The sequence below is a fragment of the Exiguobacterium sp. s142 genome (assembly GCF_018618455.1).
GTDB classification, from domain to species: Bacteria; Bacillota; Bacilli; order Exiguobacteriales; family Exiguobacteriaceae; genus Exiguobacterium; species Exiguobacterium aurantiacum_A.
The window spans coordinates 1-44,871 of the sequence record NZ_JACSMB010000019.1 but is presented as its reverse complement, the minus strand read 5'-3'; the positions used below and the strand labels follow the sequence as shown (position 1 = coordinate 44,871).

Annotated in this window: 50 protein-coding genes; 25 read left to right on the top strand and 25 right to left on the bottom strand. The window is 53.8% G+C overall.

Annotation, left to right across the window (positions count from 1 at the left end; genetic code table 11):
- Positions 1 to 104: zinc ribbon domain-containing protein (locus KNP77_RS13750; protein ID WP_214891312.1), on the top strand; the 104-nt coding region annotated here is incomplete at its 5' end.
- Between the two features lie 286 nt (positions 105 to 390).
- On the opposite strand, the gene KNP77_RS13745 is transcribed toward KNP77_RS13750, so the two are convergent.
- Positions 391 to 1,020: an NAD(P)-dependent oxidoreductase gene (locus tag KNP77_RS13745; RefSeq protein ID WP_214891306.1), complete on the bottom strand. Its 630-nt coding sequence runs from the start codon at positions 1,018 to 1,020 to the stop codon at positions 391 to 393.
- Positions 1,021 to 1,135: 115 nt separating this feature from the next.
- Between KNP77_RS13745 and KNP77_RS13740 the strand changes: the two genes are divergently transcribed.
- Complete coding sequence (locus KNP77_RS13740) at positions 1,136 to 1,462, top strand: winged helix-turn-helix transcriptional regulator (RefSeq protein WP_214891304.1); 327 nt, start codon at positions 1,136 to 1,138, stop codon at positions 1,460 to 1,462.
- Between the two features lie 170 nt (positions 1,463 to 1,632).
- On the opposite strand, the gene KNP77_RS13735 is transcribed toward KNP77_RS13740, so the two are convergent.
- Positions 1,633 to 1,872: a hypothetical protein gene (locus tag KNP77_RS13735; protein ID WP_214891302.1), complete on the bottom strand. Its 240-nt coding sequence runs from the start codon at positions 1,870 to 1,872 to the stop codon at positions 1,633 to 1,635.
- Positions 1,873 to 1,912: 40 nt separating this feature from the next.
- Here KNP77_RS13735 and tnpB point away from each other — a divergent pair, with 40 nt between their 5' ends.
- From tnpB to KNP77_RS13720, 3 genes are all read left to right on the top strand, one after another.
- Positions 1,913 to 3,085, top strand: a complete 1,173-nt coding sequence (gene tnpB / locus KNP77_RS13730) for an IS200/IS605 family element RNA-guided endonuclease TnpB (protein WP_214891301.1) — start codon at positions 1,913 to 1,915, stop codon at positions 3,083 to 3,085.
- Positions 3,086 to 3,407: 322 nt separating this feature from the next.
- Entirely contained in the window at positions 3,408 to 4,268 is an 861-nt protein-coding gene (locus tag KNP77_RS13725; protein ID WP_214891299.1) for an SDR family oxidoreductase, read from the top strand.
- Between the two features lie 199 nt (positions 4,269 to 4,467).
- Positions 4,468 to 6,177, top strand: a complete 1,710-nt coding sequence (locus KNP77_RS13720; RefSeq protein WP_214891297.1) for a methyl-accepting chemotaxis protein — start codon at positions 4,468 to 4,470, stop codon at positions 6,175 to 6,177.
- A gap of 30 nt (positions 6,178 to 6,207) precedes the next feature.
- Here KNP77_RS13720 and KNP77_RS13715 read toward each other — a convergent pair whose 3' ends face one another.
- The 7 genes from KNP77_RS13715 to KNP77_RS13685 all read right to left on the bottom strand — a co-directional run bounded on the left by KNP77_RS13715 (position 6,208) and on the right by KNP77_RS13685 (position 10,677).
- Positions 6,208 to 6,936: a polysaccharide deacetylase family protein gene (locus KNP77_RS13715; RefSeq protein ID WP_214891295.1), complete on the bottom strand. Its 729-nt coding sequence runs from the start codon at positions 6,934 to 6,936 to the stop codon at positions 6,208 to 6,210.
- A gap of 113 nt (positions 6,937 to 7,049) precedes the next feature.
- Positions 7,050 to 7,691: a TVP38/TMEM64 family protein gene (locus KNP77_RS13710; RefSeq protein ID WP_214891293.1), complete on the bottom strand. Its 642-nt coding sequence runs from the start codon at positions 7,689 to 7,691 to the stop codon at positions 7,050 to 7,052.
- 111 nt (positions 7,692 to 7,802) lie between these two features.
- Positions 7,803 to 8,231 carry a DUF1801 domain-containing protein gene (locus KNP77_RS13705; RefSeq protein WP_214891291.1) on the bottom strand — a complete coding sequence of 143 codons (429 nt, stop codon included), beginning with the start codon at positions 8,229 to 8,231 and terminating at the stop codon, positions 7,803 to 7,805.
- A complete protein-coding gene (locus KNP77_RS13700) occupies positions 8,231 to 8,590 on the bottom strand; it encodes a DUF2200 domain-containing protein (RefSeq protein WP_214891310.1) in 360 nt (119 codons plus the stop codon). The genes KNP77_RS13705 and KNP77_RS13700 overlap by 1 nt, the downstream gene beginning before the upstream one ends.
- 88 nt (positions 8,591 to 8,678) lie before the next feature.
- Positions 8,679 to 9,293: a flavodoxin family protein gene (locus KNP77_RS13695; RefSeq protein WP_131490204.1), complete on the bottom strand. Its 615-nt coding sequence runs from the start codon at positions 9,291 to 9,293 to the stop codon at positions 8,679 to 8,681.
- 29 nt (positions 9,294 to 9,322) lie between these two features.
- Positions 9,323 to 9,985: a haloacid dehalogenase type II gene (locus KNP77_RS13690; RefSeq protein ID WP_214891288.1), complete on the bottom strand. Its 663-nt coding sequence runs from the start codon at positions 9,983 to 9,985 to the stop codon at positions 9,323 to 9,325.
- Between the two features lie 11 nt (positions 9,986 to 9,996).
- Positions 9,997 to 10,677, bottom strand: coding sequence for a Crp/Fnr family transcriptional regulator (locus tag KNP77_RS13685; protein WP_214891286.1), 681 nt, complete (start codon positions 10,675 to 10,677; stop codon positions 9,997 to 9,999).
- 83 nt (positions 10,678 to 10,760) lie between these two features.
- Here KNP77_RS13685 and KNP77_RS13680 point away from each other — a divergent pair, with 83 nt between their 5' ends.
- Positions 10,761 to 10,988: a glutaredoxin domain-containing protein gene (locus KNP77_RS13680; RefSeq protein ID WP_070328128.1), complete on the top strand. Its 228-nt coding sequence runs from the start codon at positions 10,761 to 10,763 to the stop codon at positions 10,986 to 10,988.
- 155 nt (positions 10,989 to 11,143) lie between these two features.
- On the opposite strand, the gene KNP77_RS13675 is transcribed toward KNP77_RS13680, so the two are convergent.
- Both KNP77_RS13675 and KNP77_RS13670 read right to left on the bottom strand, forming a co-directional pair.
- Complete coding sequence (locus KNP77_RS13675; protein ID WP_214891284.1) at positions 11,144 to 11,566, bottom strand: DUF1440 domain-containing protein; 423 nt, start codon at positions 11,564 to 11,566, stop codon at positions 11,144 to 11,146.
- A 111-nt stretch (positions 11,567 to 11,677) separates the two neighbouring features.
- Positions 11,678 to 12,184 carry a peroxiredoxin family protein gene (locus KNP77_RS13670; RefSeq protein ID WP_214891282.1) on the bottom strand — a complete coding sequence of 169 codons (507 nt, stop codon included), beginning with the start codon at positions 12,182 to 12,184 and terminating at the stop codon, positions 11,678 to 11,680.
- Between the two features lie 96 nt (positions 12,185 to 12,280).
- On the opposite strand from KNP77_RS13670, the gene KNP77_RS13665 reads away from it, so the two are divergent.
- From KNP77_RS13665 to KNP77_RS13645, 5 genes are all read left to right on the top strand, one after another.
- Positions 12,281 to 12,886 (top strand): FMN-binding negative transcriptional regulator, encoded by a 606-nt coding sequence (locus tag KNP77_RS13665; protein WP_214891280.1) that lies wholly within the window; start codon positions 12,281 to 12,283, stop codon positions 12,884 to 12,886.
- 140 nt (positions 12,887 to 13,026) lie between these two features.
- A complete protein-coding gene (locus KNP77_RS13660; protein WP_214891308.1) occupies positions 13,027 to 14,046 on the top strand; it encodes an iron-siderophore ABC transporter substrate-binding protein in 1,020 nt (339 codons plus the stop codon).
- Positions 14,047 to 14,050: 4 nt separating this feature from the next.
- The gene (locus KNP77_RS13655) at positions 14,051 to 15,070 is read left to right on the top strand and encodes a FecCD family ABC transporter permease (protein ID WP_070328124.1); all 1,020 of its coding nucleotides are present in this window, start codon (positions 14,051 to 14,053) and stop codon (positions 15,068 to 15,070) included.
- Positions 15,067 to 16,098, top strand: coding sequence for a FecCD family ABC transporter permease (locus KNP77_RS13650; protein WP_214891278.1), 1,032 nt, complete (start codon positions 15,067 to 15,069; stop codon positions 16,096 to 16,098). The genes KNP77_RS13655 and KNP77_RS13650 overlap by 4 nt, the downstream gene beginning before the upstream one ends.
- A 170-nt stretch (positions 16,099 to 16,268) precedes the next feature.
- Positions 16,269 to 16,667 carry a cytidine deaminase gene (locus KNP77_RS13645; RefSeq protein WP_016507888.1) on the top strand — a complete coding sequence of 133 codons (399 nt, stop codon included), beginning with the start codon at positions 16,269 to 16,271 and terminating at the stop codon, positions 16,665 to 16,667.
- A 51-nt stretch (positions 16,668 to 16,718) separates the two neighbouring features.
- Here KNP77_RS13645 and KNP77_RS13640 read toward each other — a convergent pair whose 3' ends face one another.
- The 4 genes from KNP77_RS13640 to KNP77_RS13625 form a co-directional block, all read right to left on the bottom strand.
- Positions 16,719 to 17,498: a M23 family metallopeptidase gene (locus tag KNP77_RS13640; RefSeq protein ID WP_214891276.1), complete on the bottom strand. Its 780-nt coding sequence runs from the start codon at positions 17,496 to 17,498 to the stop codon at positions 16,719 to 16,721.
- A gap of 365 nt (positions 17,499 to 17,863) precedes the next feature.
- A complete protein-coding gene (locus KNP77_RS13635; protein WP_214891274.1) occupies positions 17,864 to 18,580 on the bottom strand; it encodes a polysaccharide deacetylase family protein in 717 nt (238 codons plus the stop codon).
- 180 nt (positions 18,581 to 18,760) lie between these two features.
- Entirely contained in the window at positions 18,761 to 19,033 is a 273-nt protein-coding gene (locus tag KNP77_RS13630; RefSeq protein ID WP_131490188.1) for a hypothetical protein, read from the bottom strand.
- An 84-nt stretch (positions 19,034 to 19,117) separates the two neighbouring features.
- The gene (locus KNP77_RS13625; protein WP_214891272.1) at positions 19,118 to 20,017 is read right to left on the bottom strand and encodes a helix-turn-helix transcriptional regulator; all 900 of its coding nucleotides are present in this window, start codon (positions 20,015 to 20,017) and stop codon (positions 19,118 to 19,120) included.
- A 66-nt stretch (positions 20,018 to 20,083) separates the two neighbouring features.
- On the opposite strand from KNP77_RS13625, the gene KNP77_RS13620 reads away from it, so the two are divergent.
- Positions 20,084 to 20,599 (top strand): dihydrofolate reductase family protein, encoded by a 516-nt coding sequence (locus tag KNP77_RS13620; protein ID WP_214891270.1) that lies wholly within the window; start codon positions 20,084 to 20,086, stop codon positions 20,597 to 20,599.
- A 42-nt stretch (positions 20,600 to 20,641) separates the two neighbouring features.
- Here KNP77_RS13620 and KNP77_RS13615 read toward each other — a convergent pair whose 3' ends face one another.
- From KNP77_RS13615 to gnd (KNP77_RS13600), 4 genes are all read right to left on the bottom strand, one after another.
- Positions 20,642 to 20,944, bottom strand: coding sequence for a hypothetical protein (locus KNP77_RS13615; RefSeq protein WP_214891268.1), 303 nt, complete (start codon positions 20,942 to 20,944; stop codon positions 20,642 to 20,644).
- A gap of 230 nt (positions 20,945 to 21,174) precedes the next feature.
- Entirely contained in the window at positions 21,175 to 22,674 is a 1,500-nt protein-coding gene (gene gntK / locus KNP77_RS13610) for a gluconokinase (RefSeq protein WP_214891266.1), read from the bottom strand.
- A gap of 16 nt (positions 22,675 to 22,690) precedes the next feature.
- On the bottom strand, positions 22,691 to 24,034 hold the full coding sequence (locus tag KNP77_RS13605; protein ID WP_016507825.1) for a GntT/GntP/DsdX family permease: 1,344 nt from the start codon (positions 24,032 to 24,034) through the stop codon (positions 22,691 to 22,693).
- Positions 24,035 to 24,116: 82 nt separating this feature from the next.
- The gene (gene gnd, locus KNP77_RS13600) at positions 24,117 to 25,001 is read right to left on the bottom strand and encodes a phosphogluconate dehydrogenase (NAD(+)-dependent, decarboxylating) (protein ID WP_070328380.1); all 885 of its coding nucleotides are present in this window, start codon (positions 24,999 to 25,001) and stop codon (positions 24,117 to 24,119) included.
- Between the two features lie 130 nt (positions 25,002 to 25,131).
- Between gnd (KNP77_RS13600) and KNP77_RS13595 the strand changes: the two genes are divergently transcribed.
- Entirely contained in the window at positions 25,132 to 25,980 is an 849-nt protein-coding gene (locus KNP77_RS13595) for a MurR/RpiR family transcriptional regulator (RefSeq protein ID WP_214891264.1), read from the top strand.
- A 98-nt stretch (positions 25,981 to 26,078) separates the two neighbouring features.
- On the opposite strand, the gene KNP77_RS13590 is transcribed toward KNP77_RS13595, so the two are convergent.
- The 3 genes from KNP77_RS13590 to KNP77_RS13580 form a co-directional block, all read right to left on the bottom strand.
- A complete protein-coding gene (locus tag KNP77_RS13590) occupies positions 26,079 to 28,151 on the bottom strand; it encodes a putative bifunctional diguanylate cyclase/phosphodiesterase (RefSeq protein WP_214891262.1) in 2,073 nt (690 codons plus the stop codon).
- Complete coding sequence (locus tag KNP77_RS13585; RefSeq protein WP_214891261.1) at positions 28,042 to 28,857, bottom strand: PAS domain-containing protein; 816 nt, start codon at positions 28,855 to 28,857, stop codon at positions 28,042 to 28,044. The genes KNP77_RS13590 and KNP77_RS13585 overlap by 110 nt, the downstream gene beginning before the upstream one ends.
- Positions 28,858 to 29,142: 285 nt before the next feature.
- Positions 29,143 to 30,024, bottom strand: coding sequence for a manganese catalase (locus KNP77_RS13580; RefSeq protein ID WP_131464461.1), 882 nt, complete (start codon positions 30,022 to 30,024; stop codon positions 29,143 to 29,145).
- A gap of 232 nt (positions 30,025 to 30,256) precedes the next feature.
- On the opposite strand from KNP77_RS13580, the gene KNP77_RS13575 reads away from it, so the two are divergent.
- From KNP77_RS13575 to KNP77_RS13550, 6 genes are all read left to right on the top strand, one after another.
- Positions 30,257 to 30,652: a hypothetical protein gene (locus tag KNP77_RS13575; protein WP_214891260.1), complete on the top strand. Its 396-nt coding sequence runs from the start codon at positions 30,257 to 30,259 to the stop codon at positions 30,650 to 30,652.
- Between the two features lie 79 nt (positions 30,653 to 30,731).
- Positions 30,732 to 32,249, top strand: a complete 1,518-nt coding sequence (locus KNP77_RS13570; protein WP_131464456.1) for an FAD-dependent oxidoreductase — start codon at positions 30,732 to 30,734, stop codon at positions 32,247 to 32,249.
- Positions 32,250 to 32,465: 216 nt separating this feature from the next.
- Positions 32,466 to 32,852, top strand: coding sequence for a DUF2512 family protein (locus KNP77_RS13565; RefSeq protein ID WP_131464454.1), 387 nt, complete (start codon positions 32,466 to 32,468; stop codon positions 32,850 to 32,852).
- 18 nt (positions 32,853 to 32,870) lie between these two features.
- Positions 32,871 to 33,071, top strand: a complete 201-nt coding sequence (locus KNP77_RS13560) for a spore coat protein (protein ID WP_131464451.1) — start codon at positions 32,871 to 32,873, stop codon at positions 33,069 to 33,071.
- 13 nt (positions 33,072 to 33,084) lie between these two features.
- The gene (locus KNP77_RS13555) at positions 33,085 to 33,381 is read left to right on the top strand and encodes a spore coat protein (RefSeq protein WP_131464447.1); all 297 of its coding nucleotides are present in this window, start codon (positions 33,085 to 33,087) and stop codon (positions 33,379 to 33,381) included.
- 138 nt (positions 33,382 to 33,519) lie between these two features.
- A complete protein-coding gene (locus tag KNP77_RS13550; RefSeq protein ID WP_131464445.1) occupies positions 33,520 to 33,930 on the top strand; it encodes a hypothetical protein in 411 nt (136 codons plus the stop codon).
- Positions 33,931 to 34,057: 127 nt separating this feature from the next.
- Here KNP77_RS13550 and KNP77_RS13545 read toward each other — a convergent pair whose 3' ends face one another.
- The gene (locus KNP77_RS13545; protein WP_214891259.1) at positions 34,058 to 36,511 is read right to left on the bottom strand and encodes a sensor domain-containing protein; all 2,454 of its coding nucleotides are present in this window, start codon (positions 36,509 to 36,511) and stop codon (positions 34,058 to 34,060) included.
- 742 nt (positions 36,512 to 37,253) lie between these two features.
- On the opposite strand from KNP77_RS13545, the gene KNP77_RS13540 reads away from it, so the two are divergent.
- Positions 37,254 to 38,327 (top strand): Fic family protein, encoded by a 1,074-nt coding sequence (locus KNP77_RS13540; protein ID WP_214891258.1) that lies wholly within the window; start codon positions 37,254 to 37,256, stop codon positions 38,325 to 38,327.
- 114 nt (positions 38,328 to 38,441) lie between these two features.
- On the opposite strand, the gene gnd (KNP77_RS13535) is transcribed toward KNP77_RS13540, so the two are convergent.
- Together gnd (KNP77_RS13535) and KNP77_RS13530 are read right to left on the bottom strand one after the other, a co-directional pair.
- The gene (gene gnd / locus KNP77_RS13535; protein ID WP_214891257.1) at positions 38,442 to 39,323 is read right to left on the bottom strand and encodes a phosphogluconate dehydrogenase (NAD(+)-dependent, decarboxylating); all 882 of its coding nucleotides are present in this window, start codon (positions 39,321 to 39,323) and stop codon (positions 38,442 to 38,444) included.
- Between the two features lie 59 nt (positions 39,324 to 39,382).
- Positions 39,383 to 39,595 (bottom strand): hypothetical protein, encoded by a 213-nt coding sequence (locus KNP77_RS13530; protein ID WP_070328395.1) that lies wholly within the window; start codon positions 39,593 to 39,595, stop codon positions 39,383 to 39,385.
- Positions 39,596 to 40,105: 510 nt separating this feature from the next.
- Between KNP77_RS13530 and KNP77_RS13525 the strand changes: the two genes are divergently transcribed.
- The 5 genes from KNP77_RS13525 to KNP77_RS13505 all read left to right on the top strand — a co-directional run bounded on the left by KNP77_RS13525 (position 40,106) and on the right by KNP77_RS13505 (position 44,685).
- On the top strand, positions 40,106 to 40,984 hold the full coding sequence (locus KNP77_RS13525) for an LCP family glycopolymer transferase (RefSeq protein ID WP_353048834.1): 879 nt from the start codon (positions 40,106 to 40,108) through the stop codon (positions 40,982 to 40,984).
- 48 nt (positions 40,985 to 41,032) lie between these two features.
- The gene (locus KNP77_RS13520; protein WP_214891255.1) at positions 41,033 to 41,902 is read left to right on the top strand and encodes a YihY/virulence factor BrkB family protein; all 870 of its coding nucleotides are present in this window, start codon (positions 41,033 to 41,035) and stop codon (positions 41,900 to 41,902) included.
- Between the two features lie 102 nt (positions 41,903 to 42,004).
- Complete coding sequence (locus tag KNP77_RS13515; RefSeq protein ID WP_214891254.1) at positions 42,005 to 42,928, top strand: LCP family glycopolymer transferase; 924 nt, start codon at positions 42,005 to 42,007, stop codon at positions 42,926 to 42,928.
- A gap of 85 nt (positions 42,929 to 43,013) precedes the next feature.
- A complete protein-coding gene (locus KNP77_RS13510; RefSeq protein WP_214891253.1) occupies positions 43,014 to 44,213 on the top strand; it encodes an alpha-amylase family protein in 1,200 nt (399 codons plus the stop codon).
- A gap of 124 nt (positions 44,214 to 44,337) precedes the next feature.
- Positions 44,338 to 44,685 (top strand): hypothetical protein, encoded by a 348-nt coding sequence (locus KNP77_RS13505; RefSeq protein WP_214891252.1) that lies wholly within the window; start codon positions 44,338 to 44,340, stop codon positions 44,683 to 44,685.
- The last annotated feature ends 186 nt before the right edge of the window (positions 44,686 to 44,871 follow it).

Genomic DNA, 44,871 nt, shown 5'->3' with positions numbered 1-44,871 from the left:
GCAAGAAGGACCTGCACGTCCGCGAGTGGACATGCGCCGCTTGCGGCACACACCACGACCGCGACGTCAACGCGAGCCTCAACCTGTTGGGTCTCGCCGACTAAAACACTCCAGGGCAGGGACTGCCCGACGAGCTTGGTCCATAACCGTGGCTGGTAAGAGCACGGTCTTCCCAAGAAGCTCCCACTTCAAGTTGCGAAGCAAATAAGTGGTGAGTAGTTCACCTAGTTTGTGATTCAAAAGTATATGTTTGGACTCGGTTGTTTGAATAGGTATTCAAGTGACGAGTCGATGCTGGGGCATGTTTTTTAGCTGGAAATACAAACATTGAGACGTTACGAGTGAACGCAAAAAAAAAACAGGTGTGGCTGAATAAAGCGGCCACACCTGTTAGTTTCCAATCAGTGGATAGTCATGAACATATTGCCGCGTCTCGATTTCATCGAGCATAAAGTGGGCGACGTCAGCCCGGTCAATCATCGGTTTGTCGAAAGCGAAATAACCGGTCCGGTACCGCTCTGTCTTCGGACCTTCTAGCAGACGAGGACAACGGACGACCGTCCAATCGAGCCCGCTCGCTTCAAGGATTCCCTTTTGCGTATAACTATCGCGAAGCAGATCGCTCGCGAGCGTCTTCATGAGCGTTTCGGCAAAACGGCTCATAAATTTCTGTTTGACGTCTTTTGGTACTTTTACGGTCGCGCCGGTCAAGTTGATGACCCGCTTCACACCGAACTCGTGCATCGCGGCGACGACGTGTGACGTCGCTTTTTCGAGGATGTCTTTGTTCGACGTCTTCGTGTGGCCGAGTGCCATCACGACTGCGTCCGTTCCTTCGACGGTCCGGAAGACGTCTTCCCGACTTTCGGCATTTCCGCGGATGACTGTGAGCCGGGCGTGGGTGATGCCAAGTTTCTCTGGCGTTCTGATTAGAGCCTGAACAGTGTGTCCTTGTTCGAGCGCTTGGGTGATCAACTCACGTCCGGTTCGTCCACTGCCTCCAAATAATGCGATGTTCATTTCATTCACTCCTTAACGTAGTAGATACGTCTAGCGTACGCATCCGTGGGCGATAATGGAAGTACGCACAATTCTGTCATATACTATCTATAAAGATACTAAAGGAGTGAATTATATGGAGGAGTGTCCGGTTGAAACGATCGTACAAAAGATTTCCGGGAAATATAAGATGTTGATTCTTCATCGGCTAGGCACGCTTGGAACGAAGCGCTTCAACGAGTTGTGCCGCTTGTTCCCACAAGCGACGCCACGGACGATGACGCGGCAGTTGCGGGAGCTCGAACACGACGGACTGATCATTCGGACCGTATATTCGGAAATTCCCCCTCGCGTCGAGTACAAGTTGTCAGAGGAAGGTCGATCGCTCTTTCCGATTTTAGAGCAGCTCGGACGCTGGGAGTATGAGCGACAAGGACTACCTCATGTTGAACTACATTCGTGAGATATCAGGAGGGCGCCGTACTAGAGATCAGCGTCTTCTGTCCAATTCAATTTATGAACCATCGATTAAATCCATAAGGAAGAGGCTACCGCAAGCGAACAATTCGCTCACGGTAGCCTCTTTCTATCAAAACCTCTGAAAGCAGTTGGTTACGTTCCGGTCTATTCCACTTATTTTTTTGGCTTTTGGAATTGGTTAAGCACGCCTTTAAGTTTGTCCGTCAAAGAGTTAGAGTGTCCATCGCCACTGCGTTGACCGGTCGTTTTATCATCATTCATTTTCCCGGTGACTTCTTTCGTCTTGGCCGCAACTTGATCGATGATGCGTTCATACTTACCGTTTTGTTTATCAAAAATCGCTTCTAAGCGACCAGGGCGAAGCCCCAGCGAGAGTGGGCGATGAATCGCCACGACCTTTTCTGGGTATAAATACCTAGAGGAGGTGAACGGCGTGTCGACACACAAAGGGTACAGATTTCGGATCTATCCGACCGAGGAACAGGAGGTCCTGATCGCCAAGACGCTCGGCTGCGCCCGATTCGTTTTCAACCATTTCCTGGCGAAGTGGGACGAGACGTACCAGGCGAGCGGGACAGGACTGTCCTACGGCGCGTGCTCCGACGCGCTCCCATCCATGAAAGAGGAGCTCGCGTGGCTGAAAGAAGTGGACAGCATGGCCCTGCAGTGGTCGTTGAAGCACCTGGCCGACGGTTATGACCGCTTCTTCACGAAGCAGAACAAGCACCCGCGCTTCAAGTCGAAACGGAACCCGACCCAGTCGTACACGACGAACATCCAGGGAAAGTCACAACACCCCGAGATGTCGATCGCCGGGAACCGGCTCAAGCTGCCGAAGCTGAAGTGGGTCCGGTTCGCCAACTCGAGACGGGTCGAGGGCCGCATCCTCAGCGCCACGATCCGCCGGAACGCGACGGGCAAGTACTTCGTCTCCCTGAAGGTCGAGCAGGAGATCGTCGAACTACCGAAGACGGGCTCCTCGGTCGGCGTCGACGTCGGTCTGAAGAACTTCGCAATCTTGTCGGACGGGATGGTGTACCCGAACGACCGCTACTTCAAGTCGCTCGAGAAAAAACTTGCTCGCGAGCAGCGCAAGCTGTCCCGCCGTCAGCTCATCGCCTTGAACCGGGAGGTGAAGCTGTCCGAGGCGAAGAACTATCAGAAGCAGAAGCGCAAGGTCGCGCGCGTCCACGAGAGAATCGCCAACAAGCGCAACGATTTCCTGCACAAGGTGTCGACCGAGATCGTCAAAAACCACGACGTCATCGGGATCGAGACGCTGCAGGTGAAGGACATGCAGCAAAATCGCCAATTGAGCAAGGCCATCTCCGACGTCGGTTGGTCGGCGTTTTTCCGCATGCTCGAATACAAGGCCGACTGGTACGGGAAGACCGTCGTCAAGGTCGGGAAGACGTTCGCCTCGAGCCAGCTCTGCTCGGGTTGCGGCCATCAACACAAAGACGTGAAACATCTCGGCTTGCGGGAATGGACGTGCCCGAACTGCGGCGCCCACCACGACCGAGATGTCAACGCAGGACTCAACCTCAAACGAGAGGCCGAGCGCATCCTGGCCTCTTCAACCGTCGGGACGACGGGGTTAGCCTGATCAGGTTTCGGTCGTTAGACCGGATAACTCAGGAATCCCTCACCTCCAAGCGCAGCGTAGGTGGGGGTAGTTCAAGTTCAGACATACGTCTAATTCCTCCTCGTTTGAATCTTTATAAAATAGTATAACCGAATTTGCACCAATCTAAACTTTTGAGGTCATTAGAACTTGTTTTCATGACTTCTAATCGTCATTGGCTACCACCTCCGGAACAATCATGTAAGCAGAATGGTTACACTCTCAGCTTAACAGGGGACAACCAAGTGACAAATACAGCAGGTGTAACTGACTCGACTACAAATTGAAAAGGAGGAAATGAATCATGAAATACTTAGTCACAGGTGCGACGGGGAAACTCGGATCAAAAATCGTCGAGGTATTGCTCGAGTCCATTCCGGCAAGCGAACTTGCGGTCAGTGTCCGTAATCCGGAGAAAGCGGAAGCGCTGAAAGCGAAAGGCGTCGATGTACGTCACGGGGACTTTGACAAACGAGAGACGCTCGATACGGCGTTCCGCGGCGTTGAAAGATTGCTGATCATCTCGACAGACGGGGACAACGACACACGGATTCGTCAACACGGAAACGCAGTCGAGGCAGCGAAACAGGCCGGCGTCGGTTTTATTGCCTATACGAGCCTCGCGAACGCGATCGACAGCCAAAACTTGATGGCACCGCCGCACGTCGCGACCGAGGCGGCGATTGAAGCGACGGGCATCCCACACGCCTTCCTGCGCAACAACTGGTATTTAGAGAACGAACTCGGTAGCATCCAAGGCGCGCTTGCCGGTGCACCTTGGGTCAGCGCGTCACGTGACGGTAAAGTCGGTTGGGCGCCACAACAAGATTACGCCGAAGCCGCAGCGAACGTCCTTCTTGCTGACGACTTCGAAGCAGAAATTTATGAGCTGTCAGGACCGCTCCATACCCAAGCAGAACTCGTCGAGGCGCTCAGCGATGTCATCGGGCGAGATGTTCCGCTCCAAGAAGTGACGGCCGATGCTTACGCCGACGTCATGCGTGGTGCCGGTGTACCGGATTTCGCCATCCCGATCGTCGTCGGCATCCAAGAAAGTATTCAAAACGGGTCACTCGAGGTCGAATCGACCGATTTCGAACGTGTACTCGGTCGTCCGGTCACGCCGATCCGTGAGGCACTCAAACAACTTATCGCAACGCTATAAAAACAGACCGCGAATTCGAATTCGTGGTCTGTTTTTTAGTTGGCCCGTGCTTCGAGCTGACACTAAAATTGCGGACTCAGGCAGAAAAGACAGAGAATGCATATTTATCGCTTTAAAAATGATAAAAAAGGTCAACACTTTAAGGAACAACTTCACACTCTACCCCTCACCTACGATAAAACAGATAGGAGGTATGACCATGAAGAATTTGAACATGTCCAAAAAACTTGCGGTATTGATTACCGTTTTTATCGCGACGCTCGTCGTTGTGGCGGCGCTCAGTCACGTCCTGATGGGGCGGATGGCCGACGCGGGAGAAGAAATCTATGAAGAACGGCTATTGCCGATTCGCTATTTGGGTCAGATTCGGACCGACAACCGTGCGCTTGACGGTTATTTGCTCGAATTGATACTTGCGACCGACTCAGTACGGAATGAAGAACTGCAAGCGAACATCGCGGAACGACGTAACAGCATCGGTACGAACCTCAAGCTATTCAACGAGACGTTCACATCGAAGGACGAGGAGATGAAGCGACAGGTCAAAAACTTGAACACCGAGATCGTGTCCTACCTTGAGGGTTCTGAATTAGTGCTCCAGCCGTCACTCCGCGATGAGGACGCGGCAGCCTATCGCGTCTACATGAGCGACTTGAGACCGGTCCGGCAAAACCTAGTCGAGACGGCCACTGTCATCATGGACGAAATCAATCAAGAAGCCGAGACGGCGAGTGCGGCGATGCAGACGGACCGCGAACGGTCGGTCCTCACTTTTTGGGCACTCGTCGCGATTGGCGGAGCGCTATCGATTGTGCTCGGCATCTACATCACGCGTCTCATCGTCCGTCCGATTCGTGAGTTGAACAGACTGATGAGCCAGGCCGGTGCCGGTGATTTGACGGTCGAGAGCACATACGTGTCACGGGATGAGTTGGGTTCGCTCTCGACTTCGTTCAATGAGATGAAAGATAGTCTCCGGGAGTTGATCGGGAATGTCACATCGACCGCCGGACGTGTCGCGACGTCGTCCGATGATTTGAAATCGAACGCCGAAGAGACGACGAAAGCGACTGAGATGGTCGCCGTCACGATGGAAGAGATCGCATCAGGGTCGCTTCGTCAATTGACGCGGGTGAAAGAATCGAACGGCACACTGACGGAACTGACGAACGGGATCCATCATGTCTCGGGCAGCGCCCAACAGATGACAGAGCTCTCGGAAGGGGCGCTCCGGAAAGTCGGCACCGGGAATGACTTGATCGAGACGCTCGAGACACAACTCGAGGAGATGAGTGGGAAAGTCAAAACACTCCAACACGTCATCGGACAACTCGACGTCCGTTCCCAAGAGATCGGGACGATCACCGGAACGATTTCAGGTATCGCCGAGCAGACGAACTTGCTGGCGTTGAATGCGGCCATCGAAGCGGCCCGGGCCGGCGATCATGGACGCGGGTTCGCCGTCGTCGCCTCCGAGGTGAAAAAACTCGCCGAAGAGTCGGCCGTCGCGACGAAGTTGATCGCGTCGCTGATCACGGACACGCAGTCGGAGACGAAACAAGCCGTCAAGACGATGCACGTCGTCGAAGACGATATGGCGCACAGCGTGACGAACGTCCAACAAGCAGGGACGGCGTTCGATGAGATTAAGCTCGCGATTGAAGAAGTGAGTCAGAAAGTCGAGGAAGTGTCTGGTGCTGTCGAAGAGATGGCGGCAGGTGCGACCGAGGTGTTGACGTCGGTGCATGAGATTCAAGGTATCACCGAGACGACGGCGACCGAGACCGAGAACTCATCGGCGGCGACGGAAGAACAGATGGCATCAATGGAAGAAATCACGGCGTCGGCGCAAGAACTGTCGAATATGGCAGACGAGATGCGTGAGATGACGAGACGATTCAACGTCTAAATAAGGTAGGGAGCATTCGTGCTCCCTACCTTATTTGCGTTGCGTATTCGTTTTCCATTTATTGTAGAAGTTGTACGGTTTGGTGACACCGGCTGTCGTCCGGAACGAGTACTGCTCTTTTTTCAAGTGGCGGATGATGTAGTCGAGCGATGTGGGTGGGGTTGCTTGATCGTGCATCAAGACGACCGAGGCGATGTTATTCGCTCGATTGATGCGCACGTGACGAATCGTTTCAAATTGGAGTAAACGCGGGTCGTCTTTACGTTTCCAGTCAAGGCTGTCGACGTTCCAATCCCACATGTGAAATCCGGCTTTCTCCATGGCATCCCTATGCGCTTTCGTCATGTGGGGTACGCTTCCGTAGGGGACTCGAATCGTGCTCGTCTTCACGCCGGTCGTCTTGAGGATGAGTTGCTGTACTTGCTTCATCTCGTCGACAGCGGATTGCGGCGATTTGTAAAATCGTTTTTTATCGTGGGACATGCTGTGGAGACCGAGTGTATGGCCTTCTGTGACGATTCGTTTCAACGTTTCTTCGTTGCCTTTAACGTTTTTACCGAGAATGAAGAACGTCGCTTTCACTTGATGCTTTTTTAACACGTCCAGCAGGGCAAGTGTTTCTGCCCTAGGGCCATCGTCAAACGTCAAATAGACGATTTGCTTGTCATCGTAGCGCTTACCTTTTCCTTTCGCGAGTGTAGGATGGACGCTACTTACTACGAAACAGACAATTAGAAAACTGAGAAACCATTTCTTCATCGTGCCCTTGTCTCCTTGCATACTTTTTAGGTGTGGAACTAATTTCCATTTCTGATTGTATGACAAATGAGAAGCACGCTCCATCGCCTTTTTTCACGATAAGGAAATAAGATTTAGTTTAGCCCGAGCCACTTTTTGACCGGATTCCGGAAATAGTAGGTGACGCCTAGCAGACTGATGAAGACTAGGGCAGCGATGAAAATCGTCGTCACGCTCCCTGAAGCGAGGCTAGCCCCTAAAAAACTGTAGGCGAGTGTCCCGGGGATCATCCCGAGCACGGTCGCGAGCAGGAACGACTTGAACCGCACTTTCGCGATGCCGCCGGCGTAACTGAGTAGATCGAAACTGACGAGCGGGATCAGGCGTAGCACGAACACGTATAAAAAGCCGCGCGCCTCCATCTGAGCGAACAGTTTCTCCGACCACGGATACTTCTCGACTTTGAGCACCGAACGCCCGAACAGTCGGGCCATGACGTAGCCGGTCACCGCCGCCGCGGTCGCACCGAACAGGATATAGAGGACACCGGGCCAGACACCGAATGCGAGACCGGCGCCGAGCGATAAGACAGACGTCGGCAAGAACACGAGCGGGCCGATCGCATAAATCAAGAAGAAGACGAGCGGTCCCCACCAGCCGAACGACAAGACGATGTCCCGGACGTCGGACGGGCGAAGCTCGTAATGGAAATGGGTGATGTAAAAGATCGTCCCGAACAGGACGAGCATCAAACTAATTTTGAGCGGGCGTGGCATAACGGGTCCTCCTTTCGACGAGTGTATCTCTTTTCAGCATACAATAGCGGACGATTCAGGGGCGGTAACCAAGCTTACAAAATGTGCCGAAAAAAGAGACGACCAACACGGTCATCCCCGGTTTCCTCCATATAGCTCGACCCAGCGCTCCGGCGTCATCTTCGCGACGAGCTCGCCGATCAAGTCGTACGGGATATGCAATACGTTCTTGAAGCGGATGCAGCTCTTGCCCATATCGAGCTTCGTCGGCACTCGTTCAGCGTACGCCTGCTCGAACCAACGCAACACGTCTTCGTCGGCGTAGACGCCCATATGATACAAGGCGACGTGATTCTTCTGGGCGATGACGCTCAAAAACGGCAACGGGGTGCCCGGCGTCACGTGATAACCAGGCGGGTACATCGACAACGGCACGACGTAATGGACACCTTTCCCGTCGGTCGTCTTCTCGAACCCGTCCGGTAAGTTCGCATCAATCACGTCAATCAAGCGGATAAAGCTGTCGAGCCGTTTGTCGTCGACGAGTGTCGTATAGTCCATTACTGTTCGCCCCCTCGCAAAATCTTCGCCATCGCCTTGCCCTTAGCCAGTTCATCGACGAGTTTGTCCAAGTACCGGATCTCGCGCATGAGCGGCTCCTCGACGTCCTCGACGCGGACGCCGCAGACGACGCCTTTGATGAGAGCGCGATCCTCGTTCATGTCAGGGGCCGATGCGAAAAACGTGTTGAAGTCGACTTCGGCTTCGAGTTGCCGCTCGAGCCCGGCTTCGTCATAGCCGGTCAGCCAGCGGATGATCGTATCGACTTCGTCTTTCGTCCGGCCTTTCCGTTCGGCTTTCGCGACGTAACTCGGATAGACGCTCGCGAAGCTCGTCGTGTAGATGCGGTGTGCCATAATATCTCCTCATTTCGTGGATGGTACCTTCATTTTCGCACACAACGGCAAAAGACGATCAATCCGTTTGTGGATTCCTCGCCTTGGTCGGTCACGGCATGATGTTGCCTTCAGCCGGGATCGGATGTTGTTTCAACATGTTCGCGAAATGATAGAGGTTATACGCCAAAACCCGTCCGTTCTTTTTCGTGAAGGCGTTGTTGCGGCCGGCGTCGAGGTAAGAGTCGCCTGGACCGGCTTCGCCGACCCAGTATGCGTCGACGTTCGGCGGGATAGTGAAGCCGATATGGGACAAACCGTACAGGATTGAGGCACAGGCGTGCTTCGCCCCGTCCTCGTTGCCCGTCACGACGACACCGCCGACTTTGTTGTAGTAAATGGCTTGACCGTGTTCATTTTTCAGCCCGCTCCCGCCGTATAGCCGTTCGATCACTTGAGTGGCGACGCTGCTCTTCTCCCCGAGCCAAAGCGGCGTCCCGATGATGAGGATGTCGGCGGCTTTCACTTTGGCGAAGAGTTGCGGCCACTCGTCGCCAGCCCCTTCGTCCTCGGTCACCCCGAAAGCGACGTCGTAGTCGATGACGCGGACGATCTCTGACTCGACGCCGAGTTTGTCAAAGTGGGGGATGATGTCCTTCATCAGACCTTCCGTATGTGATACCGTGTCTCCGCCTTTCAACGAACAGTTCAAAAATAATGCCTTCATCACGATTCCTCCTTCTCAAAAGCAAGACGTTACGAAGTTCTCCACTCCAAAATTCCGGTCAAGTCGTCGTAGACCGCGTCTGGACGCACATCCATCGTTTCGAAAGGCTTGCCGTCACGGTTGATCCACGCCGTCTGGAAGCCGAAGTTCTTGGCGCCGATGATGTCCCAGCCGTTCGAAGACATGAACAGCACCTCGTCCCGCTTCAAGTCGGTCGTCTTGAACCAGCTCATATAGGCGGCAGGTGACGGCTTGAACTGTTTGACGCCGTCGATGCTGACGAGTTCGTCGAACAGTTCGGTGAACGACGCGTTCGCGATCAATTGTTCAAGCATGTCAGCGGTCCCGTTCGACAAGACGACGGTCTGGGTGTCCCGCAGCTGCTTCAACACGTCCTCGACTTCCTCGTATGGCGAGAGCTCCGCATACGTGGCGATGAGCGCATCCTCGACGTCGCTAGAAGCGGTCACATCCGCCGCCGCTAAGGCGTAACGCAAGGCGTCACGCGTGACGACCGAGAAGTCTTCGTAGCGGCCCGAAATCTGACGGATGAAGAAATATTCAAGTTGCTTCGTGCGCCACGTCTGACTGATCTGGTCACCTTTCCCCGGGAACTGTTCGTCACACGCCGCCTTGACGGAATGGACATCGAACAGCGTCCCGTACACATCGAATACGAATGCTTTTATCAAAGAATCCCCTCCTAAAGTTCGTCTAACGCCTGGTGGACCTTGTCCGCGTGGATTGAGAGACGCAGTCCCTTTTTGATATACCCGTCTTTCTTCAAGTTAGACATGATGACGCTCGTCGTCTCCCGTGTCGTCCCGACCATGGCGGCGATATCGGCGTGAGTCAGCTTCATGTTGATCGTCTGCCATTCTTTTTTGCGTTCACCGCTCTTCTCGCTCAACTTGAGGAGCAAGAACAAGATGCGGTACTTCACGTCGGTCAAAGCAATCTTTTCACTGAGCGCGTACACTTCCTTGAGTCGCATGGATAGAATGTTGATCAGCTTCAAGGCGATCTTCGGATTCTTTTCGATAAATTGCTCGAACTCATCGACCCCGATCGTACAAAGATATGTGTCCGTCATCGCCTCGGCGTACAAGTCATCGTCGGTCAACGAGAGCGTCGCCGTCTCACCGAAGATATTGCCGCTCGTCAAAATGTCGACGGTGAACTGTTTGCCGTGCTGATTCATCCGATACAGCCGGACTTGTCCTTCTTTCAACAGGAACAACGCCGGGATCGGGGCGTCCGGGGAGACGATGACTTTCCCTTTTTTGACAGGACGCATCTTACTCATCTCATCGATTACTTTCAACTCTTGCATCGGCAGCTCGTCGAACAGGCTGATATGTGAGAGTAACGTCAATTTGTCCATCGTTTACACCTCACTTTCGTGTAATCTGTCTTACTGTCTCTCTTGATTATAAGCGATAGAATGAGGGAAAAGGGGGGAGTCTCGTGCTCGAACTTTATACGATCGACGGCTGTTCACGGTGTCACCGTGTCAAATTGCGCTTAGACGAATTAGCAATCCCGTTCGTCGAAAAAAATCTATTCGAAGAACAGCGCTTTGCCGAAGAATTGATCAACTTGAACCGCGAACTTGTCACCCCGGCACTCGTGAACGAGACCAGGGTCTTCACGGGAGACGAGTTATGGGACGAACTCGAGCTACTGACAAAGTGAACAGGCGAAAAAAGGGAGCAGGGTGACTCCCTTTTGTCATATTGTGACGTGTTCGGTTAGGTAACGGGTGACTTCATCTGGCGTCTTCGCGTTCGCGCTATGGAGATGCTTGCGCAAATTGCTGTTCCGTCGTGCTGTTCATACGCTGCCCTTTATTAACGAGTTGCTGCTTTCGGCACGACTTGTTTTTCGGTGCGTAGTTTGAAGACGATGGCCAAGATGAACGAGAAGAACAGATGCGTGACGAGGCTCATCAGCTGATCCGGTGCGAACGCGTTCGCGAGGTTCGTCCCCATGCCCATCATGAGCGGCATGATGACGAGCGGACCGACGATCCAAATGCCGATGCCGAACAAGACGGCGAGCGCCCAAACGTTTGAGATGACCAAATGACCTAATCCGTACGTGACGCCGAAGATGATGCTGATGATCATATGGACGATCCAACCGACGACGAGACTTTCGCTCCCGACCATGCTGGCGATCATTCCAATCATGCCCATCATCTGCATCAGTAGACCAAATAAGATCCCGCCGATGACCCCGCCAATCACGCCGTTGATCACGTACCGTTTCATCTTCCTCACTCCCCTTTATTTTTATACAACTAGCATAAATCGAATGGTGTTTGATTTCTGTAACCGGCCTTACAATTTAGACAAAAAGACGCCGTAATGGACGTCTTTTTGTCATTTCAGATTCTTTTTGATGTACTGGACGATTTTCCGGAGCTCGGTCGCGGTCGGTCGGCCGAACGGGCTCGTCTGAATCTGTTGATACAACAGGCGCCCAGTCTCGTTGATGAGGAAATAAGCCGGTTCCCCGTGCTCGCCGTGGTCGGCGTACGGGGCGTCGGCGCCATGGTACTGAACGCCGTAATCGAGCAGCGTCTCTAGCGACTCGTCTCGGAGGACAGGGAAGCTGAGCGCATTGTCGTCGGCCATCTGCTTCAAGTCCTCGGCGCGGTCGGTCGAGATCGTCACGAGCCGAATGCCTTTATCGCGGAAGTAGCCTTGTTGGCTCTCGAGTTCTTTCAAATCTTGGACACAGACCGGACACCAGGCACCACGGAAGAAGATGATGAGATGCCAACCATCGTGCCGTTCAATCGAGTCTGTGAATGAGAACATGTCACCGGATACGTCCGGTAAGTTGAAGTTTGGGGCTTGGTCGCGTAAGTTGAAAAGTGTAGCCACTGGGGTTCCTCCTCTATATGTTGTTTCGAGGAGGCAATCCTACCATGTCATCGGTCGCTTTGTTTGTAAGCTAGCTAACAATGGAGGAGGAATTCGATGTACGTTCCAAAACTATATGCCGTCAACGACGCTGAAGAAGTCCACGCTTTCTTGAAAGCCCATCCGTTCGGCACCGTCGTCACACATGACGGGCAGAAGCCGCACGCGACACACGTGCCGCTCCGGTTTCACGCAGAAGATGGCCACGTTTGGTTCACGACGCACGTCGCCAAAAACAACCCGCAATGGCAGTCGATCGAAGACCAGACCGTGCTCATTATCGTCCAAGGAACGAACGCCTATATCTCGGCGTCCTTGTATGGCCACGAGGACGTATCGACGTGGAACTATCAGGCCGTCCATCTGTATGGGAAGGCGACGATTTTGTCACCTACAGAGCTCGAGATGGATCTGGCAGGGCTACTCCGTGACCATGAAGGGAAGAGAGAGAACGCCGTCGTCTGGGAGGAGTTATCGGAGCCAGTGCAACGGCAAAAACATGGTGTTGTCGGTTTCCGTATCGATATCGATGAAATTCAGGCGGCGTTCAAGCTGAGCCAGAACCGGAACGATGAGGATTATACGCGCATCGTCTCGGAGTTAGAGCAGGCAGGGTGTCCGATGGCGGAAGTGATGCGAGATAACCGAGACCCGTCGACGTGAAGTCGATGGGTTTTTTGCGTATTTCACGTTGACAACGTTTCTCAATTCATTCTATACTCATAAATGATAATGATTATCAATGTCGTTATAAAGGCATTGTCATAAGAAAAGGGGATCAGAACGTGAAAAACTACAAACAGATGCTACATATGTTCATCATCATGTCTGCTTTCGTGCTCGTGCTCGCTGGATGCGGCTCGAACAATGAAGATGCGGCCACGACAGATGAGTCTGCCGAAACGGCAGAAGGCTATCCGATCACGATTAAACATGCGTTAGGCGAGACGGTCATCGACAAGAAACCGGAACGCGTCGCAACAATTGCTTGGTCGAACCAAGACGTCGCCCTTGCGCTTGACGTCGTCCCAGTCGGTTTCTCGGCTGCGAACTACGGTGTCCAAGACGGCAGCGGCATGTTGCCATGGACGGCTGAGAAGCTAAAAGACCTTGGGGAAGAAAACCCGAACATTTACCAAGACACAGACGGTCTCGACTTCGAAGCGATAGCTGACTCACAGCCGGACGTCATCTTGGCTGCCTACTCAGGCATCACGCAAGAAGACTACGACACGTTGAGCGAAATCGCACCGGTCGTTGCTTACCAAGAAACGCCTTGGGTCTCATCATGGCAGGACACGGTCCTCTACGACTCGATCGCCATGGGCATGGAAGCAGAAGGCAAACAGTTGATCGAAGACACAGAGAAACTCATCGCTGATAAAGCTGCTGAAGTACCGGACATGGCTGGCAAGAAAGCGGCCTTCATCGCGCTCAGCCCGGACGACCTCTCGAAGTTCTACATTTACACGACAGGTGACCCGCGTGGCGCCTTCATCGAAGAGCTCGGCATGGAGTACCCAAAAAACATCACGGACCAAATTAAAGACGAGAACAGCTTCTACCTCGAGCTCAGCTCGGAGAACGCCGACATCTTGAACGATGTCGACATCTTCGTCGCTTACGGCAACGAAGAGACGTTGAAAGCACTTCAAGCTGACCCGCTCTACAGCAAAGTACCGGCTATCGAGCGCGGTTCGGTCGTCATGATCGAAGACAACACGCCGCTCGCGGCTGCCGGGACACCGTCACCGCTCTCGATCGAATACACGATCGACGACTACTTGAAGCTCGTGTCAGAAGCAATCGGGAAAGTCGAGTAATCATATGAATACGCTGAAGAAGTTGCAAACGCCGAGACATTTCCCGCTCCTGCTCGTAGGGTCGATCGTCCTGCTCGTCGTCTGCATGCTCGCTTCACTTGCTTTCGGCTCACGGACAGTCGGATGGGATGAACTGCTTGACGGTTTATTCCGTCCGGCTGTTCAGTCGTATGAAGCGGACATTGTCCGGCAACGGGTCGTGCGGACGCTGTTCAGTCTCATGTGCGGCGCGGCGCTCGGTGTGTCGGGTGCTTTGATGCAGTCGGTGACGCGCAATCCGATTGCCGACCCGAGCATTCTCGGGGTGAACACGGGCGCGGCGCTGTTCGTCGTCGTCGGGATCGCGTTCTTCAACATCTCGACTGCAGGCGACTACATCTGGTTCGCCCTCGTCGGTGCACTCTTGACGGCCGCGTTCGTGTTCGGCATCGGCTCGCTCGGGCGGGGCGGCTCGACCCCGCTCAAGCTCGTCTTGGCCGGGGCGGCGACGAGTGCGGCGTTGTCCTCGCTCGTCATGGCGATCATGATCCCGCGCTCGAACGTCATGGACCAGTTCCGATTCTGGCAAGTTGGCAGCGTCGGGGCGGGGACGATGGATTCGATCGTAACGTTCCTCCCGTTCTTCATCGCCGGCATCTTTATCGCCATTTTCGCAGCCCCGTCACTCAATATCATGGCGCTCGGCGAAGAGATGGCGACGGGACTCGGAGTCCGGATCGGTTCGTTAAAAGTCATCGCCTCGTTCGCCGGCGTCATTTTGTGTGGCGCGGCGACGGCATTGGCCGGTCCGATCGGCTTTATCGGTCTGTTGGCCCCGCACTTGATCCGTCTCGTGCTCGGCCCGGATGAACGGTATATCATTCCGATGTCAGCCTTATCGGGCGCCATCCTGTTGACGTTCGCCGATGTGGTCGGGCGTTTGCTCGGCAGTCCGGGTGAACTTGAAGTCGGGATCGTCACGGCGTTCGTCGGGGCGCCGATTTTGATCGCCTTGACGATGAAAGTGAAGGTGCGTGGCCTATGATGAAACAGTCAGTTCAACCTACCATTCACAATAGTCGCAAGCGCCGGCAGCGTACGGTGTTCGTGACGCTCGTGCTATTCGTGCTCGCGCTCGCCTTGAGCGCATTGATGCTCATGCTCGGCAATACGATCTATCCGGTCGCGGACGTCGTCCGTGTCTTGTTCGGGGAACAAGTACCGGGTGCCTCGTTCGCCGTCGGCACGATCCGTCTGCCACGCATGCTCGCCGGCGTCTTCTCAGGACTCGCGTTCGGCATCGCCGGGACGGTGTTCCAGACGATGCTCAGAAACCCGCTCGCCAACCCGAACGTCATCGGCATCACGACAGGATCGAGTGCGGCCGCCGTGTTCGGCATCGTCGTCTTGCAGGCGAGCAACACTTTCGTCTCGGTGATCTCGGTCATCGGGGGACTCGCGACGGTGATCGTGCTCTACGTCTTATCAAAAGGCGCCGCTTTCTCGATCGGACGTCTCGTCTTGGTCGGGATCGGCATCCAAGCGATGCTGACCGCGGTCATCAACTACTTATTGCTCATCAGTCGCCAAAACGATGTCGGGACGGCGATGCGTTGGCTGAGCGGCAGTTTGAACGGGGTCAAGATGGAGACGTTGCCGCCGCTCATGCTCGCGGTCGCCCTCTGTCTCCCGGTCATCCTCCGCCTCAGCCGGCAGCTGCAGATTTTAGAACTCGGGGAGATGACGGCGACGTCGCTCGGCATCAAGACGAACCAGACCCGGATCCTCTTGATCATCGCCTCGGTGCTCATGCTCGCCTTAGCGACAGCAACGACCGGACCGATCGCTTTCATCGCTTTCCTTGCCGGACCGATCGCGAAACGGCTCGTCGGGGATGGACGGTCGACGATCATTCCGGCCGGACTCGTCGGCGTCATTCTCGTGCTCGCCGCCGACTTGATCGGACAGTTCGCTTTCACCGTCCGCTATCCGGTCGGTGTCATCACCGGCATGGTCGGGGCACCGTATTTGATTTACCTCTTGATCCGGATGAACCGGAGAGGGGAATTGTAGACGACAGGAGCCGTGTCTGGTGGGACACGGCTCCTGTTTCGTCTAGGTGAAAGCGCCATCAAAAAGACGTTGACTTTGGTCGATGTGGGGTGTATGCTAAAAATCCTGCCCAAAAATCGAGGCACGGGAACTGGCATCAGTTCATTTTGAGTCAGAGAGGATACAATCCCATGAACCAACAACAATTAGTCGAGCGCGCCCGTCAATTAAAAGAGAACGCCTACTCCCCGTATTCGAACTTCCGCGTCGGAGCGGCCCTTCTTATGAAGGACGGGACGGTCATCGACGGCGTCAACGTCGAGAACGTCTCGTTCGGAGCGACGAACTGTGCCGAGCGCACGGCTGTATTCACGGCCATCGCGCAAGGTTATAAAAAAGGTGACTTCGAAGCCGTTGCGGTGTCAGGTGACACGGTCGACTTCTTACCGCCATGCAGCATCTGCCGCCAAGTGCTCGTCGAGTTCGGTGATCCGGACTTTAAAGTGTTGCTCACGAACGGCAACGCCGACGTCAAAGAAGTGACGCTTGAAGAACTCGTTCCGCTCGCGTTCACAGAACTCGAGATGTAAGAGAAATGCCCCAGCATCTATCGATGCCGGGGCATTTCTCGTTACCAAGCACTACTTCCAGAAGTTCACGAAGAGGCGTGGAACGGCGAGCACGAGTTCGAATAAGGAGTCAGCGAGTAAGACGGTGTTATCCGACTTATTTGACTGTTTATCTCGTTTAGGTATAACGATTTGGCCACGGACGGGTCGCTTCCGCCCTTCTAAGCGTATACGAATCGACTTCGCCGACTTCAAGTCAGGACCGTCCATTACTTGAAAGTGAAGGTGGGGTTCGGATGAATTGCCTGAATTTCCACAACGACCGATCAATTGTCGAGTCTTGACACGGTCACCGACATTGACTGCAATCGAACCGGCCTCGAGGTGAGCGAGAAGACTATACTCCCCGTAGGCATGCTCGATGACAACATGATTACCAGCGGGATGGTTCCTGTCGTGAACATCTGGCAAAGCATCGACAACCGTAATGACGGTCCCGTCCAAAGGTGTAACGATGCGTTCTCCAAACGCATAAAACGATACATTTCCTGACTTTGTTTTATCAAAAGACCAGTTATTTTTCACTTTCACAAAATCATAGGCGTACCGTTGCGAGCGTAGTGGATAGTGATAATTCTCACCAGGATTCGTACCGCCCCATACGACAAGCCATTCGTCGACAAACGGAAGTTGATACGTGTTTTTGGTGAAACGCTTGTCAGTTGTCGCATCGGGTTGATGTGGAGTCAAAAGTATTCCCTCGAGGAGATCGTCCTGGTTGAACGAAACGCTTAACAATCGTTCTTTGCGGTCATCCATCCAGACGAGATGACGGCCTCCGTTTAACTTCATGTCGTTCACCATACGATAGTGTCGAACGCCTTCATTAAAAGAAGTTGCGAGTCGATAGAATGCGTCTAGCGAAACCTGTTGTTTAAATGAATCAGTCGTCTGGCTATAAATTAAATCGAATTGACCATTGAGAAATAATTTAGGAAACGTTCTGACGTCAAGCTGCATGGGGTTTCCACCTTTATGTTTGATTTATTTTATATACGCATCAGGCATTCAAAAGTTTCGTGCGTACAAAAAGGTGTGTCGCCTAAGCGCGGCCTTTGAAAAGAACTAAAGAGATTGCGTCCACAGAGCTTGAGATGTCACGAAAGAATGCTGGATCCACGTGGATCCAGCATTCTTGTTTACCTTTTGTTTGCCGTTCACCGATGAGCTTTCCATTTGCTGAAGAAGTTGTGCGGGGTTTTGATGCCTTGTAGCGTCCGGAACTCATAGCCGCGTTTCTTCGAATGGCGGAGGATGTAGTCGAGTGCGGCGGGGGTGATTGAATGGTCGTGCGTCAGGATGATCGAGGCGATTCTCGCTCTGTAGTTCGCGTCGAGCCGGGCGAACACTTGATTTTGGACGCGGCGGTTGTCCGACTTATACCGGTAGTCGAGACTGTCGATGTTCCAGTCCCACATTTGGAAGCCAGCTTTCGCCATCGCTTGCCTGTGCGCTGATGTCATGTACGGGTCGCTACCGTACGGGGTGCGGACGATGTTCGATTTGACGCCTGTCACTTGGAAGACGAGCTTTTGGACCGTCTGCATCTCGCGCACGGCTGTCGTCGGCGTCCGGTAAAACTTATGACGGTCGTGCGTCATCCCATGCAGAGCGATGAGGTGTCCTTCGGCGACGATCCGCTTCAGCAGTTTCTCATTGCCTTTTATATTGTTGCCGAGAATGAAAAACGTGGCCTTGACCTTATGCTTCTTCAAGACGTCGAGCAACGCGCCCGTCTGACGATGCGGCCCGTCATCGAACGTCAAATAGATAAGGCTGCGGTCGTTGTACGCTTTTGGCGTCGCCGCGCTTGCTGGCGACAAAGGGCTGAGCAACAGACAGGCCAACACGAACAAAATCAAGCTCTTCTTCATCGTACAAACCCTCCTAACGTTAAGTCGACGGGGGTTGGACGGTGCCGGCGTGAAATATACGTTACTCTTTACCCGATTAGAAGGCGAAACAGCATATTTTTGTACAAGAAATTGATGATTCGCGTTGCTCGTTTATAGCCAAGACAAAGCCCATCAATCGGTTGATTGACGGGCTGAATTTTAGTTCGTGAACGCTGGTGTTTTGTAGTACCGGACGACCTTGATGAGTGTCGATGTGACGAGTCCGATCGCGAGTGGCAACGTGATGACGCCGATACCTTGCTCGGTGACAATCATATTTCCTTCCTCATAATAGCCCTTAAAATAGAAAACGCCTGAACCAATCGTCTCGTTCAACTCGAGCGTCGAGACGTTGAGGTATACCATGATGGCGCAGAGGGAGATGACACTGATGGAAAGGAATAACGTGGAGAACGATAGCTTGTTAGTCATAATAGCGCTCCTTTACATGTAGCAATATGAACTGATATTACCATATAAAGACAATTTTGACATGAGGCCAAAGCATCGATTTGCTCACCGATACAGGTCCCAAAGCCGTTCTGTTTGATCTCGCATCATCTCACGCAATTCGATCGGTGCCACGACCTCGACTTCCGCGCCGGCCGCGAGCAACTGCCGCGACAAGAACGGGAGCTCTGCTTCCGGCACATCCCACTCATTCTTTTCAGCGATATCGGGTAATACGTCTTCAAGCAGACGGCGGCCGAGCGGAGTGATATTGAGCCGGACGGTCACGCCGGTTCGTTCGTCAATTGCTTCGAGGAGCGTCGCCAAATCATCTGCTTCAAACGTCTTATCGAGCAGGCGTAGCGCTTCGACCCGGTCGATCCGATATTGACGCAACCCGTAATCCGAGAGACCGAACACGTACCATTTGAAGTTGAGGAGCGCCATCCCGACCGGCTCGATTGTGAACGTCCGTTGTCCTTTCGTCGTCGCGTACGTCATTTCGACTTTTCGTTTTCGTTCGACCGCCTCATAGACGTCTTTCGTGAACGGTGCCGGCGGGACAGTCTTGTTCCCGAGCCAAAGAATGTTCTTTTCAAGTCGGGCGATCTTCATCTCGAGGTCGTGCGGCAGCTCGTTCACGTACCAGTCGGACAGCGTGTCGCGCATATCGCCGAACGGTACGTCCGGGATCTGTTCCATCCATTTGAGCGTGAGGTAGAGCGCGACCGCTTCTTGTTCGCGGAGCTGGAGCGGCGGTAGCAAGCGGTTCGGCAACATCTCATAACCACCGCCCGTGCCAGGGACGCTCCATATCGGATAGCCGAGTTCTTCAAGCGTGAACATGTCCCGTTGAATCGTCCGGACTGAGGCACCCGTCTCTGTCGCCAGTTCGACCGCCGTGAAGCGTCGTCCCCGGTTGAGCAATCGGATCAACTGCAAATGTCGTTTTTTCAAATAAACCATTCCCGTCATGTTTTGTCGTATTTGTCGATTAAGCTGAATGTATCACGAACTAAGGAGGAATACATCATGGCAAACGTCGTCTTATATATCGCGACGAGTTTAGATGGAAAGATCGCTCGGACGAACGATCAGCTCGATTGGCTATTTGAAATTATTGGGGATGGGGACAACGGTTACGCCGACTTCTTCAAGACGGTCGGTGCGGTCATCATGGGGCGGAAGACATACGAGGAAGTGTTGAAGTTAGAGCCTGACCGCTATCCGTACCCGGACATCCCGAACTACATTCTGACGCGGAGCCCGGAGCGGGAAGCCGAGCACGTCACGTTTACGGACGAGCCAATCGAGCAGTTGATCGAGCGGTTGAAACGAGAAGTCGACAAAGACGTCTGGCTCATCGGCGGCGGGGAAATCATCAAGGCCGCGATGGAACACGATTTGATCGATCGTTATGAGATCGCCATCGCACCGGTCGTCCTAGGAGAAGGCATCCCGCTCTTCCCGGAAGGCACGAAGGAGACGAAGTTGAGACTGACGAGTCAGCGCGCGTCCGGACAGTTCGTCATGGTGACGTACGAGTGAAATCGCTCAATTTCTTGAAGACAATCAAGTCGAACAGAACTTCTATGTACTAGAAGTTCTGTTCGCTTGGTTATCTTTTTCTTTTTTGAAAATGCCAACTAACAGCAGAGTGAGTCCGATTAAGAAGATAATGGGGAAGATAAGCCACATGATTAATCCGGCCCAACCATTTTCGACACTAATTGCATAGGAGAGTCCAATCGAAAAAGCTAAAGCGGGCGAAATGGGAATCATCAGAGCGATGCCCCATATTTTATATTTTTTCTTTCTCGATTCTCCTGTACTAAGCAAATAAGCCGCAAGTGCACCTATACATGCAATGATATATCCGATCGCAATAGCCACTGAATCAATTCCTCCTCTTGATGATCATCCTTTTCATTCACTAAAACTTATAACCCTTCCAAGAGCAGTGTAGACACTTTTAACCCTATCGTTATTTTCCATATATGTAATTGAATATCCTTTCGTAATCCTGTCATTCATTCGAATGATCGTATTCTGACGATGAATAGACTCTAGCACCTCCAACTGGATCCATCAAAAAACCGAGCCCTTGAAGGACTCGGCTTTTCTCATACATGCTTCCGCTGAAACGCAGCAATCGCTTCATACTCCTCCGAAAGATGACGTGACAAGCGAATATAGATCGGCAATAGCTCCCGGTAAATCAACGTCGCTTCCGTATCTGGAATGTGTTCGTTCGTCACTTGCGGCACGGCCGTGAAGTCGTCGATATCCCCGAACGCATATTCACCGAGCATGACCGCACCTAAGCACGAACTCTCATGGCTCTCCGGCACGACGACCGGCGTGTCGAAGATGTCGGCCATCATCTGGCGCCATAGCTTCGACTGGGCGAAACCGCCCGTCGCATGGATCCGGTTCGGTGCGCCCGTCAACTCGTCGAGTGCGAGCATGACCGTGTACAAGTTGAAGATGACGCCTTCTAAGACGGCGCGGATGAAGTGCTCACGCTTATGGTGGATGCTCAGGCCGAAGAATGAACCGCGTGCGTTCGAGTTCCAGAGCGGGGCCCGTTCGCCCATCAAGTACGGGTGGAACAACAGCCCGTCGGCTCCCGGCCGCACCGTCTCAGCGATATCGGTCAAGATGTCATAGGCGTCCATGCCGAGCCGTTTCGCCGTCTCGACCTCGCTCGCCGCAAACTCGTCCCGGAGCCAACGCAAGATGATGCCACCGTTGTTGACCGGTCCACCGATGACCCAATGCTTGTCGGTCAAGGCGTAACAGAAGATCCGGCCTTTCGAGTCCTCGACCGGCTCACGGACGACCGTCCGGATGGCACCGCTCGTCCCAATCGTCACAGCGACGACACCCGGTTCGAACGCCCCGACACCAAGGTTCGATAGCACGCCGTCGCTTGCCCCGATAACGAGCGGGAAGTCCCAGCCGAGCGTCTCACGCACGTCTTGCTTTAATTGAATGATCTCGGTCGTCGGGACGAGTTCGGACAGTTGGTCCGGTATGACGCCGGCGATATGTAACGCCTCTGCGTCCCAGTCGCACGTCTTCAAATTGAACAGACCGGTCGCCGAGGCGATTGAATGGTCGACGACGAAGCGTCCGGTCAGGCGATAGAAGACGTACTCTTTGATCGAGACGAACTTGGCGGCACGCTTGAACACGTCCGCATGTTCCGCTTTTAACCAACGCAGTTTCGACAGCGGCGCCATCGGATGGACCGGCGTGCCGGTGCGCATATGGAGCGCGCTCGCGTCAAAGTCGCGTTTAATCTCCTGCGTGTACGGGTTGGCCCGGCTATCGGCCCAGGTGATACTGTTCGTGAGCGGACGCCCTGACACATCGAGTGCGATCAAGCTGTGCATCGCTGAGCTGAACGAGACGAAGCGGATCGGCCCGTCGGCTTGCGCCCGGACGGCACTGACTGCTTCAAGCACCGCCCCGTAGATGACGACCGGGTCTTGCTCGGCCGTCTCCGTGTCCGGGGTGAGGAGCGGGTACAGCACGTTATGTACCGCGAGTTGTTGGTGATGTTGAAACAGGACGGCTTTCGTACTCGTCGTCCCGATATCGACGCCAATGGTGTACACACAATCACTTCCTTTGTTAAATGATGAATAGGCTGATCAAGAAGACGACCGCAAATCCGGTCAGTCCGATAATCGTCTCCATGACGGTCCACGATTTGAGCGTGTCTTTCACGTCAAGACCGAAGTAGCGGTTGACGAGCCAGAAGCCCGAGTCGTTGACGTGTGAGAGGACAGTCGCACCGGAGGCGATGGCGATGACGATCAAGCCGAGCGCGGCCCCGGTGATGTTTTGAATTTCGAGAAGCGGCGTGATGAGTCCTGCCGCCGTGACCATTGATACGGTCGCTGAACCTTGGGCGACGCGGACGACGGTCGCAATCAAGAAGGCGAGCACGATCGCCGGAAGCGGTGACCCGGCCATCATCTCCCCGAGGACGTCACCGACACCTGAGTCGATCAAGATTTGTTTGAACACGCCGCCGGCACCGGTGACGAGGATGATGATCCCGGCCGGTTCGAGCGCTTTCGTCGCAATCTCTTGCACTTCGTCACGTGTGTAACCACGGCGCGTGCCGAGGAAGATGAACGTGAGGAGCGTCGCGATCGTCAAAGCGACGAACGGATGACCCATGAACGTCAAGAACGTACGAATCGTATTTCCTTCATCTAACAGTACCGCAGACAACGTGTTCGCAAGAATTAACACGAGCGGGATCGAGATGAGCGAGATGATCATTTTGAAACTTGGCAATTCTTTCGATGTGTCGATCTCTTCAAATTCCATATAGTCGGGGATGGTGACGTGAATCTTGTTCGCGATGTACTTCCCGAAAATTGGACCGGCGAGAATCGCTGCCGGAATCCCGGCGATCACTCCGAACAAGATGACCCAACCGAGCTCGGCACCGATGAGGTTTGCGACCGCAATCGGACCTGGTGTCGGCGGGATGAAGCTATGTGTGACGGCGAGGCCGGCGAGGAGCGGGATGCCGTAGTAGAGCAGCGAGCGACCCGTCCGCTTGGCGAGGCCATAAACGATCGGAACGAGAATGATGAAGCCGACGTCGAAGAAGACCGGGACGGCGACGATGAAGCCGGTGATGGCGAGTGCCCATTGTGCCTTGTCCTCACCGAACTTGTTGACGAGTGTCTGGGCGAGACGTTCCGCGCCACCTGATACTTCTAACATTTTACCAAACATGGCACCGAGTCCGACGACGACGGCGACGAAACCTAGCGTCCCGCCCATCCCGTTCTGAATCGAGGTGATGACATCCCCGAGCGGCATTCCGGCCGCGATCCCAACGAGCAAGCTGACGAGCAAGAGTGAGACGAACGCGTGAAGTTTCGTCCGCATGACCAAAAATAAGAGCAAGAAGATGCCGGCGACGGCGATCAAGATAAGTGTAGAGCCTGACATATTTAGTTCCCCCTTTACCGTATGTGTAACCGTTTACAAATTTTTACAAAGGAAAAGGCCACCCCTGACCTTCTCCCGAACATTATTTTTTGACGACCGCGTGGCCTCCGAACTCGTTGCGGAGTGCGGCGACGACTTTGCCTGAGAACGTGTCGTCCTCGAGCGAGCGATAGCGCATCATGAGTGACATGGCGATGACCGGGGCCGCCGCCTGCAGTTCGAGCGCCGTCTCGACCGTCCATTTCCCTTCCCCTGAGGAATGCATGACGCCACGGATCTCATCGAGCTTGGCGTCTTTTTTGAACGCGTTCTCGGTCAGTTCCATGAGCCATGACCGGACGACCGAGCCGTGGTTCCAGACGCGGGCCACTTGTTCGTAGTCGTAGTCGAACGGACTCTTCTCTAAAATATCAAACCCTTCGGCAATGGCTTGCATCATGCCGTATTCGATTCCGTTGTGGATCATCTTGAGGAAGTGGCCGCTGCCGGCCGGTCCCGTATACAAGTAGCCGTTCTCGACCGAGAGGTCCTTGAAGATCGGCTCGATGGTTGGCCACGCCTTTGCGTCACCGCCGACCATCGTGCAGGCTCCGTTGCGTGCACCGTCCGTCCCGCCGCTCGTCCCGCAGTCGAAGAACGAGATATTCTTCTCTGCGAACTGCTCGGCGCGTGCGACCGACAATTTATAGTTCGAGTTGCCGCCGTCAATGACGATGTCACCAGGTTCGAGTCGCTCGAAGAGTTCAGTGAGCACCGTCTCGGTGATGTCACCAGCCGGGACCATCGCCCAGACGACACGGGGCGCCTCAAGCTTGTCGACGACGTCCTTGAGTGTCGGGACAATCTCAAACGCTGTCGTCGCCTCGACGCTCGACGCGTCCGTACCGATGACCGTGTGGCCGTGGTCGCTCAAATTGAGCGCCAAGTTGTAACCCATTTTACCTAATCCAATCAAACCGATTTTCATAACGTCACCTCAAAAAAAGAATTTTTTTCCGTCTCTAGTCCATAATATCAAATAAAATTCGATTTTCAATAGAGATTGCGGAATTTTTTTCGGAAAGGTATCGTTAAGAGAGACGAAAGGGTGATAAATGATGGAATCGATGAATGGACTGGCCCGTATCCGCGGTGCCTATTCGACACTCAGCAAAAAGGAACAACGAATTGCCGACTATATGTTGAAACAACCGGAACTAATCATTCACCATACGATCAATCAAGTGGCCGACGACTTAGATGTTGCCGAGTCGACCGTGTTCCGTTTCTGTCAACGCGTCGGCTTCAAAGGGTATCAGGCGCTGAAGATCGCGCTCGCCTCGGATATCGTCGCACCGCTCCAAGATATCCATGAAGACATCACGCAAGACGATACACCACTTCAAATCGCCGAAAAAATTTTCGCGACGAACGTCAAGACGATCGAGTCGACCCGCCAAATCTTAGAGGAGGCGACGATGCAGCAGGCGGTCGACTTGTTGCTGTCGGCCCGCCGCATCGAGTTTTTCGGGAGTGGCGGTTCAGCTGTGATCGCACTTGACGCGTACCACAAATTCGTCCGTAGCGGCCTGCTCGTCACGGCGAATTTAGAATCACATATGCAGCTCATGTCGGCGTCACAGCTGACGACAGACGACGTCGCCGTCCTCATCTCGCATTCGGGTGCCTCGAAAGAGACGCTCGACGTCGCGCACGTCTGTCGGGATCGCGGCGTGCCGATTATCGCCATCACGAACTACGCCAAGTCACCGCTCTCGAAACTCGCCGATGTCGCCTTGTATACCGTGTCGCAAGAGACCGAGTTCCGTTCCGAGGCGCTCGCTTCGCGTATCGCCGAGCTCAGTTTAATTGACGCTCTGTTCACGGTCGTCATGATGCGACGCGGGGAAGTGGGACGGGACGCGCTCCGTCAGATGCGGGAAGCGATCTCACTTAGAAGAATGTGATGTCCCGTGGCTAAAGTGTGCCGAGCCTCGGAGAAACAAAAACAGGCAGCCTTTCCGAGACTTTCTCGAAACGGCTGCCTGTTTCTGTTTGCATCACGTCAACGCTTTTGTTCTTGAAGTGAGGTGACGACACGGTGGGCTTGGTGCTGGTCTTTATAGACCGCCTCGTACTCATACATGCCGTCGCCCATCTCGGTCATGGTGACGAGTCGGACGTAGACGGGAGCACCGGACGGGAGCACGATCTTCAATTCGACCTCTTCGAGCACCGGGAGCCGAATTTTTGCATAAAAATGAACGGACCGGAGACTGCTCTTCGTCAGGACGATCGGTGTCGAGCCGACGTGGACGATGCGGTCATGGAACCGATGGATCGTCACGCGTGCATCGAGCGAGAACACTTGCTGGGAATTCGCCGACGCCGTCTCAGTCGTTATCATGTAGCGTTCCTCGAGCGCCTTGACGAAATCTTCTTCACCGAGCGGGCGGCTGAACAAGTAGCCTTGGACGATGCGGCACTTGAGTTGGCGCACGGCCTCGAGCTGTTCGAGTGTCTCGACCCCTTCGATGACGACATTCATCGAAAATTCCTCGGCCATGAACAGGATCGTCCGGACAATGCCTTGCGTCTTTTTGTTCTCATGTAGATCAGTGGCGAACTGACGGTCGATCTTGATCGTATTGATCGGATAGTTTTGTAAATAGGAAAGTGAGGAGTAGCCGGTCCCGAAGTCGTCGAGGGCGATCTGGACGTTTGCCGCCTCGAGCTGTTCGAGAACCTCGTGGATCTTAAAGTTGTCGCTTAACACGTCCGTCTCCAAGATCTCAATCTCAAAGAGCGACGCGGGGACGTTGTAGTGCCGAAGAACGCGTTTGATCGTCTCGGCGTAATTGCCGTGCAACAACCGTTTCGGAGACACGTTGATCGATACCGGGACGACAGGCAGCCCTCGTTGCTGCCAGTCCTGCAAGTACGCACACGTCCGTTTGAGCACCCAATCGGCCAGCTTGATATGAAGCTCACCCTCTTCAGACAAGGCGATGAAGTCGTTCGGTGGGATCCGTCCCCATTCCGGGTGCTGCCAGCGCACGAGCGCCTCGGCGCCGGTGATTCGGCCCGACCAGGCCTCGACTTTCGGTTGGAACTCGAGGAAGAGCTCGTCTTCCTCGATGGCACGCCGCAAGTCGTTGCCGAGCTGGTGCCGGCGAAACAACTCGATATTGAAGTTCGAGGTGTAGAACACGAACGGGTCCGCGCCGGCCGCGTTCGTCCGGCCGAGTGCCGTGTTGGCGTACTGGAGCAGCTCTTCGGCGACATCTGAGTCTTCTGGGTAGCGGCTCATACCGACCGTGACGGGCGGGCGCCATTCGTAAGGTCCGATGTGGATGGTCTTGTCCTCGAGGCGGATGAGTGACTTGCAATGCAGGGCGAGGGCCGCCTCGTCCACCGCATCGGCTAACAGTAAGATGAATTCGTCCCCACCGAGGTGAGCGACAAAACTGCTTTTCGGGAGCCGGTGGAGCAACGCCGACGTCGCCGCGACGATCCACTCATCCCCGATGGCGTAGCCGAAGTCACGGTTGATGAGATGGATCGAATTGAAACTGACGGAGAGCACGGCGACATGGTCATGCTGTTCAATCCACTCTTCTAGCTCATGGACGAACAAGCTCCGGTTAGGCAGTCCCGTCAGCGAGTCGTGCATGGCGAGCTGCCAGATCTGCTCTTCCTGCTCCTTGAGACGGGACACGTCCCGAGCGACGCTGATGACCGCGACGGGAGTATCGCCTTCCATCTGAGGGATGAGCTGTTTCTCGACCCATCTGACCTCGTTGCCCGTGACGACCCTGAAGACGATTCGGACTGTCTCGCCGGCCTCGGCCTTCGTATGGGCGGCACGTACTTTCATCCGGTCGTTCGGATGGATCATGTGCCGATGGGCGTTCGGGTCGAGCGCCATCGCCTCTTGGGTCGTATCGAAGAGCACTTCGAAGCCACGCGTGTAAAACTCGAGATGGCCGGTGGCGAGCGTCTTCTTATAGATGGACGCGTCGACGTGGTCATAAAGTTCCTCGAGCCGTTTGGCATGGGCCGCAACGGTCTTTGTGAGCAAATGGTGTGCCGTCACGTTCGTGAAGACACCGCGCGCCGTGTCGTTGAATTTGCCCATTTTTGCCCACGTAATGGTGCTCGATTGGACCGAGCAGACGAAATTCGAGCGGTTCTTCTAACGTTTGTCCTTGAAACAAGGCGTCGCGGACCCGTCTCGCGTTCACCTGGTCGTCAGGGTGCATCCGCCGGACGAGCTGGTCCCAAGAAGTGACGGGACGCCCGACGGCTTCGTGGAGGGAGTCCGAACACTTGAGGATGACGCCATCGACGTCGAAGCTGAAGTAAGTGAGACCGGGCGCTTCCGTGAGCAGCCGCTGCTCGTAGAGGAGCCGTTCCCGCTCGGCCTTCAAACGTTCCTCCTGCGTCACGTCCCGGGCGATCCCGTACACGCCGACGATTAGTTGATTGTCATAGGCTGGGATGTTCGTGATCTGTAGCGTCAGCACGCGGCCGCTCTGATGCAGGGCACGGCAAAGATACGTCTCTTCATTCCCCGTCAAGACGCGTTCGAACTGCTCGGTGACGAACTCGACATCGTCAGGATGGATGAACGTCGAAAAGTGTTCATACATCGCCGCTGTCGAATAGCCGAGCAGAAGGGCAAGTTTTTCATTCATGTCGATGAACCGACCGTTCACGTCGATCATATATACCGGGTCGAGGTGTCCCTCGACGAAGTTTCGGTCCTGCGCGGCTTTGGTGAGCGGCGCGGTACTAGCAGCCAATCTTGATTTCAGTCGATTCGTCCAGGCAAAACGTGTCATAAGTTCCCCCTTAGTATGATTTGAGACCGCAACGTCTCTCGTTATGATACAGATATAATATTTAACAAAACTGTTTTTCATTTTACATTTATTTGCAGACAGCAACGTTTACAAATATACGCTTATTTAGATGAGTAGTAAAATAGATTCATCATAAGTTCACAAAAAATGAGCAAAAAGACCTATTACGGAACTTGGTCTTGTATAACAGATGGTGGACGTGTACATAAAAAAGCGAGCCCTGTCCTCATGGACATAGGCTCGCTCTGTGTGAAATTGATGTCGTTATTTACCTTTGATTTGGTCGGCGACTTTCTTGACGACTTTCTCGACGCCGCCCGGTCCTTCATCGAGATCGTGATGAAGCGTATGATCAGGAATGGATGGTGTTGGTTTTTGTCCTTGCGGGGCCGGGTCGCTCAAGTAGACGAAGTCGCCCGCTCCGTCCGGCGCCGAACCCGTCGCCCATTTGCCTTGGCTCGACTCGTTGCCTTCGGAGAGGTCCCAGAACTCGAGGCCGTGTTTTTCGGCTTCAAGCTCGTCTTTCGCCGGGAACGTCGCTGGGACGACGATGCCGTTTTTCTCTTCGAGCTCGTCGATCGCCGCCATCCATTGATATTGGTGGTAGCGGTCACGGGCGAGCATCTTACGGAACACTTTCCGGACGCCTTCGTCTTTCGTCATATGATACAGGCGCGCGACTTGAAGGCGGCCTTGTGTCTCCGCGTGCAAGTTCGAGCGCATGTCGGCGAGCAAGTTGCCGCTCGCGACGATGTATGATCCGTTCCATGGTACGCCATTCGAGTTCGTCGGCAGTCCGCCGAGCCCGCTGACGATCAAGTGTTGCGGGTTCATCCCGCCGAGAATGGCCGCCGTCGCCGGGTCTTTCGCCGCTTCGGCCTGATCGTCAGGCGATGCACCGTCGAGCAGCTGCGAGATGAGCGCGCAAAGCATCTCGACGTGGCCAATCTCCTCGGTGCCGATGTCCATGAGCATGTCTTTATATTTCTCTTCCCCACGACAGTTGAACCCTTGGAATAAGTATTGCATCATGACGGTCATTTCCCCGAACTGGCCGCCGAGCACTTCTTGAATTTGACGGGCGAGCTGTGGATCTGGACGATCGACCTTCACTTCGAACTGTAACTCTTTCTGATGACGAAACATGATATTCCTCCTTTTTTGAACAAACGGTGAATGAACAACAGTATAGTAGTACCACCCTCAACATATTCAAAACCTAAATTTAGCAGAATTTTGGAATATACAAGGTGGGGTATTTTCCGCCATTTTTTAAGTCGACCCTCGATTTTTTGGAGGAAATGGATTACTTCTGTCCGTATGGTGGAATAAATACACATGGAAGACATAAGGTTTAGAGACGAGAGAGGAATTCGCCATGCATAACATTGAATTTTTGACGCCTGACCATTACCAGACGTTCAAGCAGTTGGCACACCGCTTGGCTGACCCAGGGAAGGCGAGCCGCGAGTACTTCTCGGTGCTATACTTGATCTCAGGGAATGCGAGCGTGCGGGATATCTTGCTGCCCTACGTGGACTTAGAGACAGGGGAGATTCAGACGGAGACGATTATCGATGACAACACGTTCGACAAAGAAGCGCTCGTCCTCGTCAAGCTCGTCATCCATCTATATGACAATAAAGAATGGGTGCTACCGACCGAACTGCTCGGCTTGCCGGGGGAAGACTACAAACTCGCCATGCAGGCAATCACGCTTTGCCGGGCAGAACAGTTCGATACAATCACAATCACCGAGAACAAGGAGGCCTGACGCGAGGTCTCTTTTTTGTTTTCCTCCATCAAATGAAGGGTAATTCAACCATGCATTCACAATTGAAGGAGGGGATCATATGTTACAAGATTTTCCGAAGTCATATTGGCGTGACGTCGCCGGGGAGAAGACGGCATCGCTCCAAGCGGATATCAGCGCGGACGTCGCGGTCGTCGGGGCCGGGATCGCCGGTGTCGTGACGGCGCTCGAACTCGCCAAACAGGGCAGAAACGTCGTCTTGATCGAGGCGGCCGAATTCGGGAGCGGGACAACCGGATATACGACAGCGAAAGTGTCAGCCCAGCATGGCATCGTCTATGCCGAACTGATTAAGTCGCTCGGTGAGGAGAAGGCGAAGCTCTATTACGAAGCGAATATGGACGCGCTCCATTATTTGTCGCAACAGGTCGAACAGTATCAACTCGACTGCGATCTCGAGCATCAGCACGCTTACATGTACAGCGACTCGTCGTCGAGTTCGGCGAAGCTACTCGAGAAAGAAGACGAGGCGTACGCTAAACTCGGCATCAATGGCGGGGACGCGACCGACGAGGTGAACGGCTTGCTGCCGTATGCAGTGAAGAAGGCGACCGTCATGCGCGATCAGCTCCAGTTCCACCCGGTCAAGTACTTACAAGGTCTCATGAAGCAGTTTATCGAGCTCGGGGGCACACTTTACGAGATGACACGCGTCACGAAAATCGAATATGGGACGCCGAACGTTCTGTCGACATTGACAGGCCACACCGTGTCGGCGAAAGACGTCGTCGTCGCGACCCATTTCCCGTTCAACGACTTCAAAGGGCTCTATTTCGCGAAGATGGAGATCGAGCGGTCATACGTCGTCGCGGCCGAGGTCGATCAGTTCCCGGAAGGCATGTTCATCAGTGTCGACTCCCCGAGCCGTTCGCTTCGTCACATCAAACGCGATGGCAAGAAGATCGCCATGTTCGGCGGAGAGAACCATTTATCGGGACATAAAGAAGAGACGAAGAAGTGTTATGAGCATCTCGGCGAGTTCGCCGAGCGTCACTTCGGTGTTGACGAGTTCACGCACCATTGGTCGGCCCAGGACATGGTCACGCTCGACAAGGTCCCGTATATCGGGCGGATGACGAATGATACGCCGCACGTCTATGTCGCGACCGGGTTCTCGAAATGGGGGATGAGTCAAGGCATCGTCGCCGGTCGTTTGATCGCCGACTTGATCACGAGTCAGCCGAACCGGTATGAAGACTTGTATGACCCGACCCGGTCGAAATGGAAACTTGCCGACGCGGCCCGATTCGTGAAGACGAACGCCGACGTCGCCAAAGAGCTCGTCAAAGGAAAAGTGAAGCCGGTGACGAAACAGCTCGACGACCTCGGGTTCGATGAAGGCGCGATCGTCAATCATAACGGCGAGCACGTCGCCGCATATCGGGACCCGGACGGCAAAGTGTCGCTCGTAGGCTCGAACTGTACACACATGGGCTGTACGGTCAATTGGAACAATGCGGAGCGGTCATGGGACTGTCCGTGCCACGGCTCGCGTTTCAAACCGAACGGCGAAGTCATCGAGGGACCGGCCGTCAAGTCACTTCCGACGAAGAAGTGACTGTCATGTAATTGTAAATGTTTGTAGAAAATGTTAGGTGTATAAGGAAAATAAGCGAAATGTCCTCATCTGAAGCGGATGAGGACATTTTTTGTTTAAGGAAAAGGACAGCTGTTGTTATGCCACGATAGAATTGTGAAAATATCTTGTTTTTTCGTGAGACGTTCGGGAAACATGGTCTAAGACACGAACGATAAAGAAAGGAGGTTAGCAGTCATGGAAATCAATCATATGAAGGCGTTGACGATTAAGCATGGGGCGCTGCTCGTCGTTTTCATCGCCGTCTTGACGCTTGGCTTTGGCGTCCCGTGGTATCACGCCGCGTGGATTTCGTTCATGGTCGGCATCATCGCCTATTGGCTCGGGGACATGTTCGTCTTACGAAAGTTTGGCAACATCGTTGCGACCGTGGCCGACTTCGGACTCGTCTTCTTCTTGACGTGGTTTTTCCTTTGGATCTTGGACTTCGATATTCGGACGGAGACGAGCTTTGTCTTGCTGGCACTCTATACGGCGCTCGTGACCGCGGTCGTCGAATTCCTGTTCCACGGGTGGTTACTCAAACATAAACGGGAGAAAGCCGACGCACCGGTTACGCGCTAACGAAAAGGAGGAATAACGATGGCTAAAAACAAGCTCGCCATTCACGAAGTGTTGGAGATACATGAGATGTTGACGTTGAAGCAAGCGGGACTCGTCAAAGGGTATGTGAGCGAGCCGCTCATCAAAGATGACAAGTTAAAGAAGATTGCGCGGAAACAGTTGAAGAACGCCGAGCAGGCGGTCAGTGAGCTGAAGCAGTTGTTGCCGAACAAGGCATAAGGGGGAAAAACGTATGGGAATCGCAGAAAACTTGAAACGAGCCAGCAAACAACGCGACGAACTGATCGCGACAGATCTGCTTATCACGGCCAAGTCAGCCGTTCGGGCCTATGCCGTCGCCGTCACGGAGACGGCGTCGCCTGACGTGCGAAAAGTGCTCATCAAACAGCTAAACCAAGCAATCGAGGATCATGCCGAAATCGCTGACTACATGATCAAAAATGACATGTACATGGCGTACGACATCGAGAAGCAACTGAAGCACGACAAAGAAAAAGTCGACAAGGCGAACAAGTTGATCAATAAGTGACGGGACCGGCGTTCGCCGGTCTTTTTTTGTGGGAGCGAGATGGAAAGATTGCGGAATAAGCTGTGAGCAGGGTTACGTTTTGGCAAAGCGTGGAAATGATACATATCTAGTGAAAAACGGATAGAAAGGCTGAGCGCTATGAATAACATCGACTTCTTGTCGGCTGACCACTATCGCGTGTTCAAACAACTGGCGCAGCAGTTACAAGACCCAGGGACAGCGTGGAAAGAATATTTTTCGGCGCTGTACGTGATCGCGGGGAACGAGCGGGTGCGCGACATTTTTCTGCCGTACATTAATCTCGAGACAGGAAAAATCAACACATCGACCATCATCGACGATAATACGTTCGAGAAAGGCGAGCTCGTCCTCGTCAAACTCGTCATTCATCTATACAACCATAAGGAATGGGTGCTACCGACGGAACTGATCAGCTTGCCGCAAGAGGACTATCAACTCGCGATGCAAGCGATCACGCTCTGTCGCGATGACCAGTTCGACGGAATCGTGATCCCGACAGCCGACGAGACAGAGACACGCGGGAAATGAACGAACGACCATCCCTTCAGAGCGAAGGAATGGTCGTTTTTATTGTGTCGTTTTTCTCGCTTTGAAGCTTCGCGTGAAGAACACTTCGAGATAAAAACATTTGAAGTTTTTCAGTGCCCTCGACTGATCACAAAAAGCTTTTCGGGACTTGCGTGTTTTGTTGAAGCGTCATCATGACACGGTGCGATTCACTCGTATCGAGATAGCTCGCCTCGTATTCGAACAGACCGCTTTCGAGCTCGGTCACACGGACGAGTCGGACGAGGATATCTGTCTTGTCACCGACTTGTGGCAAGAGGATCTTTAATTCGATGGCCTCTGTGACCGGCAGGCGAACCCGGGCGTAAAAATGCAGGCTTTGCAGCCCGCTCTTCGTCACGAGAATCGGGGTCGAGCCGATCGACAGCTCCCGGTCGTGGAACTTGTGGATCGTCACGCTCGCCTCGAGCGAGAACGCCTGTCGCGTGGCGGCTGGACCGACCGTCTCCGTCGTTGCTAGGAAGCGGTGCTCGAGCGCCCGTTCGAACTGCTCGGCGCCGAGCGGACGGCTGAACAAGTAGCCTTGGACGATGCGGCAGTTGAGGCGTCGGACGACATCGAGTTGTTCGAGCGTCTCGACGCCTTCGATGACGACGTCCATCGCAAACTCCTCGGCCATGAACAGGATCGTCCGCACGATCGCCTGTGACTTCTTGTTCTCATGCAAGTCAGCGGCGAACTGTTGATCGATCTTGATCGTCTTGATCGGGTACTGCTGCAAATAAGATAACGACGAGTAGCCGGTCCCGAAGTCGTCGAGGGCGACACGGATATTGGCGGCGTCGAGCTGTTCGAGCGTGTCGTGAATCTTCCGATTATCGCTCAAGACATCGGTCTCTAGTATCTCGATCTCGAGCAGCGACGGCGTGAGTGTATAGCGGCGGAGCGCCCGCGTGACCGTCTCGGCATAGTGCCCATGCAACAGTCGTTTCGGTGACACGTTGATCGACACCGGGACGACGGGGAGGTCTTTGTCCTGCCAGTCGCGGAGATGGGCGCACGTATGATGAAGCACCCAATCGGCGAGTTGGATGTGGAGGTCGCTCTCTTCAGACAACGGGATGAAGTCGTTCGGCGGAATCCGTCCCCATTCGGGATGTTGCCAGCGGACGAGCGCCTCGGCCCCGACGATCCGGCCCGACCAAGCGTCGACTTTCGGTTGGAATTCAAGGAAGAGTTCGTCTTCTTCGATGGCGCGACGCAAATCGTTGCCGAGCTGATGTCGCCGATACGAGTCGATATTGAAGCTCGAGGCGTAAAAGACGAACCGGTCCATACCCGGCAAGTTCGTCCGGCCGAGTGCCGTGTTGGCGTACTGCAGCAGCTCTTCGGCGACTGTCGAGTCATGCGGATAGCGGCTGACCCCGATCGAGACGGGTGGTCGCCATTCGTACGGGCCGACTTGGATATGCTTCTCCCCGAGTTTGAGTAAAGACTGGCAGTTCATGATCAACGAGGACTCATCCGTGACATCGGGCAAGAGCAACATGAATTCGTCACCCCCGAGATGACCGACGAAGCTGCCGTTCGGCAAACGGTGGAGCAGGGCCGACGTCGCCGCGACGATCCAGTCATCTCCGACGGCGTAGCCGAAGTCGTGATTGATCCGGTGAATCGAGTTGAAGCTGATCGTCAGGACCGCGATGTGCTCGTGCTGCTCCATCCGTTCGCCCAGCTCATAGAGAAACAGGCTCCGGTTCGGCAGACTAGTGAGCGAGTCGTGCATGGCGAGTTGCCAGATCTGTTCTTCTTGTGTCTTCAGACGGGTGATATCGTGGGCGATACTGATGACGGCCATGACCATGCCGTCGTCGTCAAACTTCGGGATGAGGCGTTCCTCGACCCATTTGACGCTGTCGGTAAAGCTTGTCCGGTAGAGGACGGTCGTTTCCTGCCCCGATTCGACACTTGCGTGGGCGGCCCGGACTTTGGCCAAGTCGTTCCGATGGATCACGTGATGGCAAGATGTCGGGTCCTCGCCCATCGCTTGCGGTGCCGTCTGGAACAACGTCTCAAATCCGGCGGTATAAAACTCGAGCTTACCGGTCCGTAAATCTTTTCGGTAGATGGACGCCTCAACGTGCTTGTATAAGTCGCGAAGCCGTCCCACCTCGTCTTTTAAGTGGTCGTCTTGCGTGATGTCCCGGGCGATCCCGTACACACCGACGATCAAGTGGTTGTCATAGGCAGGGATGTTGGTGATTTGCAGCTTCAACATGCGGCCATCCTTCTGTTTCGCCATGCATGTGTACGTCTCTTCAGTTCCTGACAGGGCGCTTGCGAAATACGTTTGGATCCGTTCGGCGTCTGCTTCGGTCGTGAAGCGGGCGAAGTGCGTGAACAGCTCACGCTTCGTGTAGCCGAGCAAGAGCGACAGTTTCTCGTTGGAATCGACGATGTTCCCGTGAATGTCGAGTAAGAAGACCGGGTCGAGGTGTCCTTCGATGAAGTGGCGGTCGTTCGTGACGTCAGCGAGTGCGATCGGTAAGTCAGTGGCAGCCAATCGAGATTTGAGCGGATTGATCCAGTTGAACCGAGTCATAGTTTCCTCCTTAATCTGAATATATCAAGTCAGGAACGGTGAAACATTCCTAATTTTCATTTCCAATCATTACAAAAACAGCAGCGTTTACAAATATACGCATAATTTGACGAGTAGTAAATATGTTTGAGTGAAGAGTCGATAAAACGGGAAAATAGACCTAAAAAGTCGCGATATTAGAAGAATCGGACAATCGTTTATACGTATACATAAAAATGAATGAAATTACACTATATATTTTTTTATGTATATTATTTCCATATAATGATAGCGGGGGATGATCGTAGCGAGACTGTGATTCGAAGCGCTGAACGTCTCAGCCGACAAGCCAGCATACCCGTAACGTGAAAACGAGCGAATCATGCGTCTCAAAGTATACACTTAATTCAAGGAACGGTCATAACATTCGTAAAAGCGATGTGCCATCACATGATGAGGATTCGGCTCGTAAAGTGACATGTATTCTACGAACGAAATTAAAACATAACACCTCAAACTATCATTTCGTTTTAAAAAAGCGCTATATTTAAAATGAATATTGATAAATGAGGTGGATATAATGGATTATCCTTATTTTTATCGCTTGTATTATGAAAAAGCATTGAATCGTAATGTGAATGAAGTATATGAACAACGGTTACACAGTATAGCGACTCAAGTTTTTCCATTTAACATGTATCCGTCTAATAAAAGTACGGATGTCCCTACATATTTCACTCATAATCCTGGAACGACACAACTCATGAGTCAGATTTATATCCAGGATAAAAAAACAGACCATCTCGTCCGACGGTTACCGGGTATCGTTCAGTCGGCACTGGTTCGTGACATATTTGCCGAAGAATTGTTTCATACGAATGAAATCGAAGGCGTGAAAAGTACAAAAGAACAGTTTGTGAGAAGTGCCCACCTTCTCGAGAATAAAAAAGAACCAACCGGACGTTTCGCGAGTTTAGTGAAAACGTATTACCGGTTGATTAGTGGTGAAGTAGACACTCCGACGGAACCAGGTGACGTAAGGACATTCTATGACTTGCTCGTGGCAGACGAAATTGAAGAAAAGGAGTTGCCCGATGGAAAATGGTTCCGAACCGAACCGACCTACCTATATAAAGGCACAAAATCAGGTAAGCCGATTCACGTAGGGATGACACCGGAACAGCAAATCATCGACGCTGTTAAGACGTTGCTTCAATTCTTAAACGCAGAAGATGTTCCTTTGTTGATCAGAGTCGCGGTCGGTCACTATTACTTTGGATACATCCACCCGTTCTACGACGGCAATGGAAGAACGTCGCGCTTCATTAGTAGCTTGTATATGAAAGAGGAGTTTCATACGTTGACGGCACTGTCTCTATCGCGGGCATGCAACTTAAATCGAAGCCAGTACCTAGAGGCGTTCGAAAAAACGAACGACGTCAGTATGCAAGGAGAAATGAATTTCTTTATCGATCGATTCCTTGGTCTATTTTTAGAGACACAGATTCGAATGAATGAAGAGCTTCGCCGAAATCTGTATCGTTTTGAAGCGATGAAACATGCATTGCAAGACGAGCCGTTTTTATCCAAACATCCAAAACATCACGAAATCATCTATATTCTAAGTTTGCATGAAATCTTCTCAGAAGAAGCAGGGTTGCTCACACCAGACCTTGTGCGGATCGCCAGTGAGTCAAACCATCCATTAGGAGAAGCGACGGCAAGGGCGACCGTGACAGATCTCGTCCGACAAGGATTTGTCGAGGTTGAAAAAGTGGGACGCTACAATATGTATCATCTCAGTTCATCGTTTCGTGAACGTGTGATGTTAGAGTGACGGCTACGGTCGTTACTCTTTTTGATTTTCAAACCAATTAGAGCGTTTGGATTGTTAGAGTGATTTCGCAAAAAAAACGTCGGTCAAGACCAACTCGACCGACGCTCCATCCCCTTATTTCTTCTCGACCGCATGCCCGCCGAACTCGTTTCGTAGTGCGGCGACGACCTTGCCGGAGAACGTGTCTTCTTCGAGCGAGCGTTGGCGCATCATGAGCGACATGGCGATGACCGGTGCCGGGACGCCGTATTCGAGCGCCGTCTCGACCGTCCACTTGCCTTCACCCGACGCATGCATGACGCCTTTGATCCCGTCGAGCTTCGCGTCCTTGTGGAACGCGCTCTCGGTCAACTCCATCAGCCACGAGCGGACGACCGAACCGTGATTCCATACACGGGCGACTTGTTCGTGGTCGTAATCGAATGGGCTCTTCTCGAGAATCTCGAACCCTTCGGCGATCGCCTGCATCATGCCGTACTCGATGCCGTTGTGGATCATCTTGAGGAAATGACCGCTACCACTCGGACCGGCGTACAAGTAGCCGTTGTCCGTCGACACGTCTTGGAACAATTCCTCGATCTTGCCGAACGCCTCGATATCGCCGCCGATCATTGTGCAGGCGCCATTACGTGCGCCTTCCATGCCGCCACTCGTCCCGACGTCGAAGAAGTAGATCAGTTTGTCGTTGAAGTGCTCGGCCCGCCGCATCGACTCCTTATAGTTCGAGTTGCCGCCGTCGATGACGATATCCCCTGGAGACAACAGTGCATGCAAATCGTTCAACACACGCTCGGTCACATCACCGGCCGGCACCATCACCCAGACGACACGCGGCGCTTTCAACCCGCCCACGACCGCTTCGAGCGAATCGAGCGTCTCGAACTGGCTCGTCGACACGTTGCCCGGGTCGTAACCGAGTACGCGGTGGCCCCCATCCGTCAAATTGAGCGCCAGGTTGAGTCCCATCTTGCCAAGTCCAATCATTCCTAGTTCCATATTCGTTCCCCCAATCGATTGGTTTAGTCTTTATAAGGGTTACCCGAAATGGAGCGGATTCAAAAGAGAGGATTTATATCATCGATCCGATAGGCGAGGATCGACCCGATTCGGATCTTCTGTCCATCACTCGCCTCGATGAAGTCGTTGAGCGGATTGGCCAACTGGAGGGTCTGGTTAAACGTCCGTTCGGCCTGATGCCTCGAACTCCCATAAATAATGAATGAAAACGGCTCTTTTTTCTCGATAAAACACGTGACGACGAAACGCATCCGTCTATCCCCTTCGCAAAATAATTGGACTTCAATTACATTATAAATGATATTATATACAAATATTACAAAAAATAATGCGTTTGTACTATGATGTTTTTTCGAAGTAAGGAAACGGACCTAAAAAAACAACCGATCGAGGACGTCCCCGATCGGTTTCGTCAGAATTAGAACTGCGTGCTGCGACCTTGTGCCCATGGTGATCGGAATGGTAGCGGTTTCGGTTTTTGGAGCTCAGGGTAGGGTTAAAAAAGATATGCTAGAAAAGCTAAACCTTTTTTCAAAACCGGCCGATAAAAATAAGCGAGTGAATGATTCGACAACAATCGGCAACCATTTACCTCTTTTATAAAAAATAGGAATATTAAAATAAGGTGCATGCTAAAATAAAACCTATGTGAAATTGACTACAGGTTCGAGGAAAGGTGCAATGTCATGGAAGAGCAAAAGAAAAAGAGAGTCAAGAAACGTCGTAGGAAGAAAACGCCCGCAAAACGCATCGCGTTGATTGTGGGGATCGTCGTCGGACTGTTCCTGCTCATCGGAGTCGGGGTGGCAGCTTATTTGTATAACCAAGTGGACTCGACGGTCAGTCGTTTGAACGAGTCGGCCGGGCTCAGCCCGGAACGGATGAATAAACAGACGATCAACGACAAGAAACCGGTATCGGTCCTGTTGCTTGGTGTCGACCGCCGTGCCGACGAGCAAGGCCGCAGCGACTCGATCATCGTCATGACACTCAACCCGAATACGGATGCGAGCGCGATGCTCAGCATACCGCGCGACACGAAGACGGAGATCATCGGCAAAGGCACGACCGATAAGATCAACCACGCCTATGCGTTCGGCGGTGCCGAGATGGCGCTCGCGACGGTCGAGAACTTGCTCGGCATCCCGATCGATTACGTCGCCGAAGTCGATATGAAAGGGTTCCAAGACACGGTCGACCTTCTCGGAGGCGTCGAAGTGACGAACAAGTTCGCCTTCACGTCAGGCGACTATTCGTTCGAGCCAGGCACGATCAACTTGTCAGGCCCCGAGGCGCTCGCGTACACGCGGATGCGCTACGACGACCCGAGTGGTGACTTTGGTCGCCAAGAGCGTCAGCGTGACGTCATCACGGCGCTCGTCAACGAAGGCAAAGACGATTTCTCGATCTCGAAATTCAACAATATGCTCGACGTCTTAGGCAATAACGCGAAGACGAACATGACGTTCAAAGATATCCGGACACTGTCGGCCGACTATATGGCCGCCTTCAAAAACCAGGACGTCCTTCGACTCGAAGGCACTGGCGGCAAGGCTGAAGACGGCATCTATTACTGGAACCCGGATGCGGCCTCACTTGAAGACGTGAAGTCGTATCTCGGCGAATTGATGGAACAATGACAACAGCGCCTCATCCAAAGCGGATGGGGCGTTTTAATTTGTGCGATAATGAAAAGAAAAGGGGTGACCCGTGTGCTTGACCGACTGATCCGTCTCATCATCGACGTCCGCCATCGCTTCAAAGACCATCACATCAACGACTATAGCGCCACGCTCGCCTTCTTCTGGTTTCTCGCCATCTTCCCGACGTTCGTCCTGTTGTTCGCCGTCATGGCGTGGCTCGGGATCGACGACGCCCTGTTGATCGAGCAGATCGAGATCTTGATCCCGGGCGCGAGTGTGCGTGACATGCTGTCGGTCGTCTATGACGTCAGCGGCGACATCAACGCCGGGCTCATCTCGGTCGGTGCCGTCATCGCCGTCTGGTCGGCCTCGAACGGGGCGGCCCGGCTCGTCAAGCTGACCGTGTTCGCCTACGGCGAGACCGAGGCGCGCAGCTACATCGTCCGTCGGCTCATCGGGCTGTTGACGCTCGTCGCCTTCAGCGTCGGTGCCGTCATCTTGATCGTGTTCCACATCTTCGGCCGCGAGTTCGTCGAGCTCATGTACGCGTGGTTCCCGATGCTCGAGGAGTTTGAACGGTTGGCGACGCTCGCCCGGTATACCGTCTCGACCGTCATCCTCATCTTCGCGTTCTCGCTGTTTTATAAGTTCGCGCCCCAGCAACACGTCACATTCACGGAGACGCTCCCAGGCGCCACTTTCGCCGTCATCTCGTGGCAGCTGTTGTCGACCGGCTACAGCATCTACGTCGACCAGTTCTCGATGTTCGGCGACACGTACGGGACGATCGGGATCGTCATCTTGCTGCAGATCTGGCTCTACTTGACGGCGGCGACGATGCTGCTCGGGGCGGAGATCAACGCGGCTTGGCCTGGTCATATGCGACGCCGGCCTCAGCGCACACATTTCCCATGAAAATCCGAAAGAAATCGTTAGCATTTTTTGGCAACGTGCTATAATACTACACGGTAAGCGGGAATTATTCATACTATAGATTTAATGAAAGCAGGTGGTCTGATGGCGAGACATCGCAAGAAATCATCATGGAAGAAATGGGTATTGCTCACAGTAGGCGTCATGACCGTCATCCTCATCGCCGGCGGACTGTTCGTCTGGTCGATGTACCGGGACGTCAATGAGACGGTGACACGGGTGAACGATAATTTAGAAATCTCTGAAGAACGCAAACAAGTACAGACGATCGAAGAGAAGCGGTCCGTGTCGGTCCTCCTCCTCGGCGTCGATCGCCGCGGCACCGAGCAAGGGCGGAGCGACTCGATCATCGTCATGACGCTCAACCCGGAGACGGACGAAGGGGCGATGCTCAGCATCCCGCGGGATACAAAGACGGAGATCGTCGGGCGCGGGATGCGTGACAAGATCAACCACGCCTACGCGTTCGGTGGGGCCGAGATGGCGATGGATACGGTCGAAGGACTCTTAGACATCCCGATCGACTACGTCGTCGAGACGGACATGGAGGCGTTCACCGAGGTCGTCGACGCGCTCGGCGGCATCACGGTGACGAACAACCTCGCGTTCGCATCGGACGGTTACTCGTATCCGGTCGGTGAAGTTGAGTTGACGGGTGAGTCGGCATTGTCGTATACGCGCATGCGTTACGACGACCCGAACGGGGACTTCGGCCGCCAGGAGCGGCAACGCGCCGTTGTCGCGGCCATCGTCGAGAAAGGGCGTTCTGACTTCTCGGTCGATAAAGTGACGAAACTGTTGGACGTCGCCGGCAACCGTGCCAAGACGAACATCGAGTTCAACGAGCTCGTCGGTCTGTCGACGGACTACATGCAGGCGTTCCGTAACGCCAGCACGCTCCGGATCGAAGGGGCGGGCGGGCTAGAGTCAGACGGTATTTATTACTGGAACCCAAATCCGGACTCGCTCGCAAGCGTCCAGACCGAACTGAAGCGTTTGATGGACTGAAGCCGCCCTCGGGTGGCTTTTTTCGTGAGTTTGAAACGGGCGCATCGGTGGGACTGTTAATAGAGACAGTACTAGGAGGGATCACATGATTTGGGACAAACTTGAACCGATAATCAACCGACTCGAAGACGATCATACAGCCGACGACTGGCGCCGTCTGTTCGACAAGTGGGCCGGCCACACGTGGCACGACCACGAGGCGCCGAGCGAGCTGACGAGCGTCCTCATCGTCGACGCGAACGCCGTCACGACCGACGGGACGCAAGACCTCGACGCGCTGCACACGCTATTGAAAGACCACGTCCGATCGTCGATCAGCGACTTGTATCTCGTGTCGCTGTTCCCGCATCAAGTGAAGCCGACCGATACGGCCGTCAACCCGCGCATCCGTCTGTTCGAGGACCTCGGGCGCTTCCACGACGAGTTCGATCTCATGTACGAGATGACGCCGGACGTCTATAACGAGCTGCAAGTCGATTTGCTTGACGAGACCGACGCGTTCATCGAACGGCTCGCACAAGGGGCGACGAAAGTCCGCGTCCACGTCCAATCGTTCCGGGGCATGCCCGAGGAGCGGATCAAGCACGTGCTCGAACTATGGCAATTGATTCTCCACCATTATAAACCGCACGGGCAGCTCGTCCTCGCCTATGAAGGAGACGCCGACCGGACCGGTTCCTACTTCGAAGTCGCCGACGTCATCTGTCACTTCGACTTGGCGTCCCATACGCTGCTCGCTTTCGCCCAAGGCAACGCCAAAGGGTTGACCGACTGGGCCGACCATATCGAGGCACCCGAGGACGGCAAGACGTACTTCAACTTCTTGTCGACCCCGGAGCGGGACCCGTTCGAGAAGAATTTGCTCGAGCCGTCGGTCGACATGTTGCTCGCCGCCCATAGCGTCCTGTTCTCGCTGCAAGGCATCCCGGCCGTCGATTACCGGACGCTGCTCGGGGTGACGACGCCGGTCGAGCGGGCCGCGCTCGTCCAAGAGTTGAAGACGGACCCGTACCGCCTGCAAGTGTTCTCCGGCATCTTGAGCCAGCTGAACGTCAAGCGGACGCACCCGGCCTTCTCGCCGTACGCCGAGCAGCGCATCGTCGCGACGGACAAACGCGTGTTCACGGTCGAGCGGAGCGGGGGAGGCGAGACGCTTCTACTCTATACGAACGTGTCGGACGAACGGGTCGTCATCGCTGCGAGCGGGACGAACTTGTTCACGGGAGAATGGGTCGAGGCGGTCGTGCTCGAGGCGTACGACTTCATGTGGATCAAACAAGAATAGGTCTTTTGAACCAAAAATCATTTTGGATGAATAGTCGTATTGACGCATTCGGTGTTTAGGTAGAAAATGGAATAGAAGGAAGTTCTATGACATACACGACCATACACCGAAGGAGCGGATTTCCATGAATCAACCTTTATTCGCGTATTTGTTCGGCTTGACGCTGCAGTCGTTTCTCTATTGGATGTTTGCCACATTGTTCATCGCCTTAGTCGGCTACGTCGCCCTCTACGTATGGGACCGTGACGTCGCCAATCAATACCGATCGCTTTGGCGCAAGGGCTATTACCTGACGTTCGGCGCCTTCGTCTTGTTCGGCTTCATCGTCGGCGAGTTCGCCATCGACGCCGCTTGGACGCTCGCCGGGATCGCCATCTTGATCGTCGTCCTCGACTACGGCGTGCTCGGGGCGCGGGAGCGACAAGACGTGATAGAAGAAGACATGACAAAACCCCTTACGGAAGAACGATAACTCGTTCTCGCGAGGGCACTGAAAAACTTCAAATGATTTTAAGCAGATGAGCGTCGTCCCGGATGGGATGACGCTCATCTGCTTTCATTGCCCTTCGAGCCGCCCTGTCCGGCACGCCGCTTTCCTGGGGGCGGTCAGCGAGCCGCATCGCGACGATGTCGCTGCTGGGTCTCGCCTTGCCCGCTG

Excerpts from the sequence above, each read along its gene's own strand:
- gnd (WP_214891257.1), bottom strand. The coding sequence starts at position 39,323 with ATGGAACTAGGAATGATTGGACTTGGCAAGATGGGACTCAACCTGGCG.
- KNP77_RS13715 (WP_214891295.1), bottom strand. The coding sequence starts at position 6,936 with ATGAAGAAATGGTTTCTCAGTTTTCTAATTGTCTGTTTCGTAGTAAGT.
- KNP77_RS13685 (WP_214891286.1), bottom strand. The coding sequence starts at position 10,677 with ATGGACAAATTGACGTTACTCTCACATATCAGCCTGTTCGACGAGCTG.
- KNP77_RS13655 (WP_070328124.1), top strand. The coding sequence starts at position 14,051 with ATGAATACGCTGAAGAAGTTGCAAACGCCGAGACATTTCCCGCTCCTG.
- KNP77_RS13710 (WP_214891293.1), bottom strand. The coding sequence starts at position 7,691 with ATGCCACGCCCGCTCAAAATTAGTTTGATGCTCGTCCTGTTCGGGACG.
- KNP77_RS13675 (WP_214891284.1), bottom strand. The coding sequence starts at position 11,566 with ATGAAACGGTACGTGATCAACGGCGTGATTGGCGGGGTCATCGGCGGG.
- KNP77_RS13650 (WP_214891278.1), top strand. The coding sequence starts at position 15,067 with ATGATGAAACAGTCAGTTCAACCTACCATTCACAATAGTCGCAAGCGC.
- KNP77_RS13660 (WP_214891308.1), top strand. The coding sequence starts at position 13,027 with ATGCTACATATGTTCATCATCATGTCTGCTTTCGTGCTCGTGCTCGCT.
- KNP77_RS13565 (WP_131464454.1), top strand. The coding sequence starts at position 32,466 with ATGGAAATCAATCATATGAAGGCGTTGACGATTAAGCATGGGGCGCTG.
- KNP77_RS13645 (WP_016507888.1), top strand. The coding sequence starts at position 16,269 with ATGAACCAACAACAATTAGTCGAGCGCGCCCGTCAATTAAAAGAGAAC.
- KNP77_RS13595 (WP_214891264.1), top strand. The coding sequence starts at position 25,132 with ATGGAATCGATGAATGGACTGGCCCGTATCCGCGGTGCCTATTCGACA.
- KNP77_RS13705 (WP_214891291.1), bottom strand. The coding sequence starts at position 8,231 with ATGGACTATACGACACTCGTCGACGACAAACGGCTCGACAGCTTTATC.
- KNP77_RS13560 (WP_131464451.1), top strand. The coding sequence starts at position 32,871 with ATGGCTAAAAACAAGCTCGCCATTCACGAAGTGTTGGAGATACATGAG.
- KNP77_RS13580 (WP_131464461.1), bottom strand. The coding sequence starts at position 30,024 with ATGTTTCGTCATCAGAAAGAGTTACAGTTCGAAGTGAAGGTCGATCGT.
- KNP77_RS13695 (WP_131490204.1), bottom strand. The coding sequence starts at position 9,293 with ATGAAGGCATTATTTTTGAACTGTTCGTTGAAAGGCGGAGACACGGTA.
- KNP77_RS13620 (WP_214891270.1), top strand. The coding sequence starts at position 20,084 with ATGGCAAACGTCGTCTTATATATCGCGACGAGTTTAGATGGAAAGATC.
- KNP77_RS13545 (WP_214891259.1), bottom strand. The coding sequence starts at position 36,511 with ATGACTCGGTTCAACTGGATCAATCCGCTCAAATCTCGATTGGCTGCC.
- KNP77_RS13605 (WP_016507825.1), bottom strand. The coding sequence starts at position 24,034 with ATGTCAGGCTCTACACTTATCTTGATCGCCGTCGCCGGCATCTTCTTG.
- KNP77_RS13590 (WP_214891262.1), bottom strand. The coding sequence starts at position 28,151 with ATGGGCAAATTCAACGACACGGCGCGCGGTGTCTTCACGAACGTGACG.
- KNP77_RS13585 (WP_214891261.1), bottom strand. The coding sequence starts at position 28,857 with ATGACACGTTTTGCCTGGACGAATCGACTGAAATCAAGATTGGCTGCT.
- KNP77_RS13515 (WP_214891254.1), top strand. The coding sequence starts at position 42,005 with ATGGCGAGACATCGCAAGAAATCATCATGGAAGAAATGGGTATTGCTC.
- KNP77_RS13665 (WP_214891280.1), top strand. The coding sequence starts at position 12,281 with ATGTACGTTCCAAAACTATATGCCGTCAACGACGCTGAAGAAGTCCAC.
- KNP77_RS13510 (WP_214891253.1), top strand. The coding sequence starts at position 43,014 with ATGATTTGGGACAAACTTGAACCGATAATCAACCGACTCGAAGACGAT.
- KNP77_RS13530 (WP_070328395.1), bottom strand. The coding sequence starts at position 39,595 with ATGCGTTTCGTCGTCACGTGTTTTATCGAGAAAAAAGAGCCGTTTTCA.
- KNP77_RS13550 (WP_131464445.1), top strand. The coding sequence starts at position 33,520 with ATGAATAACATCGACTTCTTGTCGGCTGACCACTATCGCGTGTTCAAA.
- KNP77_RS13745 (WP_214891306.1), bottom strand. The coding sequence starts at position 1,020 with ATGAACATCGCATTATTTGGAGGCAGTGGACGAACCGGACGTGAGTTG.
- KNP77_RS13635 (WP_214891274.1), bottom strand. The coding sequence starts at position 18,580 with ATGAAGAAGAGCTTGATTTTGTTCGTGTTGGCCTGTCTGTTGCTCAGC.
- KNP77_RS13555 (WP_131464447.1), top strand. The coding sequence starts at position 33,085 with ATGGGAATCGCAGAAAACTTGAAACGAGCCAGCAAACAACGCGACGAA.
- KNP77_RS13505 (WP_214891252.1), top strand. The coding sequence starts at position 44,338 with ATGAATCAACCTTTATTCGCGTATTTGTTCGGCTTGACGCTGCAGTCG.
- KNP77_RS13575 (WP_214891260.1), top strand. The coding sequence starts at position 30,257 with ATGCATAACATTGAATTTTTGACGCCTGACCATTACCAGACGTTCAAG.
- KNP77_RS13625 (WP_214891272.1), bottom strand. The coding sequence starts at position 20,017 with ATGGTTTATTTGAAAAAACGACATTTGCAGTTGATCCGATTGCTCAAC.
- KNP77_RS13540 (WP_214891258.1), top strand. The coding sequence starts at position 37,254 with ATGAGTCAGATTTATATCCAGGATAAAAAAACAGACCATCTCGTCCGA.
- KNP77_RS13570 (WP_131464456.1), top strand. The coding sequence starts at position 30,732 with ATGTTACAAGATTTTCCGAAGTCATATTGGCGTGACGTCGCCGGGGAG.
- KNP77_RS13725 (WP_214891299.1), top strand. The coding sequence starts at position 3,408 with ATGAAATACTTAGTCACAGGTGCGACGGGGAAACTCGGATCAAAAATC.
- gnd (WP_070328380.1), bottom strand. The coding sequence starts at position 25,001 with ATGAAAATCGGTTTGATTGGATTAGGTAAAATGGGTTACAACTTGGCG.
- KNP77_RS13640 (WP_214891276.1), bottom strand. The coding sequence starts at position 17,498 with ATGAAGTTAAACGGAGGCCGTCATCTCGTCTGGATGGATGACCGCAAA.
- KNP77_RS13520 (WP_214891255.1), top strand. The coding sequence starts at position 41,033 with ATGAAAAGAAAAGGGGTGACCCGTGTGCTTGACCGACTGATCCGTCTC.
- KNP77_RS13740 (WP_214891304.1), top strand. The coding sequence starts at position 1,136 with ATGGAGGAGTGTCCGGTTGAAACGATCGTACAAAAGATTTCCGGGAAA.
- KNP77_RS13630 (WP_131490188.1), bottom strand. The coding sequence starts at position 19,033 with ATGACTAACAAGCTATCGTTCTCCACGTTATTCCTTTCCATCAGTGTC.
- KNP77_RS13720 (WP_214891297.1), top strand. The coding sequence starts at position 4,468 with ATGAAGAATTTGAACATGTCCAAAAAACTTGCGGTATTGATTACCGTT.